Annotated in this window: 54 protein-coding genes and 2 pseudogenes (1 of these 56 running past the window's edge); 43 read left to right on the forward strand and 13 right to left on the reverse strand. The window is 59.8% G+C overall.

Annotation, left to right across the window (positions count from 1 at the left end; translation table 11 throughout):
- Positions 1–98 precede the first annotated feature (98 nt).
- The 7 genes from mscM to frdD all read left to right on the forward strand — a co-directional run bounded on the left by mscM (position 99) and on the right by frdD (position 9,917).
- Complete coding sequence (gene mscM / locus AXW79_RS08595; RefSeq protein WP_005317163.1) at positions 99–3,374, forward strand: miniconductance mechanosensitive channel MscM; 3,276 nt, start codon at positions 99–101, stop codon at positions 3,372–3,374.
- Between the two features lie 23 nt (positions 3,375–3,397).
- The gene (locus tag AXW79_RS08600; protein ID WP_005317195.1) at positions 3,398–4,123 is read left to right on the forward strand and encodes a glycerophosphodiester phosphodiesterase; all 726 of its coding nucleotides are present in this window, start codon (positions 3,398–3,400) and stop codon (positions 4,121–4,123) included.
- A gap of 117 nt (positions 4,124–4,240) precedes the next feature.
- Complete coding sequence (locus AXW79_RS08605) at positions 4,241–6,106, forward strand: methyl-accepting chemotaxis protein (RefSeq protein ID WP_005317198.1); 1,866 nt, start codon at positions 4,241–4,243, stop codon at positions 6,104–6,106.
- 516 nt (positions 6,107–6,622) lie between these two features.
- Entirely contained in the window at positions 6,623–8,407 is a 1,785-nt protein-coding gene (gene frdA / locus AXW79_RS08610; RefSeq protein WP_005317201.1) for a fumarate reductase (quinol) flavoprotein subunit, read from the forward strand.
- Positions 8,400–9,134, forward strand: a complete 735-nt coding sequence (locus tag AXW79_RS08615; protein WP_005317203.1) for a succinate dehydrogenase/fumarate reductase iron-sulfur subunit — start codon at positions 8,400–8,402, stop codon at positions 9,132–9,134. The genes frdA and AXW79_RS08615 overlap by 8 nt, the downstream gene beginning before the upstream one ends.
- Positions 9,135–9,150: 16 nt before the next feature.
- Positions 9,151–9,549, forward strand: coding sequence for a hypothetical protein (locus tag AXW79_RS08620; RefSeq protein ID WP_005317207.1), 399 nt, complete (start codon positions 9,151–9,153; stop codon positions 9,547–9,549).
- A gap of 11 nt (positions 9,550–9,560) precedes the next feature.
- The gene (frdD, locus tag AXW79_RS08625; RefSeq protein ID WP_005317209.1) at positions 9,561–9,917 is read left to right on the forward strand and encodes a fumarate reductase subunit FrdD; all 357 of its coding nucleotides are present in this window, start codon (positions 9,561–9,563) and stop codon (positions 9,915–9,917) included.
- Between the two features lie 136 nt (positions 9,918–10,053).
- On the opposite strand, the gene AXW79_RS08630 is transcribed toward frdD, so the two are convergent.
- Positions 10,054–10,752 (reverse strand): DAPG hydrolase family protein, encoded by a 699-nt coding sequence (locus tag AXW79_RS08630; protein ID WP_005317211.1) that lies wholly within the window; start codon positions 10,750–10,752, stop codon positions 10,054–10,056.
- A 94-nt stretch (positions 10,753–10,846) separates the two neighbouring features.
- On the opposite strand from AXW79_RS08630, the gene AXW79_RS08635 reads away from it, so the two are divergent.
- A complete protein-coding gene (locus tag AXW79_RS08635) occupies positions 10,847–11,488 on the forward strand; it encodes a TetR/AcrR family transcriptional regulator (RefSeq protein WP_005317214.1) in 642 nt (213 codons plus the stop codon).
- Positions 11,489–11,659: 171 nt separating this feature from the next.
- Here AXW79_RS08635 and AXW79_RS08640 read toward each other — a convergent pair whose 3' ends face one another.
- The 3 genes from AXW79_RS08640 to AXW79_RS08650 all read right to left on the reverse strand — a co-directional run bounded on the left by AXW79_RS08640 (position 11,660) and on the right by AXW79_RS08650 (position 14,428).
- A complete protein-coding gene (locus AXW79_RS08640) occupies positions 11,660–12,436 on the reverse strand; it encodes a substrate-binding periplasmic protein (RefSeq protein ID WP_005317217.1) in 777 nt (258 codons plus the stop codon).
- Positions 12,437–12,485: 49 nt separating this feature from the next.
- The gene (locus tag AXW79_RS08645) at positions 12,486–13,715 is read right to left on the reverse strand and encodes a winged helix-turn-helix domain-containing protein (protein ID WP_005317221.1); all 1,230 of its coding nucleotides are present in this window, start codon (positions 13,713–13,715) and stop codon (positions 12,486–12,488) included.
- A 74-nt stretch (positions 13,716–13,789) separates the two neighbouring features.
- A complete protein-coding gene (locus AXW79_RS08650) occupies positions 13,790–14,428 on the reverse strand; it encodes a class I SAM-dependent methyltransferase (protein ID WP_005317224.1) in 639 nt (212 codons plus the stop codon).
- Positions 14,429–14,666: 238 nt separating this feature from the next.
- Here AXW79_RS08650 and AXW79_RS08655 point away from each other — a divergent pair, with 238 nt between their 5' ends.
- The 7 genes and pseudogenes from AXW79_RS08655 (at position 14,667) to AXW79_RS08685 (ending at position 21,345) form a co-directional block, all read left to right on the forward strand.
- Positions 14,667–15,311 carry a thermostable hemolysin gene (locus AXW79_RS08655; protein WP_005317227.1) on the forward strand — a complete coding sequence of 215 codons (645 nt, stop codon included), beginning with the start codon at positions 14,667–14,669 and terminating at the stop codon, positions 15,309–15,311.
- Positions 15,308–16,804 carry an AMP-dependent synthetase/ligase gene (locus AXW79_RS08660; RefSeq protein WP_005317244.1) on the forward strand — a complete coding sequence of 499 codons (1,497 nt, stop codon included), beginning with the start codon at positions 15,308–15,310 and terminating at the stop codon, positions 16,802–16,804. The genes AXW79_RS08655 and AXW79_RS08660 overlap by 4 nt, the downstream gene beginning before the upstream one ends.
- The gene (locus AXW79_RS08665; RefSeq protein WP_005317247.1) at positions 16,801–17,457 is read left to right on the forward strand and encodes a TenA family transcriptional regulator; all 657 of its coding nucleotides are present in this window, start codon (positions 16,801–16,803) and stop codon (positions 17,455–17,457) included. Before AXW79_RS08660 ends, AXW79_RS08665 begins: the two co-directional genes overlap by 4 nt.
- A gap of 70 nt (positions 17,458–17,527) precedes the next feature.
- Positions 17,528–18,397, forward strand: coding sequence for an SDR family oxidoreductase (locus AXW79_RS08670; protein ID WP_005317251.1), 870 nt, complete (start codon positions 17,528–17,530; stop codon positions 18,395–18,397).
- A 1-nt stretch (position 18,398) separates the two neighbouring features.
- Positions 18,399–19,021, forward strand: a pseudogene (locus tag AXW79_RS08675) (tetratricopeptide repeat protein).
- Positions 19,022–19,133: 112 nt separating this feature from the next.
- Positions 19,134–19,823, forward strand: a complete 690-nt coding sequence (locus AXW79_RS08680) for a response regulator (RefSeq protein ID WP_005317257.1) — start codon at positions 19,134–19,136, stop codon at positions 19,821–19,823.
- Between the two features lie 76 nt (positions 19,824–19,899).
- Positions 19,900–21,345 carry an ATP-binding protein gene (locus AXW79_RS08685; RefSeq protein WP_005317260.1) on the forward strand — a complete coding sequence of 482 codons (1,446 nt, stop codon included), beginning with the start codon at positions 19,900–19,902 and terminating at the stop codon, positions 21,343–21,345.
- A gap of 74 nt (positions 21,346–21,419) precedes the next feature.
- Here the strand turns inward: AXW79_RS08685 and rloA3 are convergent, their stop codons facing one another.
- Complete coding sequence (rloA3, locus tag AXW79_RS08690) at positions 21,420–21,923, reverse strand: retropepsin-like aspartic peptidase RloA3 (RefSeq protein ID WP_005317263.1); 504 nt, start codon at positions 21,921–21,923, stop codon at positions 21,420–21,422.
- A gap of 403 nt (positions 21,924–22,326) precedes the next feature.
- Between rloA3 and AXW79_RS08695 the strand changes: the two genes are divergently transcribed.
- The 5 genes from AXW79_RS08695 to AXW79_RS08715 all read left to right on the forward strand — a co-directional run bounded on the left by AXW79_RS08695 (position 22,327) and on the right by AXW79_RS08715 (position 27,258).
- Positions 22,327–23,370, forward strand: a complete 1,044-nt coding sequence (locus AXW79_RS08695) for a GMP reductase (protein ID WP_005317265.1) — start codon at positions 22,327–22,329, stop codon at positions 23,368–23,370.
- 132 nt (positions 23,371–23,502) lie between these two features.
- The gene (gene earP / locus AXW79_RS08700; protein WP_043151240.1) at positions 23,503–24,690 is read left to right on the forward strand and encodes an elongation factor P maturation arginine rhamnosyltransferase EarP; all 1,188 of its coding nucleotides are present in this window, start codon (positions 23,503–23,505) and stop codon (positions 24,688–24,690) included.
- 45 nt (positions 24,691–24,735) lie between these two features.
- Positions 24,736–25,302 (forward strand): elongation factor P, encoded by a 567-nt coding sequence (gene efp / locus AXW79_RS08705; protein WP_005317282.1) that lies wholly within the window; start codon positions 24,736–24,738, stop codon positions 25,300–25,302.
- A gap of 119 nt (positions 25,303–25,421) precedes the next feature.
- Positions 25,422–26,174: a DUF3530 family protein gene (locus AXW79_RS08710; RefSeq protein WP_005317284.1), complete on the forward strand. Its 753-nt coding sequence runs from the start codon at positions 25,422–25,424 to the stop codon at positions 26,172–26,174.
- 127 nt (positions 26,175–26,301) lie between these two features.
- Positions 26,302–27,258 (forward strand): D-2-hydroxyacid dehydrogenase, encoded by a 957-nt coding sequence (locus tag AXW79_RS08715; RefSeq protein WP_005317286.1) that lies wholly within the window; start codon positions 26,302–26,304, stop codon positions 27,256–27,258.
- Positions 27,259–27,328: 70 nt separating this feature from the next.
- Here AXW79_RS08715 and AXW79_RS08720 read toward each other — a convergent pair whose 3' ends face one another.
- Positions 27,329–27,721, reverse strand: coding sequence for a glycine zipper domain-containing protein (locus tag AXW79_RS08720; RefSeq protein ID WP_005317289.1), 393 nt, complete (start codon positions 27,719–27,721; stop codon positions 27,329–27,331).
- 234 nt (positions 27,722–27,955) lie between these two features.
- A complete protein-coding gene (locus tag AXW79_RS22165) occupies positions 27,956–28,231 on the reverse strand; it encodes a nucleotidyl cyclase domain-containing protein (RefSeq protein WP_373364537.1) in 276 nt (91 codons plus the stop codon).
- Between the two features lie 372 nt (positions 28,232–28,603).
- Between AXW79_RS22165 and AXW79_RS08730 the strand changes: the two genes are divergently transcribed.
- A complete protein-coding gene (locus tag AXW79_RS08730; protein WP_005317295.1) occupies positions 28,604–29,206 on the forward strand; it encodes a nitroreductase family protein in 603 nt (200 codons plus the stop codon).
- Between the two features lie 62 nt (positions 29,207–29,268).
- On the opposite strand, the gene AXW79_RS08735 is transcribed toward AXW79_RS08730, so the two are convergent.
- Both AXW79_RS08735 and AXW79_RS08740 read right to left on the reverse strand, forming a co-directional pair.
- Positions 29,269–29,922, reverse strand: coding sequence for an HAD-IA family hydrolase (locus AXW79_RS08735; protein ID WP_005317302.1), 654 nt, complete (start codon positions 29,920–29,922; stop codon positions 29,269–29,271).
- Positions 29,919–30,143 (reverse strand): hypothetical protein, encoded by a 225-nt coding sequence (locus tag AXW79_RS08740; protein ID WP_005317304.1) that lies wholly within the window; start codon positions 30,141–30,143, stop codon positions 29,919–29,921. The genes AXW79_RS08735 and AXW79_RS08740 overlap by 4 nt, the downstream gene beginning before the upstream one ends.
- Positions 30,144–30,258: 115 nt before the next feature.
- On the opposite strand from AXW79_RS08740, the gene AXW79_RS08745 reads away from it, so the two are divergent.
- Positions 30,259–31,221 carry a LysR family transcriptional regulator gene (locus AXW79_RS08745; protein ID WP_005317306.1) on the forward strand — a complete coding sequence of 321 codons (963 nt, stop codon included), beginning with the start codon at positions 30,259–30,261 and terminating at the stop codon, positions 31,219–31,221.
- Here the strand turns inward: AXW79_RS08745 and AXW79_RS08750 are convergent.
- The 3 genes from AXW79_RS08750 to AXW79_RS08760 form a co-directional block, all read right to left on the reverse strand.
- Entirely contained in the window at positions 31,207–32,163 is a 957-nt protein-coding gene (locus tag AXW79_RS08750; RefSeq protein ID WP_005317308.1) for a sensor domain-containing diguanylate cyclase, read from the reverse strand. The genes AXW79_RS08745 and AXW79_RS08750 overlap by 15 nt on opposite strands.
- A gap of 203 nt (positions 32,164–32,366) precedes the next feature.
- Positions 32,367–33,026: a cold shock domain-containing protein gene (locus tag AXW79_RS08755; RefSeq protein WP_005317310.1), complete on the reverse strand. Its 660-nt coding sequence runs from the start codon at positions 33,024–33,026 to the stop codon at positions 32,367–32,369.
- 175 nt (positions 33,027–33,201) lie between these two features.
- A complete protein-coding gene (locus AXW79_RS08760; protein WP_005317312.1) occupies positions 33,202–34,365 on the reverse strand; it encodes an FAD-dependent monooxygenase in 1,164 nt (387 codons plus the stop codon).
- Between the two features lie 267 nt (positions 34,366–34,632).
- On the opposite strand from AXW79_RS08760, the gene miaB reads away from it, so the two are divergent.
- The 5 genes from miaB (at position 34,633) to lnt (ending at position 40,430) form a co-directional block, all read left to right on the forward strand.
- Positions 34,633–36,066: a tRNA (N6-isopentenyl adenosine(37)-C2)-methylthiotransferase MiaB gene (gene miaB / locus AXW79_RS08765; protein ID WP_005317314.1), complete on the forward strand. Its 1,434-nt coding sequence runs from the start codon at positions 34,633–34,635 to the stop codon at positions 36,064–36,066.
- Positions 36,067–36,122: 56 nt separating this feature from the next.
- On the forward strand, positions 36,123–37,166 hold the full coding sequence (locus AXW79_RS08770; RefSeq protein ID WP_005317316.1) for a PhoH family protein: 1,044 nt from the start codon (positions 36,123–36,125) through the stop codon (positions 37,164–37,166).
- Entirely contained in the window at positions 37,163–37,627 is a 465-nt protein-coding gene (gene ybeY / locus AXW79_RS08775; RefSeq protein WP_005317318.1) for an rRNA maturation RNase YbeY, read from the forward strand. The genes AXW79_RS08770 and ybeY overlap by 4 nt, the downstream gene beginning before the upstream one ends.
- 95 nt (positions 37,628–37,722) lie before the next feature.
- Positions 37,723–38,607: a CNNM family magnesium/cobalt transport protein CorC gene (gene corC / locus AXW79_RS08780; protein WP_005317320.1), complete on the forward strand. Its 885-nt coding sequence runs from the start codon at positions 37,723–37,725 to the stop codon at positions 38,605–38,607.
- 278 nt (positions 38,608–38,885) lie between these two features.
- The gene (gene lnt / locus AXW79_RS08785; protein ID WP_011898444.1) at positions 38,886–40,430 is read left to right on the forward strand and encodes an apolipoprotein N-acyltransferase; all 1,545 of its coding nucleotides are present in this window, start codon (positions 38,886–38,888) and stop codon (positions 40,428–40,430) included.
- An 86-nt stretch (positions 40,431–40,516) separates the two neighbouring features.
- On the opposite strand, the gene AXW79_RS08790 is transcribed toward lnt, so the two are convergent.
- Positions 40,517–41,023: a zinc ribbon-containing protein gene (locus AXW79_RS08790; RefSeq protein WP_005317324.1), complete on the reverse strand. Its 507-nt coding sequence runs from the start codon at positions 41,021–41,023 to the stop codon at positions 40,517–40,519.
- Positions 41,024–41,168: 145 nt separating this feature from the next.
- On the opposite strand from AXW79_RS08790, the gene leuS reads away from it, so the two are divergent.
- From leuS to AXW79_RS22825, 16 genes and pseudogenes are all read left to right on the forward strand, one after another.
- A complete protein-coding gene (gene leuS / locus AXW79_RS08795) occupies positions 41,169–43,745 on the forward strand; it encodes a leucine--tRNA ligase (RefSeq protein WP_005317327.1) in 2,577 nt (858 codons plus the stop codon).
- 166 nt (positions 43,746–43,911) lie between these two features.
- Positions 43,912–44,394: an LPS-assembly lipoprotein LptE gene (locus tag AXW79_RS08800; RefSeq protein ID WP_005317329.1), complete on the forward strand. Its 483-nt coding sequence runs from the start codon at positions 43,912–43,914 to the stop codon at positions 44,392–44,394.
- Between the two features lie 13 nt (positions 44,395–44,407).
- Complete coding sequence (locus AXW79_RS08805; protein ID WP_005317332.1) at positions 44,408–44,554, forward strand: hypothetical protein; 147 nt, start codon at positions 44,408–44,410, stop codon at positions 44,552–44,554.
- On the forward strand, positions 44,554–45,585 hold the full coding sequence (holA, locus tag AXW79_RS08810; protein ID WP_005317335.1) for a DNA polymerase III subunit delta: 1,032 nt from the start codon (positions 44,554–44,556) through the stop codon (positions 45,583–45,585). The genes AXW79_RS08805 and holA overlap by 1 nt, the downstream gene beginning before the upstream one ends.
- A gap of 76 nt (positions 45,586–45,661) precedes the next feature.
- Positions 45,662–46,306, forward strand: coding sequence for a nicotinate-nucleotide adenylyltransferase (gene nadD, locus AXW79_RS08815; RefSeq protein ID WP_005317337.1), 645 nt, complete (start codon positions 45,662–45,664; stop codon positions 46,304–46,306).
- A 185-nt stretch (positions 46,307–46,491) separates the two neighbouring features.
- Positions 46,492–46,833: a ribosome silencing factor gene (gene rsfS / locus AXW79_RS08820; protein ID WP_005317340.1), complete on the forward strand. Its 342-nt coding sequence runs from the start codon at positions 46,492–46,494 to the stop codon at positions 46,831–46,833.
- Between the two features lie 19 nt (positions 46,834–46,852).
- Entirely contained in the window at positions 46,853–47,320 is a 468-nt protein-coding gene (gene rlmH, locus AXW79_RS08825) for a 23S rRNA (pseudouridine(1915)-N(3))-methyltransferase RlmH (RefSeq protein WP_005317343.1), read from the forward strand.
- 47 nt (positions 47,321–47,367) lie between these two features.
- Complete coding sequence (mrdA, locus tag AXW79_RS08830; protein WP_005317346.1) at positions 47,368–49,284, forward strand: penicillin-binding protein 2; 1,917 nt, start codon at positions 47,368–47,370, stop codon at positions 49,282–49,284.
- Positions 49,277–50,380, forward strand: coding sequence for a rod shape-determining protein RodA (rodA, locus tag AXW79_RS08835; protein ID WP_005317349.1), 1,104 nt, complete (start codon positions 49,277–49,279; stop codon positions 50,378–50,380). Before mrdA ends, rodA begins: the two co-directional genes overlap by 8 nt.
- Positions 50,380–51,299: pseudogene (locus tag AXW79_RS08840) on the forward strand (lytic murein transglycosylase). Before rodA ends, AXW79_RS08840 begins: the two are co-directional and overlap by 1 nt.
- Positions 51,241–52,191, forward strand: a complete 951-nt coding sequence (locus AXW79_RS08845) for a septal ring lytic transglycosylase RlpA family protein (protein WP_011898443.1) — start codon at positions 51,241–51,243, stop codon at positions 52,189–52,191. Before AXW79_RS08840 ends, AXW79_RS08845 begins: the two are co-directional and overlap by 59 nt.
- A gap of 195 nt (positions 52,192–52,386) precedes the next feature.
- The gene (locus AXW79_RS08850; protein ID WP_005317357.1) at positions 52,387–53,577 is read left to right on the forward strand and encodes a serine hydrolase; all 1,191 of its coding nucleotides are present in this window, start codon (positions 52,387–52,389) and stop codon (positions 53,575–53,577) included.
- Between the two features lie 279 nt (positions 53,578–53,856).
- Positions 53,857–54,120 (forward strand): DUF493 family protein YbeD, encoded by a 264-nt coding sequence (gene ybeD / locus AXW79_RS08855; RefSeq protein WP_005317360.1) that lies wholly within the window; start codon positions 53,857–53,859, stop codon positions 54,118–54,120.
- Positions 54,121–54,201: 81 nt separating this feature from the next.
- The gene (lipB, locus tag AXW79_RS08860) at positions 54,202–54,879 is read left to right on the forward strand and encodes a lipoyl(octanoyl) transferase LipB (protein WP_005317363.1); all 678 of its coding nucleotides are present in this window, start codon (positions 54,202–54,204) and stop codon (positions 54,877–54,879) included.
- 85 nt (positions 54,880–54,964) lie between these two features.
- Entirely contained in the window at positions 54,965–55,945 is a 981-nt protein-coding gene (gene lipA / locus AXW79_RS08865) for a lipoyl synthase (RefSeq protein WP_011898441.1), read from the forward strand.
- Between the two features lie 95 nt (positions 55,946–56,040).
- On the forward strand, positions 56,041–56,837 hold the 5' end (the start) of the coding sequence (locus AXW79_RS22825) for a hypothetical protein (protein WP_129712392.1). It continues 895 nt past the right edge of the window; only the first 797 of its 1,692 coding nucleotides appear in the window; its start codon is at positions 56,041–56,043; its stop codon lies beyond the right edge, outside the window.

Raw genomic sequence — 56,837 nt, forward strand, 5'->3', positions numbered from 1 at the left:
AATGAGATCGCACAAACTGGACTGAGTTCCCTTCCTCCGGTGAGCTACTATTCGGAACAGCTATTTAGGGCGACCTCTCATGAACGGAAACGTGCGCCATGTTGCAACGCCTGCTCTCTCTGCTGCTGCTCTCCCTCTCTCTCTTTCCCGTGCTCGTCCAGGCCGATGACGCCATCACCCAGGTAGAGGAGTTGCTGCAGAGCGTCCCCAAGACGGACACCCCGGAAAACCAGAAATTGCGGGAGAGTTATCAACAGGCGCTGCAGTTTGCCCGGGAAGCCCAGCGCTATCGTGAGCAGGGCAAGGCTTATCAGCAGATCCTGATTGATTACCCCAAGGAGTCGGCCCGCCTCAAGGAGAGCCTGCACAACTACCAGCCCCAGTCCCGCCCGTCCCTCTCCTCCCTGAAGGAGGAGGCGCTGCGCCAGGCCATCGGCCTGAGCAGCAACCGTCAACTCAACCTGCGCAAGGAGCGTCAGGCGGTGATGGACAGCCTCAACCAGTTGGAGAGCACGGGCCAGGAGTACCACCTGAGGGTCGACGAGCTGCGCAAGCAGTTGCAGCAGACCCGTACCCTGCTCGACCGGCTCAGCTTCAGCAGCGAGTCGGATCGCCAGCAGGATGCCCAGCGGCTGGCCACCCGCCTCAAGGAGCAGAGTCTCGCCGACCGGATCCAGATGCTGGAGCTGGAGCAGCTCTCCGCCCAGCAGCGCAACGATCTCGGCAAGCTGAAGTTGCAGGAGCTCAATCTGGCCATCACGGATGAAGACGAGTGGCAAGCCAGCCTGCTCAACCAGCAGAACCAGCTGCGTCGCGACAAGACGGAGCAGGCGCTGGCCGAAAGCGAGCGGCTGCGCAAACAACTCACCTCCGACATGCCGCTGCTGCTGGAGCAGCAGAACCAGGCGCTCTCCATCCAGCTCGGCGCGTTGGAGGATCAGATAGAGCGGGTACAGGACGATCAAAGGGCTATCGACAAGAACCTGTCGGCCCTGAACGATCTGGTCAATTCGGTGCGGGAGCAATTGGAATGGCTGCAGATCAGCAACGCCTACGGCGAGAATCTGCGCAGCAAGCTCTCCGACCTGCCCGCCTACTTCCCGCTCGACAAGCTGGAGTCCGCCATCGTCAACGCCCGCATGGCCAAATACCAGTACGAAACCGAACAGGATGCCCTCAAGGATCCGCGCCAGATGCGCGAGCAGCTGATGGCCACCGACGAGGTGGCGCTCGATCGCTCCCAGCAGGCGGTGCTCGACAATCTGCTTAAAGCCAGACGGCAACTGTTGACCCGCCTCAACGACGCGTCCGACAGCCTGATCCAGGAACAGACCCGCCTCAAGCTGCTCTACAGCCGCCAGAACAGCAAGATCGACGAGATCCGCGACCTCAGCGCCAGCCACCTGTTCTGGATGCCGGATGTGCGTCCGCTCACCCCGACCGTGCTGCTCGGCATTCCGGCGGCCCTAGGCCTTGCCTTCAACCCGACCAACTGGCTGCAACTGCCGCAAGCCATCGCCGAGAACAATCCCATCACCCTCACTCTGGCCGGTATTGGCATACTGGTGCTGGCCTGGTGCTGGTTCAAGCTCGCCCGTCACCTGACGCATTACAGTCAGCACATAGCACCGCGCATCGGCAAGGTGACCCAGGACAAGTTCAGCCTCACCAGCCGCCTGCTGGTGCGCTCTTTGCTTGCCTCCCTGCCCCTGCCCGCCATGGTGCTGATGGTGCATGGTCTGCTCGACGGCGCCTGGCAATACCCGTTCGCTGTGGCGGTCGCCCGGGGCCTGAGTGAAATCTGGTTCCTGCTGCTGGCACTCTTGATGGCGCGCCACCTGACGCTGGAAAAAGGGATACTGATCCTGCATTTTCGCTGGCAGAAAGAGTGGGTACAGAAGGTGTGGAGCCAGTTTCGCACTCTGCTGCTGGTGATCATCCCCAGCTTCTTCGTGCAGGGCATGGCCAACAGCTATCAGGAACACGCTTTCTATGACTCCCTCGGCAGGATGGCGTTCATCGTTGGCGCCCTCTGGTTGCTGCTCTTCTTTGCCCGCCTCAACCGGGAGCGACTGCCGCTGACCTGGGGTCAGGCCGACATGAGCAAGCCCCACCTGCTGCACCACTTCATCTGGAACAGCCTGATGCTGGCCCCCCTGCTGGCGGTGATCGGCTCCCTGCTCGGCTACTTCTACACGTCCCGCATCCTGCTGCGCCAGCTGGAGCTCAGCCTGCTGATGGGGCTCGGCTGCCTGCTCATCTACTATCTGGCCCATCGCTGGATGCTGATCCAGCGCCGCCGCCTCGCCTTCGATCGGGCCAAGAGCAAACGGGCCGAGATACTGGCCCAACGCGGCCGGGAAGAGGGCCATGATGAACTCAGCTCCGAGATACCGGATGTAGTGGAAGATACCGAGCTGGATTTGGACACCATCAGCGCCCAGTCGCTGGGACTGGTGCGTACCCTGCTGATGCTGGGATTCACCATGCTGGTGGTGGTGCAGTGGTCCGAGCTCAACTCGGCGTTCAGTTTCCTGCGCAGCATCGAAGTGTGGCAGGTCACCAGCAAGATTGGCGGCATAGAGCAGCTCTCCCCCATCACACTGCAGGATCTGATGCTGACGGCATTCACCTTCATACTGACGGTGGTCACTGCCCGCAATCTGCCGGGCCTGATGGAGCTGACCCTGCTCCAGCACCTGAGCCTGTCCCCGGGCACAGGGTTTGCCATCACCACTGTCACCAAGTACATAGTGCTGGTAGTGGGGGCGCTCAGCGGCTTCTCCATTCTTGGTATCGACTGGTCCAAGGCGCAGTGGATGGTGGCAGCCCTCTCGGTCGGCCTGGGTTTCGGCCTGCAGGAGATCTTCGCCAACTTCGTCTCCGGCCTCATCATACTGTTCGAGAAGCCGATCCGGCTCGGCGACACTGTCACCATCCGCGAGCTGACCGGCACAGTGACCAAGATCAAAACCCGCGCCACCACCATAGTGGACTGGGATCGCAAGGAGATCATTGTTCCCAACAAGGCCTTCATCACGGAGCAATTCATCAACTGGTCTCTGTCGGACGCCATCACCCGGGTTCGCTTGCGTATCCGCATCGGCCTGACTCAGGATCCCAAACGGATACAGACGATTCTGGAAGATTCGATCAAGGCCTCCACTCTGGTGCTGGAGACCCCCTCCCCCGAGGTGTTCCTGATCGAATTCACCGATTCGGCGCTGATCTACGAAATGCGGCTCTATGTGAACAGCATGGATCACCGCATGCCCATCACCCACGAAGTACACTCGCTGGTGCTGGAGAAACTGCAGCAACAAGGTCTGGGGCTGCCGCACCAGCAGATCGATATTCGACTGAGCCGCGCCTGACCGGGACATAAAGGAGTTATATGATGCAGATCATCGCCCATCGCGGGGCCAGTGGCCTGGCGCCGGAAAATACCCTCAAGGCCATCAGGCTGGCGCTGGAATTGGGGGCTGAAGCCATCGAAATAGACGTGCAGCAGGCCGATGGCGAGCTGTGGGTATTCCATGACCGGCGGCTCGAGCGCTGTACTGATGGAAGTGGCGTGCTGATAGCCCAATCTTGCGCCTATCTGGCCAGTCTGGATGCCGGTCAAGGGGAGTCGATCCCTACCTTGTGGCAGGTAATGGAAGCTATCGCTGGCAAGGCCGAGCTGCATATCGAGCTGAAAGGGGCGCACACTGCCAGCGAGGTGGCCTTGCTGACCCGGCGCGCCGAAGCCGAGCTGGGTTTCACACCGGCTCAGTGGGTCGTCTCCTCCTTCCACCACCCGGAACTGGCCCGTTTCGCCGCCTTGCGACCCGAGATCCGGCTTGGGGCACTGACCGCTACCCTACCATTCACCCTGGCGAGCTTCGCTGCCGAGCTCGGCGCCTGGTCACTCAACTGTGATGTGGACTTCGTCGATGAGGCGCTGGTGCAGGATGCCCACAACCGCGGGTTGAAAGTGCTGGTCTATACGGTCGATCATGGGGACGATCTGACCGCACTGGCGGCCATGGGGGTTGACGGCATATTTACCAACCGGCCGGATCGCTTCCTTCCCCCAAAACAAGGGGACTCATTACTTCGGCAGGAGATCCCTAAGCGCTGATTTAGGCTATAAATTTAAGTGCGCACCGGGATACAAAAAGTTCAACTTTGGCCGATAAGAGTTGGCTCATAACAATAACACCTCACATCGCAGACTGACGCTCACAAGGATGTACACATGAACTTATCCATCAAGAACAAACTTGTCCTCGCCATCGGGGTCATTATCCTGGTCATCACAGGCCTGCAAGTCTGGTACAACACCTCCCAACTGCGCAGCGAAACCCAGCGGCTGGTATGGAATATCATTGACGAAAGCTCGGTGGCCAACGTCAAGGGGATTTCTCGCTGGCTCGATGCCAGGATCAACATGGTCACCTCCACCAAGGAGGCCTTCGCCAAAGAAGATGAGCCGATCAGCCACCTGGCTCAATCCATGAACGCGGGTGGCTTCGACCTGGTTTATGCCGGTACCACTGATGGGCGCATGATCCAGAGTAAACCGACCGACTTGCCGGCAGGTTACGATCCCCGCCAACGCCCCTGGTACAAGGATGCAATGGCTGCGGGCAAACTGGCCATCACCTCACCCTATGCAGACGTCACCACTGGCCAGTTGATCGTGACCATTGCCGAGCCTTTCCAGCGTGGCAATACCCAGGGGGTCATCGCCGGAGACCTATCCATCAGCTCGCTGGTTTCTGACATTCTGGCGGTCACCACCGAAGGCACCTACGCCATTCTGGTAGACAGCAATGGCACCATCATCGCCCACCCCGATGCCTCCTTGAGTCTGAAGCCCGCCACCAGTCTGGCACCTGAGTTGACAGCGGCTTACATCAACCAGGTGGCTCACGATGGCATGATCAATGAGCTGGTGATCAGCGGCAAGAAAGAGGTCTTTGACTTCAACGCGATCCCGAATACCAACTGGTATTACGGCATGATGGTGGACGAAGCCGTGGCCTATCAGTCCGTCTCCCGCATGGTCACCTCCGCCCTGCTGCAAGGCTTGCTGACCATTCTCATCGTGGCCGGTTTCTCCTATGTGGCTATCAACGGTTCACTGGCTCCGCTGAAAACCCTGGGGGAGGCCATTGCCGACCTCTCCCGTGGCAACGGTGACCTGACCCGCCGCATCAAGATTGAGCGAGAAGATGAGGTTGGTGCTGTAGCCAAGCACGTCAACACCTTCATCGAACGTATCCATGTGATGGTGCAGGATATTTCCAACTCCTCCGGCCAGTTGAACCATCAGGCCAAGTCCTCCCACAACATGGCGGAGAAAGCCAACCAGGGTCTGGCACGTCAGCAAAACGAGATCTCCCAGATCGCCACGGCAGTGCACGAAATGTCAGCCACTGCGGTGGAAGTGGCCAACAACGCCGAGCAGACCGCCGATGCGGCCCGCAGCTCCTCCAGCAGTTGTGAGCATGGCAAGCAAGTCATCGCCCGCAACCAGCGTTCCATCACGGATCTCGCCACTCAGGTCAAACAGGCCTCCGGCATCATTCAGGAACTGGAGAAGAACGCCCAGGAGATCAACACCATCCTCTCTACCATCCAGGGGATCGCCGAGCAGACCAACCTGCTGGCGCTCAACGCCGCCATCGAGGCTGCACGGGCGGGTGAGCAGGGTCGTGTCGCCGACGAGGTGCGGGTGCTGTCACAACGTACTCACAGCTCTACCGTCGAGATCCGCAGCATGATTGAGACGCTGCAACGCAATACCCAGGGTGCTGTCAGCACCATGCACGAAGGCCAGTTGCTGGCCCAGAACAGCGTGGAAGATGCCAACGACGCTACGCAGGCACTGGAGCAAATCACCACCTCCATCAACCAGATCTCCGACATGGCGACCCAGATATCCAGTGCCGCCGAGGAGCAGCGTGCCGTCACCGACGAGGTCAGTCGCAACATCCAGGCGGTCAAGGATGTCTCCGACGAGCTGGCAGTCGATGCCGACAGCTCACGCAACCTCTCTGAACAACTTAAAAATATTTCAGGTGAACTGAGCAATCAGGTCGGCATGTTCCGCATCTGATCAGCACAAACCAAAGGGGCCATGCAGGCCCCTTTTTTTATGAAAAAATGCTTTTGTTTCAATAGTTATTACCACATGAATCGTCTGGACTATGAGGAAATAAATGCTCATCCGGTACAGTTCCCCGTCATGAAACAACAAATCCCACTCCGCATTTGGATTAGTTTTTTTAACTTAAATAACCCAACACGAATCAGTGAATAATTCTTATTAAATATTTTTGATAAAAAACTTAAAAACTTTATGGGCAATACCTAAAAAGAGAGGTGTTTCTCATTTTTTTGAAAGAAAACTACGTATAATCCTGAGCTTAAAATAACCATAGCAATGACAGCGGCTGACACCGATAACTGAAGGATGGCGATAATTACGGCGTTTTCATCCAAGGAATGGGGTGATTTTAATAAAACTCACCATTGCCAAGCACTAAAACAAACCAGTTTGACTTGCATCAAGCCTGAATTTTTTTAATAGAGCAAAATCGTGCCCAGCAAATCTATCCCTAAGGAGGCAGATGTGGATATTATCAAGACCGATGTCGCCATCATCGGTGCCGGTGGTGGTGGCCTGCGTGCCGCAATCGCCATAGCAGAAGCCCACCCGGAGCTGGAGATCGCCCTGATCTCCAAGGTCTACCCGATGCGCAGCCACACAGTGGCCGCAGAGGGCGGTGCCGCCGGTGTTGTCCGTGATGATGACTCCCTCGAAAACCACTTCAACGACACCGTATCCGGTGGCGACTGGTTGTGTGAGCAAGACGTGGTCGACTACTTCGTCAACAATGCCACCAAAGAGATGGTTCAACTTGAGCACTGGGGTTGCCCCTGGAGCCGCAAGCCGGACGGCAAAGCCAACGTACGTCGATTCGGCGGGATGAAGATCCCCCGCACCTGGTTCGCGGCTGACAAATCCGGTTTCCACATTCTGCACACCCTGTTCCAGACCTCCATCAAGTATCCGACCATCAAGCGCTTCGATGAGCACTTCTGCATGGACTTGATCGTGGAAGATGGCCGCGTGCAGGGCGTCCTGACCTTCGATATCCAGAACGGCATCTCCCGCTTCATCCAGGCCAAGTCGGTCATTCTGGCTACAGGTGGCGCCGGTCGTGTTTACCGCTACAACACCAACGGTGGCATAGTCACCGGTGACGGCATGGCCCTGGCCTACCGCCATGGTGTGCCATTGCGCGATATGGAGTTCGTTCAATATCACCCGACCGGCCTGCCGGGCACCGGCATACTGATGACCGAAGGTTGTCGCGGTGAAGGTGGCATTCTGGTCAACAAGGATGGCTACCGCTATCTGCAAGACTATGGTCTGGGCCCGGAAACCCCGGTCGGCCAGCCGAAGAACAAGCACATGGAGCTGGGTCCCCGTGACCGTCTCTCCCAGGCATTCTGGCAAGAGCAGCAGAAAGGCCGCGTGATCCAGGGCCCGATGGGCGACGTGGTTCACCTCGACCTGCGCCACCTCGGCGAGAAGTATCTGAAAGAGCGTTTGCCCTTCATCTGCGAGCTGGCCAAGGCCTACGTGGGTGTGGATCCGGTCAAGGAGCCGATCCCGGTACGTCCGACTGCCCACTACACCATGGGTGGTATCGAGACCAACGGTCAGTGCGCTACCCGCATGCCGGGTCTGTACGCCCTGGGCGAGTGCGCCTCCGTCGGTCTGCACGGCGCCAACCGCCTGGGTTCCAACTCCCTGTCCGAGATAGTGGTGTTCGGCAAGGTAGCGGGTGAGCACGCTGGCGAATTCGCCAAGACCCAAGCCCACGGCAACACGCAAGCGCTGGCCGCCAAGGCCGAGCAACTGATCAAGCAGCACCTCTCGCTGATGGACATAGACGGTACCGAAAACCCGGCCGATATCCGCAACGAATTGGGCATGTCCATGGAAGCCGGTGTCGGTATCTACCGTACCGAAGAGCTGATGCAAGGCACCATCGACAAGATCAACGAGCTGAAGGCACGCTACAAAAAGGTCAAGATCAACGACAAGTCCTCTGTCTTCAACACGGATCTGCTGTACGCCATCGAACTGGGCTACATGCTGGACGTGGCCGAAGCTATGGCGCACTCCGCTCTCAACCGGAAAGAGTCCCGCGGTTCTCACCAGCGTCTGGACGGTTACGAAGAGCGTGATGACGTGAACTTCCTCAAGCACACCCTCTCCTTCTACAACCAGGAAGGCGCCCCGACCATCGATTACTCCGATGTGAAGATCACTAAATCCCAACCGGCCAAGCGTGTGTACGGTTCCGAGGGTGAGAAACAAGACGAGGCTAAGAAGAATGGCTGAGATGATCGAAATTGAAATCCTGCGTTATCGCCCTGAGCAGGACAACGAGCCCTGGATGCAGACCTTTCAGGTGCCTTACCTGAAAGAGATGTCCCTGCTGGATGCACTGCAATACATCAAGGATCAGCTCGACTCCACCCTGAGCTTCCGCTGGTCCTGCCGGATGGCGATCTGCGGCTCCTGCGGCATGATGGTCAACGGTATTCCCAAGCTGGGTTGCAAGACTTTCCTGCGCGATTATCTGCCGGGCAAGATGAAAATCGAGCCGCTCAACAACTTCCCGATCGAGCGCGATCTGGTGGTCGACATGTCCGATTTCATCGAGAAGCTGGAGAGCATCAAGCCCTACATCATCCCGAGCGAACCGCGCAGCCTGTGTGATGGCGAGTACACCCAGACCCCGGCTGACATGGCGAAATATCACCAGTTCTCCATGTGCATCAACTGTGGTCTGTGCTACGCGGCCTGCCCGCAGTATGGCATCAACAAGAAGTTCACCGGTCCGGCGGCACTGGCACTGGCCTATCGCTACAACGCCGACAACCGTGACAGCGCGTCCAAAGAGCGGATGAAGATCATCAGCCAGGACGAAGGCGTCTGGGGTTGTACTTTCGTGGGTTATTGCTCCGATGTCTGCCCCAAGGGCGTGGATCCGGCTGCAGCCATTCAGCTTGGCAAGGTCGAGAGTGCCAAGGACTACATGATCGCCATGTTCAAGCCAGATTGAGATCAGGAATGAGACCATGAACAACACCAATAGCAAACGTAAGCCTTACGTCCGCGAAATGAAGAAAGACTGGTGGCTGAAGAATGCCTTCTACACCGGTTACATGATCCGCGAAGGCACCAGCATCTTCGTCTCCATCTATGCCGTCGTGCTGATGTGGGGTCTGCTGCGTCTGGTTCAGGGTCAGGAAGCGTTCAACGGCTGGCTGGAATCCCTGCAAAGCCCGATCGCCATCCTGTTCCACGTCATCGCGCTGGCGGCCTGCCTGTTCCATGCCAAGACCTGGTTCGCCCTGGCGCCCAAGGCCATGCGCATCTTCCGTGGTGAAGACCTGGTGCCGGAGAAGCCGATCGTTATCGCCCAGTATGTGGCGCTGGCAGCGGTATCCCTGCTGATCCTGATCATCGTGGCTTGAGGAGAAAATTAATGAGACGTTCTGACGAACCCATCTATTGGGGTCTGTTTGGTGCCGGTGGCATGGTGGTTGCCATGCTGCTGCCGGTGATTGTCCTCATCACAGGTCTGCTGGTGCCCATGGGCATCATGGACGTGGAGACCATGAGCTTTGATCGTGCCCACGCATTCGCCAGTTCCTGGTGGGGTGCCTGCATACTGCTGGTGATCATCGCCCTGCCGATCTGGCACGGCATGCACCGTATCTACCACGGTCTGCATGATCTGGGGATCCACACCACCAAGCTGCACCACTATGTGTTCTATGGCTTCGCCTTCCTGGTGTCTGCCATTACCGTCGGTCTGCTGATGGTGCTGGTCCTCCAGTAATCACAGCGTGACTGATTGACCAAACCGGGCCAAGTGCCCGGTTTTTTCATGATCGCCTTCGGTAGCTCACACCTTAGTCCGATAGCCGGACTGCTCCCTTGATGGGACAAGGCACTCGGCCACTTTCAGCGTCCCTTCACCAAAGCCGCGGCGCGGGTTCACGACCGTTTTCCGCGTAATAGAGCGACGGCAGAAACTGCGCCAGATAGCTGAACTCGCTGTAGCAGTGGCGCATCAGATTGAAGCCGATCTCGTCCGGCACCTCATCAAGTGGATTGGCGCAGGCCTTGCCCAGCAGGAAGCGACTGCGCAGCACGCAGCCATAAGGGGTATCGCGCGCCAGGTGCAGCATCTCGCCATCCAGCGGTGCACCCTGCTCATCCAGCGCCACCTGATCGCCAAAGCCGATGCGAGCGCAGATGGCGGCAGACAGTGCCTGCGTCTCCCACGCCTCGTGTAGCGATTGCGGGGCAAACACCTCTTCGGCGCCGTGAAACTTGAGGCGGGCCGCAACCGGCGGCAGCTCGGCAAGCCACTCCACCGCATCTATGCTGGCCCCCACATAGCGCTCCCCTTTTTTCCAGTGATGGTCCCAGCCCCGGTGCTCGACGTGGTCATGCGGGTGCCACCACTTGATGTGCTGGGTCGTCTCGAAAAACGTGAACCACCAATCCAGCATGCGCCCCTTGCACCCATGCAGATCGGTGCGAATGGCAACCGTCAGCAAGCCGTCGGTACTGCGGGTCAGGCCCATTTCCAAGCGCAGCGGCTGCAGCCTGAGCAACTCATTGATGTCATTGACGCCCCAGGGGGCAAGCAAAGCGGAAGGATTCATGATGTGACTCCGATTCAATTTGGAAACCAAATTCGCTTCTTAATTTAAGCTATGCCTGTATGCTGTGTCTGTCAATGCTTTCCAGGAGCCACACATGTCGAACCAATCCAATGACGTAGTTCGTTCACGCGGCCGGCCGGCCACCCCGGAATCCGACCTGCGCACCGCTCTGGTCGAGGCAACGCTGACCTTGTTGCTTAAGGGGGGGTACGCCACCGCGACAGTGGATGCGGTAGCCAAACAGGCGGGGGTCGCCAAGAAGACGCTGTACCGCTTCGCCGCCAACCGCGACGAGCTGGTGGCACAGGCGGTACGCAGCTGGACCGATGCATTTCAACCGGCATTCGAGCTGGATGCCGATAGCCCCGATGCCCTGGGGGAGATGCTGGAGCAGGGGTTGCAGGCCATTGCGAACCAGGTGCTGAGCGCGCCGGCGGTCGGCATGTTCCGGCTGCTGCAGCATGAGTTTCAGGGGCGGGATACACTGCTGGCGGCCTATCAGGACAACGGCATTGCGCGCGGCAGGGCGACGCTGGCCAACTGGTTGCAACGCCAGCAGCAACTGGGTTGGCTACGCGCGCTGGACGTCGCACAAACCAGTGACCTGCTGCTGGCAATGACCATGGCGGAGCCTCTGCGCCAGATGGCACTCGGTTTGCTGGCACCGGGTAGCGACATCCGCGATCGCATCGCCGCAGCCGTTGCGCTGGTGCTGCCCGGCTTGATGCGAAGGTAGGCGTCCTTCGTCAGCAAGGATGCAACGCCACGGCGAAGACGCTCTCAGGCCTGTCCGGGCAAAGGGCGGGATGGCATCTGAGCGCGAAGAACTGCCAAGCAGCTCCCACCGCCCACCGGTCCCATCCCGGTCATTCAAAAACCGGGCCTGATGCCTGCGTGTGGATGGCTCTCACTCCATCGGCGGCAGGAAGCTGCGCATCACCTCGTCGCTGTAACCGCTGTCCTGAAACGAGATCAGCACCTGATTGAGACGGGTAACCAGTTCGTACCCGCGCGGGGAGCCCTTGCTCACCAACAGATAGAAGCCTTTGCGGCTGGGCAGGGAGAGGTTGAGCAGGCCGCTCTCACTTCGATAGATGCCCAGGCCAATTCCACTCACTAGCGGTTCTATTTCACTTGGCAAGAAATCACAGCGATCCCGCCCCAGCATATCCAGCGCCTGCTGCAGTTGCTTGACCAGATGGGGCTCCCGCGTCAAGCCATAGGGGGCATAGTTGTAACCAATCACGCCGCACACCCGGGAGCGATTGACCGTCTGCAGATCCGGCGCCTCGGGGAAGCGGCGTTTGAGATAGAAAAAACCGAGGTGGGTGTAGTAGAGCGGCACGCTGTAGAGGGCATATTCGGCCCGCTCCGGCTTGTAGCTGGCATCCCAGGTCAGCTCGCACAGGCCGTTCTGACGATAGTCCGCCAGCTCCTGCTGCACCCGCGCCCAGGGCAGATAGCGGATCTGGTATGAGATCCCCAGCTTTTTCAGGGACTCGAGCACCAGAGTAGTGGCCGAGCCAGTGAGTCGGCTGGTATCGGGTACGCCATCCTTGCGCTCCCAATAGGTAAAGGGAGCCCATTCGTTCCCCTCCCCCAGGCAGATCTGCACCTGCGGTTCGGCCGCCTGAGCCAGGCTGCTGGCTCCCAGCCCCATCAACAGCAAGATTGTTCGGTTCATTGCCCCCTCCTTGACTACCTTTGCAGCTTAGTTCAGTCGGCCAGTCCCCTCATGTCTCAGACCTGCCTGTGTCACGCCACAGCGCCAGCAGGGGCGCGGGAATGACGCCGTATTGCAGGGCCGGCGTCTGATGCCAGTCGGCCAACTTTTGCAGCGCTCTGGCCAAATCCTGCGCCAGGGTACGGGTCACTCTCACCCCATCTTCCAGATAGAGGTTCTTGATCTCGAAGATCCCCTGCTGGCGATGGGCCTTGGCATCCATGCGCCCCACCAGCTTGCCACGGTGCAGCAGCGGCAACACGAAGTAGCCATACTGGCGCTTTGGCGCCGGGGTATAGCACTCGATGCGATAGTCAAAGTTGAACAGCTCGCTGACCCGCTTGCGATCCCAGACCAGGGGATCAAACGGCGACAGTACCGTGGTGTAGGTCGCCTTGAGGGTACCGGCCAGGGCCATGGCCAACTCATCGGCGAGGGATGCATGAACAAAGGCGCCGTGCTGCCACCCTTCCACCCGTACCGGCAACAGCTCCCCCTCGTCCGCCAGCTGATGGAGCAGGGCATCGTATTTACCGCGGCGCAGCCGATAGTAGTCGGCGACCCAGCCGGTCTTGACCAGCCCAAGGGCGCGGCAACTTGCCTGCACCATCTCCCGCCGGACCTGTTCCTGGCTCGGCAAATCCCGCTCGTCACACCAGTCGGGCATGACCCGCTCGGCGAGATCATAGACTCGCTGGAAATTGCGCCGCTCGCGCACCATCAGCTGGCCTGCGGTAAAGAGCACCTCAAGATGGCGTTTCTCCGGCTTCCAGTCCCACCAGCCGTTGCCCTTCTCCCCCTTGCGCTCAAAGTCGGCGGCCCGCACCGGGCCATGCTGGCGAATACGCTCGATAATCTGGCCTATCTCCTGCTGATGGGTGGCTAGCCAGTTGGCCGAAAACTTCCAGCCCATGGCGGCAGGATCCAGCATGCGATGACGCAGCAGGCGGTAATCCTCGCGGGGAATGAAACAGGCCTCATGGGCCCAATACTCGAAGATGTCCCCCTCGGCCAACAGTTGTTCGAGCCAGCGAGGATCGTACTGCCCCAGTCGGCTGAACAGCACCAGATAGGGGCTGCGCGCCACCACTGAAATGGTATCTATCTGCAGCAGCGCCATACGCCGAATGGTCGCCAGCAGATCCGCAGGCTTGGCCTTGGCACGACGCGGGGTCAGCAGCCCCTGGGCTGCGAGCTGCAGGTGGCGGGCATCTTGCAGTGACAAATGAGGGATCGACATGGAAATAGGGGCATCCGTTCCGGGGTTTAAGGCCATCAGCATGCCCAACTCATGACCAAATGAAAACGCCCTGCTCAGGGTTTGGTGAAGACAACCACATCCCCATGGGGAAACAGGACGTCGGCCTGCCAGCGAATGGCCAGAGCGCGAAACGAGGCCTCGGCAAAAAAGACGATGTGGGTCGGGTCATGGCGGTAGCGCCAGGTTTTGAAACGGTCATCGTCCAGCACCCGCTGGGTCTGCAGTACCAGGATGCCGCCGGGCTTGAGGCAGCCCCAGAGCACGTCCAGTGCAGCACGCGGGTCGGCGATATGCTCGATCACCTCTGTGCTGGTGATGAAGTCATACTGGCGGGTGAGCAAGTCGGGAAGATCGGCATAGAACTTGTCATAACCCGCCATCTGGTAGCCCGCCTCCCGCCCCATGGCGATGAGCGCAGGCCCGGGGCCACAGCCAAAATCGAGACCGCTGGCCGGTGGCGGCACCCGGCTCAGCACCTCGCCGAAGGCACGCATCAGAAAATGGCGGTAGCGGGGATCGTCCACCTGATTGTCGTGTCCGTCATAGACTGCCTTCTCTGCTGACGGCCCCAGATGATCGGCGCCATCCAGCCAGACCAGCTCGCAGGACCGGCAACGATGGTAATGCTTGCCGGCCACCGGCAGCGCATAGGAATCGACTGCACCGCACAGCGGGCAAGGAGACGGGCACATGGGATTTCCTCACGAGAGTGACAGGCCCAATCCGGGATGGGCTCGAAATGGGCGCCAGCTTGCCTGCCCGGGCGGCCGCTGACAAGGGGTTTTGTCCCATGGAATAACCGCCTGCAGCCCCGCTAGTTGCGGCTGTTTTCTGTTCCTTTGGGTAAAAATGAGGCTGTTCTTCCCACTCTTAAGTGTTTCTTAAGTTTGCCCCTTTAGTCTGACCCTAACAGACAAGAAGGAGCCATCCATGACCACAGACATTCAAGCCCCCTACCGGCTGATCCTGGCCGACACACCGGAACAGGTCATGGCCTTGCAGGCTTATATTCAGGCCGCCTACAGCCACGAATTCGATGCCCGTATCCCCCACTTCCTACCCTGCTTGCTGGGTCTCTACCGGGCCGATGGCTTGCTGGTCGGCGCCTGTGGCCTCAAGCAGGCCAGCGAGGAGCGCCTCTATCTGGAACAGTATCTGGATCAGCCCATAGAGGCAGCTATCGAGACACGGCTGGGTGTGCGTGCCCGGCGGGATCGCATCGTCGAGGTCGGCAATCTGGCCTGCAGCGAACCGGGCAATGCCCGCCTGATGTTTGCGGCGCTGTGTCGTTTGCTGTGCGACAACGCCCTCGATCACGTTGTCTTCACCAGCACAGCCAAACTGCGCAACAGTTTTCATCGCCTCAGTCTCAGCCTTATCGAGCTGGCCCCCGCCAGGGCCGACCAGGTCGGAGAGGATGCCAATGCCTGGGGAGCCTACTACCACTGCCAGCCCAAGGTGATGGTGGGTGACCTCAATCAGGGGCGGCAAGCCCTGGCCCAGGGCAGCTTGCTGCTCTCCTTGCTCGCCCCCATGCCATCCCTGTTCAACTGCCCGCAGCGGAGCGCCTTATGATGCTGTTCGACCGGATAGCCCACTTCGCCCACAGTGATCCGCACAGCACGGCGCTGAGCGGCAGCAATCATAGGATCAGCTACGAACAGTTGTGGCTGCAGATCTCCGCCCTGGCCGATCGCCTGCAACAGGCAGGCATTGCCCGGCTGGCACTGCAACTGGATAACGGCCTGCCCTGGGCGCTGATCGATCTCGCCTGTGCAAAGGCAGGCATAGTGGTCATTCCTGTGCCGCACTTTTTCAGCCCGGAGCAGCAGGAGTGGCTGCTCGAGAGCAGCGGCGCAGATGCCCTGAGCGGCCCTCATCATCAGGGCTGGCAGGCAAGTGCGCCACTGCTCCTCTCTGTGGGTGAATTGCCATTGTGGCGCATCCAGCCGGTACGAGTGCCCACCCTGCCCGCTGGTACCGCCAAGATAACCTACACCTCCGGCAGCACGGTGCAACCCAAGGGAGTCTGTCTCTCCCTTGAACATATGATGGCGGTCTGTGATTCGCTGGCCCTGCGAGTCGCCCCGGCGCAGGTAGAGAAACACCTGACCCTGTTGCCGCTGACCACACTGCTGGAGAACCTGACCGGCCTCTACGTGCCGTTGCTCACCGGCGCCTGCAGCCGTATTCCCTCGCTGGGAGAGCTGGGATTTTCCGGCTCCAGCAAGCTGGATCCGGCCACCCTGACCCAGGCCCTGCTGCGCTGGCCCACCCACAGCCTGGTGCTGGTGCCCGAGCTGCTGCGCCTGCTGCTCGCCCTGTGCAGTGCCGATGTGGCACTGGCCGAACGTCTCACCAGCCTGCGCTTCGTCGCCGTGGGCGGCGGCAAGGTCGCCCCCGAGCTCATCAGTCGCGCCCGCAAGCTGGGGCTGCCGGTGTTTGAAGGCTATGGCCTGTCGGAATGCGGCTCCGTCGTCGCACTCAATGGGCCTGATGACCACAGCCTCGGCAGCGTGGGTCAGCCCCTGCCCCACTGCCGGATCAAGATCGCCGCTGATGGCGAGATCCTGGTGGAGGGCGCTGCCATGCTGGGTTATTTGGGCTCATACGAACAACAACCCGCCCGGTTTGCCACCGATGACCCTTCTACCGTGCAGATCGCCACCGGCGATCTGGGTCATCTCGATGAGGCGGGTTACCTGCACATCACGGGGCGCAAGAAGAACGTGCAGATCACCGCCTTTGGCCGCAACTTCTCCCCCGAGTGGATCGAGGCCGAAGCCCAGCTCTGTCCGGCCATTGCCCGCATCGTGATCTTCGGCGATGGCCAGCCCGCCAACGTCGCCCTGATCCAGTCGCGCCCCGGGGCAGACGCCCAGCTGGCGCAACAGGTTGAGCAGCTCAATCAGCGCCTGCCCGACTATGCCCGCATCCATCACTGGCTGCCGGTAACACTGGATCAGCATCCCGATCTGCTGACTGCCAACGGTCGCCCCCGCCGCGAGCGGATCTATCACCACTTTTCCCGTCAAATCAGCCAATGCCTTACCGGAGAGACCTCATGAGCTTCTATCACACGCTGCAACACGCTACCGCATCGGCACGGGAACATCTGTTCAATGCCCCCATCATAGAGGCGTGCCGCAAGGGGGACATCTCCCGCGGCACCTATGTTGATTTTCTGTCTCAAGCCTTCTATCACGTGCGCCATACGGTACCGCTGCTGATGGCCACAGGCGGCAAGCTGGGTCAGGAGTACGAATGGGTACGGGGCGCCATTGCCGAATATATCGAGGAGGAGTACGGCCATCAGGAGTGGATCCTGAACGATATCCGCGCCTGTGGCGGGGATGCCGAGGCAGTGCGCCATGGCCTGCCCGGCCTGCCCATCGAGCTGATGGTGGCTTTTCTCTATGACCAGATCCAGCGCGGCAACCCCATGGGATTCTTCGGCATGGTGCAGGTGCTGGAAGGCACCAGTGTCGCCATCGCCCTGACCGTGGCCGATCAGTTGAAGGCGGGCCTCGGTCTGCCACCCCAGGCCATGAGCTACCTGAGTTCCCACGGCACCCTGGATCAGGAGCATCTCAAGTTCTTCGAGTCCCTGATGAACCGGGTTGAAGATCCCGCCGATCAGGCCGCCATCATCCACTCGGCCAAGGTGGTTTATCGCCTCTATGCCGACATGCTCTATCAGCTGACAGACAACCCGCAATGAGACGGCAAAGGGAGAAAAACATGTCGCTCACCCACGGCAGGCTCAATCAAGGAACAGGAACCCCAACCCTATGAAACTGCAAGGAAAGCGAGTGCTGCTCACGGGCGCAAGCGGCGGGATAGGTGAAGCGCTGGCCCAGGAGCTGGCGGCGCAGGGGGCACACCTGTTGCTGCACGGTCGCCGAGCCAGCGTGCTGGATCGCCTCTGCAAGGAGCTGCCCCATCCGGAACGCCACCAGACAGTGGTCGCCGATCTGGGATCCCACCAGGAACGGGCCCGTTTGCTGCAACACCCTGCATTGGAAGAGGGGTTGGATGTGCTGATCAACAACGCTGGCTGCAACCAGTTCGCCTGGCTGGAAGATCAAAGCGCCGAGCAGGTGGAGCGTCAGCTGCTGCTCAATATCGAGGCCCCTATTCAGCTTACCCGCACCCTGCTGCCCCATTTGCGCAAACCCGCTATCATCATGAATATCGGCTCCAGCTTTGGTGCCATAGGGTATCCGGGTTACAGCGTCTACTGTGCCAGCAAGTTCGCCCTGCGCGGCTTTAGCGAAGCGCTGGGACGGGAACTGGAAGGCTCCGGCATCAAGGTGCTGCACTTCGCTCCCCGTGCGACCCGTACTCGTCTCAACTCAGAGGCAGCATACGAGATGAATGCCGAGCTCGGTACCCAGACCGACAGCCCGCAGGAAGTTGCCGAAGCCGCCGTCATCGCCCTGTGCAACGAGACCCGCCGCAGTTGGCTCGGCTGGCCGGAAAAACTGTTCGTACGGCTCAATGCCTTGCTGCCCGGCATCGTCGATCGGGCGCTGGCCAAACAACTGCCCATCATTGAACGCTACGCCCGTCACCTTCCACCAAGGACAGCAGACACCAGCGCAAGCGCTGCGCCGCAACCGGCATTGTCCCGCCCGATCCCGACCAAAAAGGAACCTTGATATGAGCTTTTCCCTTAACTCTGCCACCTCCTGTGCCATCGCCCTCCTGCTGGGTTCAAGCTGTGTCGCGGCTGCGGATGATGCGCTTATTCCGATCCAGCAACAGTGGGCCGTCTGCCAGTACCAGCAAACCGGCAAGGCCAAGGAGAGCTGCCTTGAAACCCTGAGCAGCCAGGCCGATCAGGCCAGCGCCAAAGAGGCCTTTCGGACCGACCTGCTGATCTGGTCGGCCATCGTCAAGAGCACCTGGGCCGGCGCCAAGGGTGGGCTTGATGCCCTGGGTCTGGTGAAAGAGGCCAAGGCCAAACTGGAGATCGCCCTCAAGCAGGATCCCAAGGCGCTGGAAGGCTCTGCCTACACCAGTCTGGGCTCACTCTACTACCAGGTGCCGGGCTGGCCGGTGGGATTTGGCGATGATGAAAAGGCAGAGGAGCTGCTCAAGCAGGCGCTGGCACTCAACCCCGCCGGCATAGATCCCAACTTCTTCTATGGCGACTTCCTGCTGGATCAGGGTCGCAAAGCCGAAGCGAAAACCTATCTGGACAAGGCGCTGGCCGCCCCGGCCGCGAGCTGGCAGATCAGGGCCGTCGCCTCGAAATCCGCGACCGGCTCGCCAAGCTATAAATCCCCCTGATAAATCAGTGATGTAAACTCTGCCCGCCCGCTTGCATACTGGTGGGCAGCGTCGTTTATGTCACTGGCGTAAACCATGAACCAGGTAGCAAGGGAGAACACAATGCGGATCCTGCTGGTAGAAGATGATGTGATGCTGGGCGATGGCATGGTGGATGCCCTGCGCAGCAGTGGCTACACGGTGGACTGGCTGCAGCAGGGGCTGCCCGCCCTGTCTGTGCTCAAGAGTGAGGAATTCGCCGCCCTCATTCTGGATCTCAACCTGCCGGACATCGACGGCATCAGCTTGCTGCGCAAGTTGCGCCGGGAAGGCCAGGTGCTGCCGGTACTGATCCTCACGGCCCGCGATGCCCTGGACGACAGGGTGCTGGGGCTGGATGCGGGATCCGACGATTACATGGTCAAGCCCTTCGCCCTGCAGGAGCTTAATGCCCGCCTGCGTGCCCTGGTGCGGCGCAGCAAGGGGCAAGCCCAGGCGGTGCTCGAATATGGCGACATCCTCATCCACCCGGAGTCACAACAGGTCACCTATAGGGGCGAGCCGGTCAAACTTACACCCCACGAATACAAGCTGTTGCAGGAGCTCGTTACCCAGAGCGGCCGGGTACTGAGCAAGGATCAGTTGCAGCAGAGCCTGTATGGCTGGGATGAAGGCGCCGAGAGCAATGCGGTGGAGGTGCATATCCACCATCTGCGCAAGAAGTTCTACAGCGACCTCATCCGCAATATCCGTGGTGTCGGTTACATAGTCCCCCAGCTTGAACAGTCACAGCACAAAGGTCACCTTGCATGAGTCACCCTGGTTCAGCTCGCAGCAGCGGCAACATATCCCCCGACTCTGAGCAGCCACAGCACAGGAAGCCCTTTGCATGAATCACCCCCGTTCCATCCGCCGCTTTCTGCTCTCCGGCATATTGGCGCTGGTGAGTACCAGCCTGGCCATCAGCGCCCTTATCGGTTATCTGGAGGCGAGCCACGAGATGGAGGAGCTGTTCGATGCTCGTCTCGCTCAATCCTCCCGCATCACCAACCAGCTGCTCAGCCGCTATCTGGATCAGCACAGTGCCCTGCCCGCCAACGGCACCGTCTATGAAGAGTGGGAACAGCACAACCCGGACCAGTGGCAAAAGGACACCAGCTTCAATCTGCGAGGAGAAGACAGGGAGCTGACCCCCCTTGGGCACGAGTTCGAGCGCAATCTCTACTTTCAGCTACTCAATGAGCAAGGCGGCATACTGCTGCGCTCCCCGAGCTCCCCGAACCAGCCCTTGGTCGAGCTGGCCCCCGGCTTCAACACGGTAGAAAAAGACCGGCATCAATGGCGCACTTTCACTCTCTACAACCAGAACGAGCATACCTGGCTCGTCGTGGCGGAGCGGGATGACGAGCGCAGTGAACTGGCCAGCAAGATGGCTACCCTTGCCATGTTGCCACTGCTCATCACGCTGCCCTTCCTGCTCGGTCTGCTGTGGTGGCTCATCTCCCGTGGCCTGGCGCCGCTGCGACTGCTGGCACAGGCCATAGGCGAACGTCATCCTGCCAACTTGAGCCCGCTCAACCTGAAGATCCGCGCCCAGGAGCTGACTCCGCTCACCGACGAGATCAACCGCCTGATGCACGCTCTGGCCGACACCATAGAGCGGGAGAAGCAATTTACCAACGAGGCGGCCCACGAGCTGCGCACGCCGCTGGCGGTACTGCGCATCCATAGCGAGAATGCGCTGGCCGCCGAGGATGACGCCAGCCGCCAGCAGTCACTTCACAAGATGTTGCTGGCGCTCGATCGCAGCGATCGCTTGATCCGCCAGTTGCTGACCCAGGCGCGCATCGACAGCCAGCAAGGATTGGAGCTGACCGAACTTGACCTGGGGAATTTGCTGCAAGGCACACTGGCCACGCTGGCGCCCATCGCCCTTAAAAAGGGCCAGCAGCTGTCACTGGAGGGAGCCGAGCACTTGACTGTGATGGGTCAAAGCACACTGCTGGATCTGATGTTCAGCAACCTCATCGACAACGCGCTGCGTTACACCCCGGCCCAGGGCGAGATCGCGGTCGAGGTGCAGCAGGAGGGCAATCGGGTCAGAGTCGATATCCGCGATACAGGCCCCGGCATTCCCACTGCGGCTCTGTCGCGCCTGTGTGAGCGCTTCTTTCGGGTCAATCCCCAGCAAGGTGACGGGGTCGGGCTCGGCATGGCCATCGTCTCGCGCATCGCCCAGTTGCACGGCGCAGATCTGGACATCCACAACCGGCCAGAGGGGGGGCTGGAAGTCAGCGTGCGGCTGCCAGCGCCGCCCCTGCGCGCCTTGGCATAAAACTGGCAAAGCGCATCAATAAAAAGTGGAGGCCGGGGCCTCCACTTCCTTGTTCATGACATTCACACTGACCTTCAACGGCAAGCGGGCTTCACCGTAAAGGTTTGGCTCGAATCCACAGCCCCCAGTTCCGCCAGCAGACGACGGCCAATCAGCACCGGATAGATCATCTTGCTGCGATCCCGCAGGGTGAACCACTCCTTGTATACCTTGTCCCCCAAACAGATGGACATGGTCACGGTCGGCCGCTGCTCCATGCCACCGGCGCCTCGCACCTTGACCATGCGCTCCACCGGCCGCTCCAGCGTCTGGCTCACCGGCTTGTCGGTGTTGGCATCGGTCAGTTGCAGGGTAAAGCGCACCCAGGATTTGCCATCGCGCTTGAAGTGGTGCAGATCCCGCGCATCCATTGAAGAGGTCAGAGCGCCTGTATCGAGTTTCATCTTCACCGCCACACCGCCTGGCATGATCAGTCCCTTCTCAATCCAGCCATACACGGCAGGGGACGCTGCCGCCCATGCCATTCCCGACAGGGAGAGGCAAGCCAACAGCAAGGTCATGGTTCGCAGTACAAGCATTTTCACTCCTCGTCAGATCAGGGCCGACAAGGGCCCGAGAGGCCAAGAGTGGGGATGGAAACGCCTGCTGTCAACTGACGAAACGCGGCGTCAGGCCGATGAGCGCGGCGCTCGATCTGCCCGCGTCAGGATCACGACCTCAGGCCACAAAGGGATTCTTTTGAAGCGTTAACTGACGAAAGCGTTGGGAGAAAAAGTGGTGCTGGATGACACCTGAGGCTGTGCTCAGGTTGTGACGCCAAAGGCTACCACAATGATGTGTGAATTATCAGTCTTGTTCTGGCGGGATTTTTGCCTACACTGTTGTAAACCGGAGGCCCTGAAAACCGCCGGTTTTTTTGCGCCTGCCGAAAATTGACCACTGCAAAAGTGACTTTCAACAAGGCTCAATAAGGAATTCGTAATGCGTATCGAAGAAGACTTGAAGCTCGGTTTCAAGGATGTCCTGTTCCGCCCCAAGCGCTCTACCCTCAAGAGCCGTTCCCAACTCAGCCTGACCCGTCAGTTCACCTTCAAGCACACCCAGACCCAATGGCAGGGCGTTCCCGTCATCGCCGCCAACATGGATACCGTCGGCAGCTTCGCCATGGCCAGGACACTGGCAGGCTTCGAGATGATGACAGCGGTACACAAGCACTACAGCCTTGAGCAGTGGCAAGCCTTCGTCAACAGCACGGATCCGACCCTGCTCGGCCATGTCATGGTATCGACAGGCACCTCCGAAGACGATTTCACCAAGACCCGCCAGATCCTGGCCATGTCAACCGCCCTGCGTTTCATCTGCGTGGACGTGGCCAACGGCTACTCCCAGCACTTCGTCGAGTTTCTGCGCAAGATCCGTGAAGCCTGCCCGAACCATGTCATCCTGGCCGGCAATGTGGTCACCGGCGAGATGGTCGAGGAGCTGATCCTCTCCGGCGCCGACATCGTCAAGGTCGGCATAGGCCCGGGCTCGGTCTGTACCACCCGGGTCAAAACCGGCGTTGGCTACCCCCAGCTCTCCGCCATCATAGAGTGTGCCGATGCGGCCCACGGTCTGGGCGGCCAGATCGTCGGTGACGGCGGCTGTACCTGCCCGGGTGACGTGGCCAAAGCCTTCGGTGGCGGCGCCGACTTCGTGATGCTGGGCGGCATGCTGGCAGCCCACGAGGAGTGCGGCGGCGAAGTGGTGGACGTGGATGGCACCCCCTTCATGAAGTTCTACGGCATGAGTTCCTCCAGCGCCATGGACAAGCACGCCGGCGGCGTCGCCGACTATCGCGCCTCCGAGGGCAAAACCGTGCTGCTGCCCTACCGCGGCCCGGTCGAGAACACGGTGCGCGACATCCTGGGCGGTGTGCGCTCCACCTGCACCTACGTGGGTGCCAGCCAGCTCAAGGAGCTCACCAAGCGCACCACCTTCATCCGGGTGCGCGAGCAAGAAAACAACGTCTACGGCAAGGAGTAAACCTGCCCCTGCTGTCTGCCAGCGCAACGCGATGAGCCAGGCAGGCTGACGGCAGTCCCTTAGAAGCCAGCCAACCGGTGTGCTACCCTGCACACCGGTTTTTTTGTATCTCTTTTCCATCGGTGCCCTCACATGACAACCTCTTCGCCACTCAAACTACCGCCATTCGACTGGGATATTTTCTGCTGCGTCGTGGACAACTTCGGCGACATAGGCGTCACCTGGCGGCTCGCTCGTCAGCTGAAACAGCAAGACCAGGGTAGCGTCAGGCTCTGGGTGGACGATCTGGCCAGCTTTGCCCGCATCTGTCCGGGGCTCGATCCCGTGCTGGACGGTCAGTGGCAACAGGGCATCTATATCCAGCACTGGCACGACGCGCTGCCGGCGGATGTGATCCCGGCAAAGGTGGTCATAGAGGCGTTTGCCTGCGAACTGCCCGCTGCCTTTACCCAACGTATGGCGCAGCAGCAGCCAACCCCCTGCTGGATCAATCTGGAGTACCTCTCGGCGGAACCCTGGGTCGAAGATTGCCACGGCCTTGCGTCGCCCCAGCGGGTCGGCGACCTGAGCCTCAAAAAATACTTCTTCTTCCCGGGCTTCACCCCCAGGACCGGCGGCCTCTTGTGCGAGCAGGGGCTCATCGCCGAACGTGACCAGTGGCAACAGGATGAGACTGGCCTTGCCGCCTACTGGGCCAGCCTGGGATTGCCGCCCAAAGGGGACAATGAGCTGAGAGTCAGCCTCTTTACCTACGAGAGCGAAGCGCTTGTGAGCCTGATAGAGGGCTGGTGTCAGAGCCCAACTCCCGTCACTTTGCTATTGCCGCTGGGGCGCTCGCTCAATGACGTGCTGCGCGGCGCCGGCCTTGCAAACGCCATCGCCACCGCCAAGGCGGGGGATCTGCTGCACGCGGGCAGCCTCACCATCAAGCTGCTGCCCATGACGGATCAGGCAGGCTACGACCGGCTGCTGTGGAGCTGCGATCTCAATCTGGTGCGCGGCGAGGACTCCTTCGTGCGGGCACAGTGGGCCGCCCGCCCCTTCCTGTGGCACATCTACCCGCAGGAAGAGCAGGCCCATATGGTCAAGCTGGACGGTTTTCTCGATCACTATCTGGCGGACTTTCCCCCGGAGGTAGCCCAATGGTTGCGGGCTTTCAACCACGCCCTCAACCTGGGGGAAGATACCAGCAAACTTTGGGCCCAATGGCCCCGATATAGTGCCATTTGGCAGCAAGATGCGCGAAGCTGGTCACAGAAGCTGCTCGAGGACGGGGATCTCGTCACGCGGTTGGTGAAATTTTTAGAAAGCCGTATATAATCTGGCAGTTTTTATCCGTCCGTTTCACGAACAGGAATTTTTTACATGAAAACCGCACAGGAAATCCGCGCTGGTAACGTAGTCATGATCGGCACCGAGCCGATGGTGGTCCAGAAGGCTGAGTTCAACAAATCCGGCCGTAACTCCGCCGTGGTCAAGATGAAACTGAAGGGTCTGCTCAACGGTAGCGCGACCGAGACCGTATTCAAGGCCGACGACAAGCTGGACGTGGTTCAGCTGGAGCGTAAAGAGTGCACCTACTCCTACTTCTCCGATCCCCTGTATGTCTTCATGGATACCGAGTACAACCAGTACGACGTCGAGAAAGACAACCTGGGTGACGTGCTGAACTACCTGGTAGACGGCATGGAAGACATCTGCGAAGTGACTTTCTACAACGAGAAAGCCATCTCCGTAGAACTGCCGACCACCATAGTTCGCGAAGTTGAGTACACTGAGCCGGCCGCCCGTGGCGACACCTCAGGTAAAGTGACCAAGCCTGCCCGCCTGAAGGGCACTGCCTACGAGCTGGCTGTTGCCGCCTTCGTAGAGATCGGTGACAAGATCGAAATCGACAGCCGCACCGGCGAGTTCAAGCGTCGTCTCTCCTGAGCGACCCCTTGAATTGAATGCAAAAAAGCGAGCCATTGGCTCGCTTTTTTATTGATCCCCTGGCCGCACTTCAGAAAACCGGCCCGCCGCCGCTAACCCAGTTAACCGGGGAGCGCACTATGGCCAGATTATCCTTATCACTGCTGTTACTGACCCTGCTGGCAAGCGGTGCTTCGCAGGCCAGCGAAGTCACGCCACCCGCCCCCCTCGACTACTGGCAGAACAGCGACTGGCAAGGGCTGCCCGATAGCACCCAGATCGACAAGCAGACAGTGCTGTTCGCCAAGCACGACAGCGACAGCTATGTGGGGCTGGCGATCCTGCTGCCAGACTGGCAGCGCAGCGGTCAGTTGTGGCAACTGACCCGGGCCCTCGGCCGGCTCGGCTTCGATACCCTGCTGCTGCTTCCCTCTCCTCAACAAGCGGAGCTGGACCCCGCCGCCGAGAAGAAACAGCAGGCCATCGACGACTTTCGCAAACAGTTTGCCGCCCGCATCATCAAGCTGGGGGATGCCAAGCTGCAAGAAGGGGGCTTCAAGCTGATACTGGCTCAGGGCACCAGCGCCGCCTGGGCCACCAATCTCATCGCCAGCGAGCAAGTGCCCGCCCCCGATGCTCTGGTGCTGCTCGATGGCTTCTTCCCGAATGTGCAAAGTAACCAGACCCTGGCCAAGCAGGTAGCCCAGGCCACCATTCCGACCCTGGATCTCTATCAGGAAGAGGGAGGGCGCTGGCCACTGCTGGCCGCCGAAGCTCGTCGCAGCGAGAGCCGCCGCAGCCACAAGCTCAACTACCGCCCCTACGCCTTGATGGAGCTGGATGAAACACCGACCCGCATTCAGGGTTGGCTCACCCACCTCGGCTGGCTCTGACCTCGACCTGCCCCCAAAATGCCGCCAGCGTCACAGACAGCGCCATTGATTCACCACTGACGGCGTTCGGGCTGGCTCCCTGGCACCCATATTTGGCATCATGACGGCTCCAATGGCAGGAGGCGTCATGCAGCAGATAGTTTTTCTCGATAGCGATACCCTGGATGCGGGCATCACACTGCACCGGCCCGACTTTCCCCATCACTGGCAGAGCCATCCAAGCACGGCCCCCGAGCAGGTGGTGGAGCGGCTCAGGAATGCCAGCATCGCCATCATCAACAAGGTACGTATCGGCGCCCCTGAGCTGGCACAACTGCCGGATCTCAAGCTGATCGCCCTGGCGGCCACCGGCAGCGACAACGTGGATCTGGAAGCATGCCGGGCAGCCAACGTCGGGGTGTGCAACATCCGCAACTACTCGGGCCCCTCTGTGCCGGAGCACGCCATGGCACTGATGCTGGCCCTGTCGCGCAACCTGTTTGCCTGGCGCCAGTCCCTGCTGGAGGGGCGCTGGCAGCAGAGCGGCCAGTTCTGCTTCTTCGACCACAACATCATGGATCTGCACGGCAAGCAGCTCGGCATCATAGGCAAAGGTACCCTGGGTCAGGCGCTCGGAGAACGGGCGCAGGGGATGGGCATGATAGTGCGTTACGCCCAGAGCCAGATAGGCGCCAGCCACGACGAAGATCGGCTGCCGCTGGACACGCTGCTGCAAAGCTCGGATGTGGTCAGCCTGCACTGCCCGCTCACCCCCTACACCCGCCACCTGATCGGCGAACGGGAGCTGGCCTTGATGAAACCGGGCGCCTTGCTCATCAACGTGGGCCGTGGCGGCCTGGTGGATGAAGCGGCACTGCTCAAGGCGCTGGCCAACGGTCGCCTCGGCGGCGCCGGTTTCGACGTGGCGAGCGTCGAGCCGCCGCCCCAGGATCATCCGCTGATGCAGGCTCTGCAATACCCCAATTTCATCCTGACGCCCCATGTGGCCTGGGCCAGCGAGGAGTCGATGCAGCGCCTCGCGGATCAGCTGATCGACAATATAAACGCCTTTGCCGAGGGACGACGCCAGCACCGGCTGGTCTGAGTCACATCATGCAAAAAGGGGCCTGTTGGCCCCTTCCTCTATTTGTCGCCAGCACGCAGCAAGGCTGACATCAGTCATCGTCGTGCCATCTGTGTTTCTTGTGCTTTTTGTGCTTCTTATGTTTCTTGTAGTGATGATCATCGTCGTCGTAGCGGTTGTTATTGCTCTTGTAACCATCCCCCGTCTTGGCACCGATGGCCGAGCCGCTGGCCCCCCCGACACCGGCCCCGATCAGCTGGCCTGTGCTGCCGCCGACGCTCTTGCCGATGGCCGCACCACCTAGTGCACCGACCAGAGCACCGGTATCGCCCCCCAGCTCTTTGCCAATCATGGTGCCCGCCACACCGCCTGCACCGCCACCGAGTATGGTGTTGAGGGTTTCCGAGGCCTGCACAGCGCCGCTCATCAGCAGCAGGGAGCCCAACAGGGCCAGGGCACTCATGCCGTGTTTTTTCATCTCCATGGGGTACTCCTGTCAAACCTGATTAATTTCCCCTGCACTATACAAATGGCCACCTGCCGCGCCAGTAGCGCAAACAGCCTGACATTTAATCCAAAGGAATCCCGGCAAGACGTCAGGAAGAAAAATCAAAAATTAACACCATGAAAATAAAGATAAAAAATCTCAGTTCGGCACAAGGTGAACGGTATTTTGTCCAACGTCAGGCTGTCGCAGCCCGGCGCGGGCATGCAGGGATCAGACAGATATTGTCACCCCGGGGGATGCAGGCTCACCGCCAGTATCCGGGGATGGAGAGCGATGCCAGCGATCCCGACCCGGTCGCTTGCTCTGGTAGCGGCATTCGTCGGCCCTTTCGAACAAAAAGAGGCCATCCTCCGGGTAGTGGGCACCACCCGCGCTCAGGGTGACCTGTGCCTGGAATTCCCGCCACTGCTGGTTGCGTACCCATGCCAGCAGATGATGCAGTCGCGACTCCCGCTCGTGGCGCTCCCACGGCAGCAGGGCAGCCAACTCGTCCCCCCGCTCCGATAGACGGCGCAGGTGCAAGGCTCGGCAGTCAGCAGCTCGTCTACCCGGTTGGGCACCTACTTGATCATCACACTGCCACTGAAACAGTCGATGTGAACCGAACTTGTGATGAAAAGGCAGGAGCAATCGTCGATAGAAATCGGCTGGATAACCGCCAATGGATTAAAAACGCCAGAATGTGAGGCGGCTCATTCTTCCCTGCCAACCAATATCCACGGAGAGTAAAAACAGTGACCACTGGGCGTTGACGGTTAAGAGGTAAGCGAGTGTTATAGTCTATAGCTTGCACAATCGGAGCCGGATGGCCTTGCAACGACCACCGAATGCGATTATCTGTCAAACAAAGGAGATGTTATGAGCAGTCCGTTTATCGAACAGATCAAAGTACGTCGTACCATCTATGCCCTGGGCGACCAGGTGTCTCACACGCCGGAGCAGCTGACGGCCCTGATCCAGGATGCCATCAAGCACAGTCCCTCCTCTTTCAACTCCCAGAGCTCCCGCGCCGTCATACTGTTTGGCGCCCAGCACCACAAGCTGTGGGATATCGTCAAGGCCGAGCTGAAGAAAATCGTGCCACCGGACGCCTATGCCCAGAGTGAAACCAAGGTAGATGGCAGCTTCCGCGCAGGGTTCGGCACAGTGCTGTTTTTCGAGGATACGGATGTCATCAAGGATCTGCAGCAGAAGTTTGCGCTGTATGCCGACAACTTCCCCATCTGGTCGGAACATGCCACCGGCATCGCCCAGTTTGCGGTCTGGACCACCCTGGCCCAGGAGAAAGTTGGCGCCTCCCTGCAACACTACAATCCGCTGATCGACGAAGCGGTACGCAAGGAGTGGGACCTGCCCGCCAGCTGGCTGCTGCGCGCCCAGATGCCTTTTGGCAGCATCGAGCAACCGGCTGGCGACAAGACCTTCATGGATGATGCAGTGCGGTTTCGCGTCTTCAAATAACCCGGACCCCACATCCGCTTCAAGCCCCCGCTGGTCGGGGGCTGCTTGTTTCCAGACGTCCGTCAGGTCAGCAGGCCAACCTGCAACATACCTTTCTCGTCTACCTCCACACTCACCTGACGCCAATCTTGGATCACGGCTATGACGGCCGGATCCAGCAACCGCTTGCCTCCGACCTGCACCACGGCGCAGCCGGCTCGCAGGGCGCTCTGTATGCCAGCCGGTGCATCCTCGAACACCAGACAGTTGGCAGGGGCAACCCCGAGCCGCTCGGCCCCCAGCAGATAGGGTTCGGGGTCCGGCTTGCCATGAACCACATCCTCCGCTCCCACCAGCAGGGTAGGTAGCGGCAAACCGGCACTCTCCAGCCGATGGCGGGCAACCCTCTGGCTGGCGGAGGTAACCAGCGCCCAGCGCTCGGCTGGCAAGCGGCTCAGCAGAGCCCGGCTGCCCATGATGGCCTCACCGCGCCCGGTGTGATGGATCTCCAGCTCATCGAGCAGGGCGACCTCCTGCGCCATGTCCAGCTGCGGTGCCAGGGCCCGGATCACCTCCCGCGAGCGCAAACCGTGGCACATCGCCAGCACGGGCTCAGGGGCCAGCTGATGACGTCGGCACCAGAGTCGCCACACGGTTTCTACCTCGTCGGTGGAGTGAACCAGGGTGCCATCCATGTCCAGCAACAAGGCCGCAGCCCGTAGGGTGAGCCGGGTCATGACGAAGCCCCAGCCAGCACATTGCTGAAGGCCCGCTGCTGGGCACTCTGCTCATAACAGGCCAACGCCTGCTCGGCATTGCTCGCCCACACTTGCAAAGGCCCGACGACAAAGCCTTGTTGCAGCAGGCTGGCCAGCAGTTCACCCGTCTCCGGCGCAGCCAGTGGCTGGGCCATCACCAGGGTTCCCTTGATCAGAAACAGGTAGCGTTCGGTAGACATGATATGGCTCCTTGTTGCACGTCAGAGCGGGCAAGTGGCCCGTAACGAGACCATTAGAACAAGGCAGTTAGATAATTTATAATCAATTAATCGCCACATTGGATAACCAAACGGAATGAAATTCGACTTGAGGCAACTGCAGGCATTCGTGATGCTGGCCGAGACCACCAACTACCGGGAGGCTGCCAGCCGGCTGTTTATCACCCAGCCGGCGCTGACCAAGCAGATCCAGGGGCTGGAGCTGGCCCTTGGCAGCACCCTGTTCAACCGGGGTCGCCATGGCGCCCAACTGACCGCCATCGGCACCCAGCTGCTCACCCAGGCCAGCGCACTGGTCGAGCACGGCAGGGGATTTGAACGCCATGCCCTGGCGCTGGCGAGCGGCATTGCCGGACGGCTCAAGATCGGCTTCGGGCTGTCCAGCTTTGCGCTGGCTCCTTCGCTGGTCGCCCGCTTCAAGCAGCAGGTACCCGATGTGATGGTACACATGCAAGACATGACCTCAGCCACCCAGCATGAGCGTCTGCTGTCGGGTCAGTTGCAACTGGGCTTTATGCGCAGACCACAGGCACCTCAATTGCAAGAGTACAGATTGCTGACCGACCGGCTGGTGCTGGCCGTTCCCAGCCAGATGACGGGGCCGGATCCGGCCACCTTCGACGTTGAGTGGGCCCTCGCCAACCAGCCCCTGCTGCAAATGGTCGGCCATCGTTGTCCTGGGCTGAGCCAGCAGATCGCCAGCTTCCTTGGCGCCAACCGGCTGACCGCCATAGTCCAGGAAGCAGAGGATATACAGACACTGGTCGCGTTGGTGGCCGCCGGGATCGGCAACGCCATACTGCCACGCAGCGTCAGCTTTATCGCGGGCCAAGGCGTCACCCTCTACCCCTTGTCCGGGCCAAAGTCAGAGTGGGAAATCAGTCTGGTCTGGAATTCCGAGTTTGCCGACCCTATTCGCGATCGATTCCTGCAACTGGTCATGGCGGCACATCCCACACCTCAGCCGGCAGAGTCAGAAGGGATAAAGCCTCGCCACGGTCCCATTATCGAATGTGGCGTTCACTCAAGGGTTGGGTAATGAGGGACAAGCCACGCTGTGGCAGCGGTTCTTCCCCTCCTTCTTGGCCGTGTAGAGAGCCATGTCGGCAGCGGCCAGCAGCTCATCTTCCGAGACCAGCACCCGCTCCGGAAGCTGGGTAGCAATGCCGATACTGGCGCTGAGCCGGGCATCGCCCAGCTCATTCATACTCAACTCCTTGATCCCGAGGCGAATCGCCTCCCCCATCCCCAAGGCTGCCTCCTTGCCGGTATTGCCGAGTACCACCGCAAATTCATCGCCCCCTAACCGGCTTGGCAGATCCGCAGGCCGCTGGCAAAAGGCGCTGAGCAGGTGACCCACCTGCCGCAAGAGCTCATCTCCAACCTGATGGCCGAAGTGATCGTTGCACGCCTTGAAGTTGTCCAGATCGAGCATGATGAAAGAAATGGGCGTGCGCTCCCGCATGCTGCGGCGCCACTCGTTATGCAGAAAACTGTTGAACAGGCGCCGGTTGGCAAGACCTGTCAGGGGATCATGCTGGGAGAGGTGGGTCACATCCAGCTCCAGCAACTTGCGCTCAGTGATATTGATATGGGTGATGGTATAAAACTCGACATCCACCCCCAGTACGGGGGAGACCCGCATCATGAACCAGCGCTGTATATCCGGGCTGTGGCAGGGATACTCCAGATGGAAATGGTCCTGTTCGCCACAGAGCACCCGGCGGATCCCCTCTGCCGCCATCAGCACCAGCGGCTCGACGGCGCTGTCGAACACCCGCAGGTAGTTGATACCCAGCCAGTCATACCCTTTTGGCATGCCGTTTTGCTCGGCAAACCGGTTCCAGGCGAGGTTGGTGTAGTGGATAACCCCAGCCCGATCAATCACGGCGATCTGGTCTTCCAGCGAGTTCAGCAAGGCTGCCAGGTACTGCGCCCGTTCGGAAAAATGAAACAACGAGCCCTGAAAGTAATCCACCATGACCATGATCCTGAAAAATAATAAACGGCATATACGGCAACAAACGAGTCAGCACTAGAAGTAAAGCCGCCATCCGTCACCTTGCCAACATAAGGTGGCGCCAACGAACAGACAGGGCATGGCCCAGTATTACCCTATCCGATATGGTGCATCAGCATGAAAAGAGCGGTGGATATTCGCAGCGGCAATCGGGCAGGCCAGCCTCAGTGGCCACACCACTGCCGTTCACAGGGCACCCCATCCCCCTCTCCGTCCATTTTGGTGTTCGGGCAATGTCGCAAGAACCAGGTAGCCTCCTCGCAAGAGGTCATCTGGGAGCAATACTCACGACCATCGCACTGATAGCTGAGAGCAGAGGTCTGTGGCGTGCTACGGGAGGCACTGCCTTCATCACCGATGAAGGAGGAAACCGGCAAGGGGACCACAGAGTCGGTCGAAAAACGGGAGTAGAGGGAGAACAATCCCACCACCAGCAGCAGGGGGATCAATTTGCCACGCCAGCTGCTCTTGTGGCGATAGGCGGGGCGAGGGCGGGATCCGGGTCTGGGTGATGCTGGTTGTGGCGATCGGGTGCAGGTCTCTCTGCCGAGCCGGGGGGATGCCGAAGGTGGATTGAACCCGTCCGCCAGCGACAGGGGCCTGTCGGGAAAGAACACCTGCACGGCTCTGGGCTTGTCATCCTTGCCAGTGCCTAGCTGGTAGGAGACGCGCTCCCCGACGTTGGGCAGCGAGCCATCGGATTGCAGGGCCGAAATGTGCACGAACAGTTCGCTCCCTTGCTGCTCGCCCCCCTCCTGCTCCGGCGTGATAAAGCCGAAGCCTCGCGCCTCGTTCCAGCTCGCGATCCGTCCCTGATAACGCATGCCCTCATCCTTGTGGCCATCAATGCTGACACCATGTTGCCCTAAAACGGCGCCAGCTCAACATAGGGATCAGGGGGAAAATCTCAAAATAGTGAGCAAAGACAAGGGATCGAAAAGGTTCTGGCGAATTAACGCACATCACTAAGGCGGTACCATGCCCTCAACCCGATGCGGGTCATACCAGCCCCAGTGCGTAACGTAGCGCCATCTCCTTGAGCGGGCCTGCCTTGTCCGCCAGATTGAGGGCCAGATTGCGAGCCAGCTTGAGCGGTCCTATCTCGTTGCTGAACACACCGTAGAAGAGATCCATCCCCGACTGCATTAAAAGATTGTCGGGGCGGCGGCGGCGCTCGTAACGCTCCGCCAGGGCCAGCTGATGCCAGTCGGCACCGGCTTTTGCCAGCAACCCGGTCCAGCAGGCCACATCCTTGAAGCCAAGGTTGACCCCCTGCCCCGCCAGCGGGTTGATGGTGTGGGCGGCATCGCCGAGCAGCACTACCCGACCGGCGTGATAGTCATTGGCGTGGCGCCGCACCAGCGGGAAACTCCCCTTGGCCGTGACGGTGAAGCCGCCGAGCCGGGCCGGAAAGTGGCGGCGCACCTCCTCCCCCAGCTTCTCATTGCTCATGGCCGACAAGGCGCGAATGCGGGCGGGATTGTCATACCAGACCAGGGAGCCGTGCTGGCCGGGCAGCGGCAGGAAGGCGCGCGGGCCACTCGGGGTAAATTGCTGCCAGGTGATGTCTTCCTGCGCAAACTCGGTGTCGATGTTGATCAGCATGCAGTGCTGGCGATATTCAAAGCGGGACACGCCTATGCCAGCCAGCCGGCGCATCTGGGACTCGGCACCATCGCAGGCCAGCACCCAGCGGGCGCAAAGCTCTGTGCCGTCGTCCAGTGTCAGTACCGCCTCATCCGCGCTCTGACGCAGGCTCATCACCGCTGTCGGTGTGTGGGTCTGGATGTTGGGAAAATCCTCCATCCTCTTGAGCAGAGCCAGCTGCACCAGCCGGTTCTCTATGATGTAGCCAAGCTGGGGCAGGCCGAGATCGGCCGCGTTGAAACGGGTGGCAAAACCGTCCAGCTCCCAGGTCTCCAGCCGGCGGTAGGGACAGAGTCGCATCTGCTGCAGGTGCGACCAGGCTCCGGCCTGATCCAGCATCGCCACCGAGGCCTGACTGATGGCGGAAACCCGCAGATCCAGCGGCTGCTCGGGGGCGTATTGCTCGGGCAATTGGGTCTCAATGACCCGAATGGAGAGACCCTGTGCCGCCAGCAGACAGGCGGTGGCGGCGCCGACCATGCCAGCGCCGACGATGGCGATATCACACTGTTCCATAACTTGATTCCTGAAAAGGGACGCACCGGACCAGAGTAGGCGGGGCCGGACCGAATGGGGACATGATACCGCAAGGGACCGGCAGAAACAGTGAGGCAAATTGCGAATTGCTGCGCCAAATCAAGGAGAAAGCCCATACCCATACGGACAGGCTCCGGGGCAAAGCCCCCCATGGCGGGCTGGATATTAGCTAGGCAGTATCCAGATTGCGGAGTAAAATGCCCGGTCCTTTGACCATGCCGATTTCAACACAAGTCAAGAGAAGCAATGAGCAAGAAACTTCACATTAAAACCTGGGGTTGCCAGATGAACGAGTATGACTCGTCCAAGATGGCCGACCTGTTAGATGCCAGCAATGGCTACACGCTGACCGAAGAGCCCGAAGAGGCAGATGTCTTGCTGCTGAATACCTGCTCCATTCGCGAAAAAGCACAGGAGAAGGTGTTCCACCAGCTGGGCCGCTGGAAAAAGCTCAAAGCAAACAAACCCGGTCTGGTGATCGGCGTGGGTGGCTGCGTGGCCTCTCAGGAAGGGGAGAACATTCGCAGTCGCGCCCCCTATGTGGATATCGTCTTCGGTCCGCAGACCCTGCATCGCCTGCCCGCCATGATCAAGCAGGTCCAGGAGGGCCGTGGTGCCCAGGTGGACATCGCCTTCCCCGAGATCGAAAAATTCGACAGTCTGCCGGAACCCCGCGCCGAAGGTGCCACCGCCTTTGTCTCCATCATGGAAGGCTGCTCCAAATACTGCTCCTTCTGCGTGGTGCCCTACACCCGCGGCGAGGAGGTGAGCCGGCCGATGGATGACGTGCTCTACGAAATCGCCCAGCTCGCCGAACAGGGCGTGCGCGAGGTGAACCTGCTGGGCCAGAACGTCAACGCCTATCGGGGCCCGACCTTTGATGGCAGCATCTGCTCCTTCGCCGAGCTGCTGCGCCTGGTGGCCGCCATCGACGGCATAGACCGCATTCGCTACACCACCAGCCATCCCATCGAGTTCACCGACGACATCATCGAGGTCTACAAGGACACGCCGGAAGTGGTCAGCTTCCTGCACCTGCCGGTGCAGAGCGGTTCGGATCGCATCCTGACCATGATGAAGCGCCCGCATACCGTGCTGGAGTACAAGTCCAAGATCCGCCGCCTGCGCGCCGCCCGTCCCGACATCACCATCAGTTCCGACTTTATTGTCGGCTTCCCGAACGAGACGGACGAGGATTTCGAGGCCACCATGAAGCTGATCGAAGAGATCAACTTCGACATGAGCTTCAGCTTCATCTATAGCCCGCGTCCCGGCACGCCGGCCGCCGACATGCCAGACGACGTCGACATGGAGGTGAAGAAGGTCCGTCTGGCTCGCCTGCAGCATGTCATCAACAACCAGTCGATGCAGATTGGCCGTGCCATGCTGGGCTCCACCCAGCGCATCCTGGTGGAAGGGCCCTCCAGGCTCGACCCTATGCAGCTGTGTGGTCGCACCGAGAACAACCGCGTGGTCAACTTCGAAGGGGCACATACCCTCATCGGCGGCTTTGCCGATGTGGAGATCACAGAGGTACGCCCCAACTCACTACGCGGTCGTTTTATCCGCGGTGAGGATGAGATGAACCTGCGCATCGCCACTGCGCCCCGCGAGATCCTGGCTCGTCGTCCCGACAATGTGCCCGATGCCCTCGGCGTGGCCGCCTTCACTCCCCACTAATCTCTTCGTGCCCATCTGGCCTTGCCGGATGGGCACTGCGTCAAGACGAGGATATTTTGAGCCGACACATAGCGACCCTGAATCTGCATCTGGAGCCCGCCGACAACCAGCGCCTTGCCAGCCTGTGCGGCCCCTTCGATGACAACATCAAACAGCTGGAGCGCCGTCTCGGCGTCGAGATCAGCTACCGTGACAACCACTTCCAGTTGCTGGGCAAACAGGCCCAGGTGGATGCGGCGGCCGTCATCCTCAAGCACCTCTATGTGGAAACCCAGCCCCTCAAGGGCGGCAAGGTGACCGACATAGTGCCCGACATGGTGCACCTGGCCATTCAGGAGTCGCGGGTGCTGGAGCAGGATGACGAACCGGCACCAAGCATCCCCTATGGCAAGGAAGTAACGGTCAAGACCAAACGCGGCCTCATCAAACCACGCAGCCCCAATCAGGCCCAGTACATCGCCAATATCGTCAGCCACGACATCTGTTTCGGCATAGGCCCGGCCGGTACCGGCAAGACCTATCTGGCTGTGGCAGCGGCGGTGGATGCGCTGGAGCGTCAGGAGATCCGTCGCATACTGCTGACCCGTCCTGCGGTGGAAGCGGGTGAGAAACTCGGCTTTCTGCCCGGGGACCTCTCCCAAAAGGTCGACCCTTACCTGCGCCCGCTCTACGACGCCCTGTTCGAGATGCTGGGGTTCGAGCGGGTCGAGAAGCTGATGGAGCGCAACATCATCGAAGTGGCGCCGCTCGCCTATATGCGCGGTCGCACCCTCAATGATGCCTTCATCATCCTGGATGAGGCCCAGAACACCACCACAGAGCAGATGAAGATGTTCCTGACCCGCATCGGCTTCAACTCCAAGGCGGTAGTGACCGGTGATATCACTCAGGTGGACCTGCCACGTAGCGCCAAATCAGGTCTGCGCCACGCGCTGGAAGTGCTGCAAGGTGTCGATGGCCTGTCGTTCAACTTCTTTGAATCCAAGGACGTGGTTCGCCACCCAGTGGTGGCCCGTATCGTGCAGGCGTACGAAGCGTTCGATGCCAAACTGGCAGACGAGCAGGCGGCCAGCAAATCCCATAAGGAGAGTGCCCAATGAGTGTGACCCTGGATCTGCAACTGGCCTGCGCGGACACCGACGGTCTGCCCGGCGAAGCACAGCTGCAAGGCTGGCTGGACGGCACCATTCTCGGCTTCCAAGAAGAGGCCGAAGTGACGGTGCGTATCGTCGACGAGGCGGAGAGCCGCGAGCTCAACCTCACCTATCGCGGCAAGGACAAGCCCACCAATGTGCTCTCCTTCCCGTTCGAGGCGCCACCCGGCATGGAACTGCCGCTGCTCGGCGATCTCGTCATCTGCCGCCAGGTGGTAGAACAGGAGGCTACCGAGCAGAACAAGCCGCTGGAAGCACACTGGGCCCACATGGTTGTGCATGGCAGTCTCCATCTGCTAGGTTATGACCATATCGAGGATGACGAGGCCGAGGAGATGGAACAGCTGGAACGTGACATCATGCAGGAACTCGGCTTTGCCGATCCTTATCTGAACGACGAAGAGTAAAGGACGGGATAGTCATCGCCTTGAAACAGCCGATGGCCATCCTTACATACCCAAAACAATTCCAAATGTGTTCAAGCGAGTAACCAAGAGAAAAAATGACTGACGATCACCCTAGTACCGGCTCGCCGAAGAAAACCTGGCTCGACAAACTCAGCCAACTCTTCCAGGGCGAGCCAAGAGACCGCAACGATTTGGTGGATGTGATAGCGGATGCCGAGGAGCGCGATCTCATCGATCAGGACACCAAGGACATGATTGAAGGCGTACTCGAAATAGCCGAGTTGCGCGTTCGCGACATCATGATCCCTCGCTCCCAGATGGTCACCATAGAGAAGTCCCAGCCGGTGGACGATATCTTGCCCGTGATCATAGAGTCAGGTCACTCCCGCTTTCCGGTGATCAACGAAGACAAGGATCATGTGGAGGGCATACTGCTCGCCAAGGATCTGCTGCCGTTCGGTTTTGGCGGCCACCATGCCAGCGAGCCGCTGCAGCTGGAAAAAATCCTGCGCCCGACCGTGATAGTGCCCGAGAGCAAGCGGGTCGATCGCCTGCTCAAGGAGTTTCGCGAAGAGCGCTATCACATGGCCATCGTCGTGGACGAGTTTGGCGGTGTCTCTGGTCTCGTGACCATTGAGGACATACTGGAGCTCATCGTCGGCGAGATCGATGACGAGTTCGACGATATCGAAGATGAGCCGGACGAGATCCGCCGCATCAGCAAGCGGGTCTTCGCAGTCAGTGCCCTCACCGAGATCGAGGATTTCAACGACTTCTTCGGCACCCAGTTCAGCGATGAAGAGGTGGATACTGTGGGCGGTCTTGTGATGCACGCCTTCAGCCACCTGCCGAAAAAGGGTGAGGAGATCGAGTTGCAAGGTTACCTGTTCAAGGTGATGCACGCCGACCGGCGCCGCCTGCAACAGCTGCAGGTGAAGATCCCCGACAACCATGTCGCGGCCCAGTCTGAAGCGCAATAAGTCGCTCTGACGCCCTGTAAGCCTCACGCAGCTATCTTGCCGTGAAGCATCAGCGCCCCGCTCGTCGGGGCGCTTGCCGTTTGGTGGCAGGGCAAGATGCCGGCCCTTGACACTACCGCCCTCCCTTCCCCCGAGTTAGCAGTGCCTGTCGCCCATTTCCAGCCCGACTTTTTGCTTGAACAGGCCCAGGCTGCCGGGAGGCTCGCCGTTAACCGCATTTACAGGTTAAGATACCGGCCAATCAACCTGTTATCGTCCAATCCGAGCCTGCATAGTCCGTGAAATCATCGCCCGTGAAATCAAAACTCCTGACCAGTCTGTTTGCCATGGCATCCGGCGCGCTCGCCGTCCTGGCCTTCTCGCCGTTCGACTACTGGCCTCTGGTCATCCCTTCCCTGCTAGGTCTCTACGCGCTGCTGGACAAGGCCAATCCCAAACAGGCGGCCTGGCGCGGTTTTGGTTATGCCATGGGTCTGTTCCTGCCGGGGCTATGGTGGATCCATGTCAGCATGACCATGTTTGGCGGCATCATGCTGCCGGTCGCCTTCGTATTGCTGGCAGGACTCTCGGCTTATCTGGCACTCTATCCGGCCCTGGCCTGCTGGGCCTTTGCCCGCTTCTTCAGTGGCCGTCACTGGAGCCGCTGGCTGCTCGCCTTCCCGGCGCTCTGGCTAGTGGCTGACTGGCTGCGGGGCTGGGTGATGACAGGCTTCCCCTGGCTCTGGTTTGGTTACAGCCAGATCGACGGGCCGCTCAAGGGCTTTGCCCCCATATTGGGGGTGCAGGGCATCACGCTGGCACTGCTGCTGTCGACGTCCGCCCTCTGGCTGGTGTGGCAGAACCGCAAACCCGTCTGGCTGCTGGTGCCCCTTGCACTGATCAGTGCCGCCCATGGACTGATGCAGCTCAACTGGGTGACCCGGGGCGAGCCGGTCAAGGTAGCTCTGGTACAGGGCAATATCGCCCAGTCCCTCAAGTGGGATCCGGAGGCCCTGGTACCGACTGTGCGCACCTATCAGGATCTCAGCCGCGAAAATCAGGATGCCGACATCATCATCTGGCCGGAATCGGCGATCCCGGCCATCGAGAAAGAGATGGGCAACTACCTGGAGAGCCTGGACAAGGCGATGAAGGTGAACGATACGGGTCTGCTGGCAGGCATAGTCCACTACGATTTCGAGCAGCAGCGCTTCTTCAATACGGTGCTTGGCATGGGAGTGCAGGACGCTGACGGCAAGGAGGCGTATCACTATGAGCACAAGAACCGCTATTACAAGCACCACCTGCTGCCTATCGGCGAGTTCGTGCCGTTTGAGGATCTGCTGCGCCCCATAGCCCCCTTCTTCAACCTGCCCATGTCCTCCTTCAGCCGGGGGGACGAACAGCAACCGAACCTGATTGCCAAGGGGCTCAAGTTTGCCGCCGCCATCTGCTACGAGATCATCTTCCCCGAAGAGGTGCGCCGCAATGTACAGCCTGATACCGACTTCCTGCTGACCGTTTCCAATGATGCCTGGTTCGGCACCAGTATCGGCCCCTGGCAGCACCTGCAGATCGCCCGCATGCGCGCCCTCGAGCTGGCACGCCCGCTGCTGCGGGGCACCAACACTGGCATCACTGTCGTCACCGAGATTGACGGCAGCATCATTGGTCAGATCCCGCAGTTCGAAGCCGGGGTGCTGCGCGCCGAGGTACGTCCCGCCCACGGTTCCACCCCCTACCTGCGCTTTGGCGACTGGCCGCTGTACGGCATGACGGCCCTGCTGCTGGGGCTCGCGCTGGCGTTGCGTCCACGTGCCCATCCCTGGGCCCGTGAACTCTGATCCGGTACGTTCCGACACCTGTACATCAACAAAAGAGGCGCCCCATGGGGCGCCTCTTGCCATTTCATTTCGCTAGTTGATGGTATTCAGGGCGAGAGCGGCTCGCGGTGATATTCGTGGCCACCACATTCGGGGCAGGTATCGAGTGGTTGAGGGTGCAGCACTGTATGGCGCCAGCCGCACTGCTCGCACACCATGACGCCGAGTCCCACCCAGTCTCCCGCTTCGTACACCCCTTTGTGTTCCAGCTCGTCGGCCAGCTCGCGCCACTCCACCTGGGCGCGGTCGGTCACATCCGCCAACCAGGACCAGGCGGTGTCTTTGAGGGCCAGCATGAAGGCAGACTCCTCCACGGCCTCATCGCTGCGTGCTTTATCATCGTTGCGGCTCAGCTCATAGTTGCCCAGATCCCGCTTCACGTATTCGGCGATCAGCGCCAGCTCATCCTGGGTCAGGTCGCTGGCGGCCTCGAGATAGGCCTGCACCTTGGCGATCATCCGGTTGAGGCGCTCCCCCTGGAACTGTTCGGTCTCCTGCCATTGCTTTTGCAACTCTGCAATGAAGGCTTCGTACCCTTTTTGACGTTTGTCCATGGTCGTTACTCCTCTACTGAACCCTGATCATGCCCGGCATAAGGCCTGACGGATGCTGGCGGTTGTTGCCGCCGCTGGATATGGGTATTCTATTGCGATTTCCCAGCTGATTTATCTATTCATTTCACAGATCCGGATGTCACCAATGCAAGAGCAATACGTTCCCCAATCGATCGAACCAGCAGTGCAAAAGCACTGGGATGCCAAGAAAACCTTCAAGGCCGTGGAGAAAGTAGACAAGGAGAAATTCTACTGCCTGTCCATGTTCCCCTATCCGTCTGGTCGTCTACACATGGGGCACGTTCGTAACTACACCATAGGTGATGTGATCTCCCGTTATCAACGCCTCAATGGCAAGAACGTGCTGCAACCCATAGGTTGGGATGCATTCGGTCTGCCGGCGGAGAACGCCGCGGTCAAGAATAATACCGCACCGGCACCCTGGACCTACGAAAACATCGAATACATGAAGAACCAGCTGAAGATGCTGGGGCTGGGTTATGACTGGGATCGCGAGCTGGCGACCTGCAAGCCGGATTACTACCGCTGGGAGCAGTGGTTCTTTACCAAGCTCTACGAAAAGGGTCTGGTCTACAAGAAGACCTCCTCCGTCAACTGGTGTCCGAACGACATGACGGTGCTGGCCAACGAGCAGGTGGTCGACAACTGCTGCTGGCGCTGTGACACCCCGGTGGAGCAAAAAGAGATCCCCCAGTGGTTCATCAAGATCACCGACTACGCCGAAGAGCTGTTGAACGACATCGACAATCTGGAAGGCTGGCCGGAGATGGTCAAGACCATGCAGCGCAACTGGATTGGCCGCTCCGAAGGGGTCAACATCAGCTTCGCCATCGAGGGTCAGGCTGAGCAGCTGGAGGTCTACACCACCCGTCCGGATACCTTCATGGGCGTCACCTATGTCGGTATCGCTGCCGGTCACCCGCTGGCGCTGCAGGCTGCTGCCACCAATCCGGGACTGGCTGCCTTCATCGAAGAGTGCAAGAACACCAAGGTCGCAGAAGCGGAACTGGCCACCATGGAGAAGAAGGGCATGGCCACCGGCCTCTATGCCATTCACCCGCTGGATGGCCGCAAGGTACCGGTCTGGGTCGCCAACTTCGTACTGATGAACTACGGTACCGGCGCCGTGATGGCGGTTCCGGGTCACGACCAGCGTGACCATGAGTTCGCCACCAAATATGGCCTCGACATCAAGGCGGTGATCAAGCCTGCCGATGGCGAGGTGGATGTGAGCGACGCCGCATACACCGAGAAAGGCGTGCTGTTCGCTTCCGGCGAGTTTGACGGCCTCGACTTCCAGGGCGCTTTTGACGCCATCGCCAACAAGCTGGAAGCCCTCGGCCACGGCAAGCGCACCGTCAACTTCCGTCTGCGTGACTGGGGCGTCTCCCGTCAGCGTTACTGGGGTGCCCCCATCCCCATGCTGACCCTGGCTGACGGCACAGTAGTGCCGACTCCGGAAGATCAACTGCCGGTACTGCTGCCGGAAGATGTGGTGATGGATGGCATCCAGAGCCCGATCAAGGCCGACGCCGAGTGGGCCAAGACCACTTACAACGGCCAGGAAGCGTTCCGGGAAACTGACACTTTTGACACCTTTATGGAGTCCTCCTGGTACTACGCCCGCTACTGCTCTCCGGACTACGACAAGGGCATGCTGGACCCAGCTGCTGCCAACCACTGGCTGCCGGTGGATCAGTACATAGGCGGCATCGAGCACGCCTGTATGCACCTGCTCTACGCCCGCTTCTTCCACAAGCTGCTGCGTGACGCGGGTCTGGTCAACAGCGACGAGCCGTTCAAGCGCCTGCTCTGCCAGGGCATGGTGCTGGCCGACGCCTTCTACTACAAAGACGAGAAGGGCGGCAACGTCTGGGTCAGCCCGACCGACGTCAAGGTAGAGCGTGACGAGAAGGGTCGCATCACCAAGGCCATCGACAACGATGGTCGTGAAGTGATCCACTCCGGCATGACCAAGATGTCCAAGTCCAAGAACAACGGCATAGACCCGCAGCTGATGGTCGAGCGTTACGGCGCAGATACCGTCCGTCTGTTCATGATGTTCGCCTCCCCGGCCGAGATGACCCTGGAGTGGTCCGACTCCGGCGTGGAGGGCGCCCAGCGCTTCCTGCGTCGCCTGTGGCGTCTGACCTTCGAGCACGTCTCTGCGGGTGCCGTTCCGGCACTGGATGTGGCAGCCCTCACCAGCGAACAGAAAGCCGTTCGCCGCGAGCTGCACAAGACCATCGCCAAAGTGAGCGATGACGTGGGTCGCCGTCAGACTTTCAACACCGCCATCGCCGCCATCATGGAGCTGATGAACAATCTGGCCAAGCTGGGCTCAGACGAGCAGGACCGCGCCCTGATGCAGGAAGCGCTGGAGACCGTGGTGGTCATGCTCTCCCCCATCACCCCGCACATCGGCTTCGAGCTGTGGAAGATGCTGGGCAAGGGCGACGACGTGGATCACGCCACCTGGCCGGTGGCCGATGAAGCGGCCATGGTCGAGACCGAGAAGCTGGTAGTGGTGCAGATCAACGGCAAGATGCGCGGCAAGCTGACCGTACCGGCCGAGATCAGCCAGGCTGATGTCGAGAAGCTGGCAATGGCCGATGCCTCTGTGCAGAAGTTCACCGACGGTCTGACAGTGCGCAAAGTTATCTATGTACCGGGCAAGCTGCTCAACATTGTCGCTAACTAATGGTGGCAAGGCCTCTCCCCTGCACTCCTTTTGTTATGGGAGGGAGCTCCTTGCTCCTTCCCCCTTGCAAACAAGCAGGTCGGGAAGGGGTCAGCTGACCGTTGCCAATTATGATGACGGCGGGCAGACGCCCGCCGCTCTTCACTTCACGCAAAGAGGATTTCATATGGGCACCACCCTCACTCGTTGGATGGCCATCGCACTGATGGGCTTGCTGTTGCAGGCCTGCGGTTTTCAGATGCGGGGCACCGCCATCCCGCCCGAGTTGATGACCATGAAGGTGGTCGGTGACAACAAGAGCGACTTCTACCGTCTGGTGACCACTCGTCTCAAGGCCGCTGGCGTACAACTCGCAGACAAGGAGGGCATCCCAGTGCTCACTCTGGCTGGCGTGCGCAACACCAGCCAGATTGCTTCGGTCGATTCCATCGGCCAGGCTCGCGAGTATTTGCTGGGCTACAGCACCCAGTTCACCGTCTCCATGCCGGGCAAACCGACTCAGGTGTTTCCCATCACCTTCAACCGTAGCTTCCTGAACAAACCGGACGCGGCACTGGCCTCCTCCCGTGAGCAGGAGCAGCTGGGCAAGGAGATGCAGGAGCAAGCCGCCAGTCTGGTCATCCGCCAGCTGAGCCAGGTCAAGTTCTGATGCGAGCATCTTGATGAGAGTCGACCCCGAGCAGTTCGCGGACCATCTCAAAGCAGGGCTCAAGCCCTGCTATCTCGTTTTTGGCGACGAGCCTCAGCTCAATTTTCAAGAGCAGGCCATCGCCCCTGCGACCCACCGACTCAACCAGGCCAAGTTCTGATGCGGATCTATCCCGAGCAGTTTGCGGATCATCTCAAAACAGGGCTCAAGCCCTGTTACCTCATCTTTGGTGACGAGCCTCTGCTGAAGCTAGAGGCTATCGACGCCATCCGTCAGGTCGCCCGCAAGCAGGGTTTCGACGAGCGTCATACCTTCGTGGTCGAGGCGGGGCTGGACTGGAATCAGGTCTACGATGCCTGCCAGGCCATGAGCCTCTTCTCGGCCCGCCAGATCATAGAGCTGGAGCTGCCGGCCAAGGTCGACAAGGATCTCGCCGCCCGCATCAGCGAGATTGGCAAGCAACTGCATCCGGATCTGCTGCTGGTGCTCAGCGGTGGTCGCCTCAACCAGACCCAGATGAAGGCAGCCTGGTTCGACAAGCTCAGCCAGGGCGGTACCTATGTGCCGGTCAATCACCCCGAGCCCCGCTTCTTTCCACGCTGGATGGGGGCCCGTTTCCAGCGTTTCGGCCTCAAGGCGCTGCCCGATGCCATCAACTTCATGTGTCACTCTTACGAGGGCAACCTGCTGGCCGCGAGCCAGGAGATAGAAAAACTGACCCTGCTGGCGCCGCCCCAGCCCATCAGCGTCGCCTATCTGCAAGAGACCATCATACGTCACGCCCACTTCACGCCATTCCAGCTCATCGATACCCTGCTGGAAGGCAAGGTAAACCGGGCACAGCGCATTTTGCTGGCCCTGCGCGCCGAGGGCACAGAGCCCGGTATGCTCTCCTGGGCCCTGTGCCGGGAGCTGGAACAGCTCACCGAGCTGGCCCTGGCTGCCAGAGCCGGCCAGCCGCTGGTGGAGCACTTCTCACGCCTGCGCATCTGGCAGAGCCGCCAGCAATTGATCCAGCAGGCGCTGACCCGGTTGCCCTTCACCAAGTTGCAGCAGTTGTGGCAACTGATGGCCCAGCTTGACGACGCCTTGCGTCGCTTCGACACCGAACGGGCCTGGCTGATGTTGCAGACCCTCGCCCTCGGTTTTCGCGATGGCACTCCCCTGCCTTTGCTCGAGCCAGCATCATGATGAGCTCGCCGCCAGACCTGAAGAAACGAAGTGGCCCTGTTGCCACCAAACCATTTGACGACGCGGGGGCAAGGTCATGCTGAAAGCACCCATCGGCCTGCTGGGCGGCACCTTCGACCCCATCCATATCGGCCATTTGCGGCCGGCCATCGACGCGCGCGACGCACTGGGGCTGGCCGAAATCCGCCTGATACCGAACCATATACCGCCCCACAAGGCCAATCCCTTCTGTTCGAGCGAGCAGCGCCTCGCCATGGTCAGACTGGCGGCGGCGGAAAATCCGGGGTTTGTAGTGGATGAGCGGGAGCTCAAGCGGGACAAGCCGTCTTACACCATAGATACCCTGATGGCGCTGCGGGAAGAACTGCCCGATACCCCGCTCTGCTTTCTGATGGGGATGGATTCATTGCTCACGCTGCCAAGCTGGCATCGCTGGCAGGCACTGCTCGATTACGCCCACCTCGTGGTGAGCGTGCGCCCCGGCTGGCAACCTGACTACCCGACCAAGGTGGCCGAGCTGCTGGCACGCCATCACACCACGGATGCCACCGCGCTGCACCGGCGCCTTGCCGGCCATATCTGGCTGGCAGACAATCTGCCCATAGCGCTGTCGGCAACCCGGCTCAGAGAGCTGCTGGCGGCGGGACAGGATCCCCGTTATCTGCTGCCAGCCTCTGTGGCCGATTACATCCGGCAACAGGGCCTCTACCAGGCGGACTGAATGCAACTGGTGCCGACTATTGTCCGGGCCGGTTGCGCACTATATTGATCAACAGGGGCCTGGTTTGCCGACCCGGCATGGCCCCCGCTCCACTCCCCTTCTCCAGACTGGGAAACGGGAGTGACCATGATATAATCCGCCGCCCTGACGTAAGTAGCAGGGCCCCGGAATACAGGAGAGAATCATTGCAAGGCCAAGAACTGCAAGCCTTTATCGTCGACAAGATCGATGACATGAAAGGCCGCGACATCATCACCCTCGATGTGCGCGGTCAATCCAGCATCACGGACACCATGATCGTCTGTTCCGGCAACTCCAGCCGCCACGTCAGCGCCATCGCTCACAATCTGGCCAGCGAAGCTCGTCATGCGGGGCTCGACCTGCTGAGCGTGGAAGGCCAGCTCACGGGTGAATGGGTACTGGTGGACCTGGGGTCCGTGATAGTGCACGTGATGCAGGATGAGTATCGCGATTTCTACCAACTGGAAAAACTCTGGAGCGGTGCCGCTCAAGTGAATGCGCAATAGGGCACAAGTGTAACAAACGATGAAGATCCAGTTGATTGCAGTGGGCACCAAGATGCCTGCCTGGGTAGAGCGTGGCTTCGAAGAGTACCGTCGCCGTTTTCCCAAAGACATGCCATTCGAACTCGTCGAAATTGGCGCCGGAAAACGCGGTAAAAATGCCGACATTCCCCGCATCCTGCAAAAAGAAGGGGAAGCCATGCTGGCCGCTGCCGGCCGCTCGCGTCTTGTGACTCTGGATATCCCTGGCAAACCCTGGACCACGGAACAACTCGCCGTGCAACTGGAAGCCTGGAAACTGGATGGCCGCGATGTGGCCCTGCTGGTGGGAGGCCCGGAGGGCTTGTCGCCGGAGTGCAAGGCCGCCGCCGAACAGAGCTGGTCGCTGTCGCCGCTGACCCTGCCCCATCCGCTGGTACGGGTGCTGGTGGCCGAGAGCCTCTATCGCGCCTGCAGTATTACCACCAATCATCCGTATCACAGGGAATAACCCATGGGGTTTTTGTCTTCTCCCTTCGTCAGCCATAAGGTAGCGGCATGCTGAAGAATCGCATCGAAATGCGCGACCACAGCGCCGAAGGCCGCCTCTTCTTCCGACGCACCCTGGTCGCCTACATCGGCATGGTGGTGCTGATGCTGGTGTTGCTGGGCAATCTCTATTATCTGCAGGTCGAGTCCTTCGAAACCTATCAGACCCGATCCAACGACAACCGGATCCGGGTTGTGCCTGTGGCGCCGCCGCGTGGCCTCATCTATGACGCCAATGGCGTGCTGCTGGCGGAAAACCGCCCGGTTTACAGCCTGGAAATCGTGCCGGAAGAGACCCGGGATCTGGACAAGACCGCCGACGAGCTGATCACCCTGCTGGCTCTGCCAGAGGGGACCAAGGAGAAGTTCCTGGCCGAGGTCAAGCGTCAGCGCCGCTTCAAGCCGGTCCCCCTGTTCGAGAAGCTGACCGAGTATCAGGTCGCCCTCTTCTCGGTCAACCAGCACAACTTCCCGGGCGCCAGCATCGAGGCTTACCTCAAGCGTTACTATCCGTTTGGTGACACCCTCACCCATGCGCTGGGCTATGTGGCCAAGATCAACACCCAGGATGAGGCTCGCCTCAAGAAAGAGGAAAAATTAGCCAACTATGCCGCCACCAAAGACATCGGCAAGCAGGGGGTGGAGAAATTCTACGAGGATCAGCTGCACGGGGTAGCCGGTTATCAGGAGGTCGAGGTGAACAACCGCGGCCGGGTGGTGCGTACCCTCAAATTCCAGCCGCCCGAGCCTGGCAAGGACATCTACCTCAACATCGACATCCGCCTGCAACTGAAGGCTCAGGAACTGCTGGCCGGTCGCCGGGGCGCCATCGTCATGATGGATCCCAATACGGGCGCCATCCTGGCCATGGAGTCGAGCCCCAGCTATGACCCCAACCTGTTCGTGACCGGCATCTCCAACACCAATTATTCGGCGCTGCTCAACGATCCGGCACGCCCGCTGGTGAACCGTACCACCCAGGGAATCTATGCACCCGCCTCCACCGTCAAACCCATGATGGCGGTAATGGGGCTGAACGAAGGGGCCATCACCGCCAACTATCGCTACTTCGGCGGCCCCAGCTTCTCCATTCCGGGCACCACCAAGAAGTTTCGTGACTGGCGCAAATGGGGTCACGGCTGGCTCGATGTCTACCGCGCCATCGAGGTATCTGCGGATACCTATTTCTACGATCTCGCCTATCGGGTCGGTATCGACAAAATCCACAGCTATATGACCAAGTTCGGCTTCGGCCAGTACAGTGGCGTGGATCTGTATGAAGAGACCCGAGGTGTCATGCCGTCCCGCGACTGGAAGATGGCACGCTGGCGCCAGCCCTGGTATCAGGGGGACACCATCTCCATCGGCATAGGTCAGGGCTACTGGAGCGCCACGCCGATCCAGCTGGCCAAGGCCACCAGCATACTGACCCAGAACGGTCACGATGTGACGCCACACCTGCTCAAGAGCACGGCCTCGCAAGAGGGCGTGGTCAATGCCCCCGTCAACCCCAATATCGCCCTTCAGGCCAGGAGTGACAGCTACTGGCAAGTGGCCAGGGATGGCATGTGGCGCGTCATCAACGGCCATGAAGGAACCGGGCGCCGCGCCTTTGCCAACACCCCCTATAAAGCCGCGGGCAAGTCAGGTACCGCTCAGGTGGTAGGCATGAAAGAGAACCAGGTCTACAACGCCAAAGCCATGAAGGTGGAGCACCGCGACAACGCGCTGTTCGTCGCCTTTGCCCCCTTTGATGCGCCCAAGGCCGTGGTGGCCCTGGTGCTGGAAAACGCCGGTGGTGGCAGTAGCATGGCAGCGCCCGTTGCGCGCCAGATGCTGGATGCCTATTTGGTACCGCCTGAGCCCCAGCTGCCACCGGCTCCCAAGCCGTCGTCCCCACAGAGCGAGGTCGTTCCCCATGAGTAATTCCTCACGGCAGCAGAGTCTCTGGTACAAACTGCACATCGACCTGCCCCTTTTTCTCGGCCTGCTGGCCCTGATGTCCCTCTCCATGGTGGTGCTCTACTCCGCCTCCGGTCAGGATGTGGATTCCATAGTGCGCCAGCTGGTACGCGGCGGCTTGGCCTTCGGCCTGATGATAGGCCTGGCCCAGTTGCCTCCCTCACTCTATGCGCGCTGGTCGATCCCCCTGTTTGTGGTCGTGGTCTTGCTGCTGATCGCGGTGGACGTATTTGGCCACATCGGCAAGGGGGCACAGCGCTGGCTTGATCTTGGCTTCATGAAGTTCCAGCCCTCTGAGGTGATGAAGCTCTCCATGCCCGTCATGGTGGCAGCCTGGCTCAGTCGCCACTCCCTGCCTCCCAAATTCAGCCATGTGATCATTGCGCTGCTGATGGTGTTGCTGCCGACCCTGCTGATCGCGGCTCAGCCCGATCTCGGCACCTCCATACTGGTGGCCGCTTCCGGCTTCTTCGTCATCTTCTTGGCGGGGATCAGCTGGTGGCTGATTGCTCTGGCGGTGATGCTGATCTGCGCCTTCATGCCGGTACTCTGGTTCTTCCTGATGCACGACTACCAGCGCCAGCGGGTACTGATGCTGCTAGACCCCGAGAAAGACCCCCTGGGTCGGGGCTATCACATCATACAGTCCAAGATAGCGATCGGTTCGGGTGGCGTGTTTGGCAAAGGCTGGCTGCAAGGCACCCAGTCCCAGCTGGAGTTTCTGCCCGAACGCCACACCGACTTTATCTTTGCGGTCTTCAGCGAAGAGTTCGGACTGGTGGGCGTGGCTCTGCTGCTGGTCATCTATCTCTACATCATCAGCCGCTGCCTGTTTATCTCCATGCAGGCCCAGAACAGCTTCGAGCGTCTGCTCGGTGGCGCCCTGACCCTCACCTTCTTCGTCTATGTGTTCGTCAACATGGGCATGGTGAGCGGCATACTACCTGTGGTGGGGGTGCCACTGCCGCTGGTGAGCTATGGCGGCACCTCAATGGTGACCCTGATGGCCGGCTTCGGCATTCTGATGTCCATCCAGACTCACAGAAGGCTGCTGGCCTGATGAAATCATGGTGGCTGGCACTCGCACTGTGCTCGCTGGCAGCGAACGCGACCGTTTCGCCCGAGCGACTGAGCCTGCTGGCGGAGCAGCAGCAGGTGCCGCTGGCAGCATTGCAGGATGCTGCCGCCAAGGCGCGGTTGCGCCAGGAGATCCTGGACACTATCAGCCGCCCTTGGGAAGCCAAACCCTGGCATCGCTATCGACCGCTGTTTGTGACGCCAAGCCGCATTCAGGACGGGGTCAGCTTCTGGCAACGCCATGCCGATGTCCTGGCGCGGGCCGAGCAGACCTATCGTGTGCCCGCCGCCCTCATCGTCGCCATCATAGGCATCGAAACCTTCTATGGCCGCCAGATGGGCCGCCACTCAGTGCTCGACAGTCTCTACACCCTGGGCTTCCACTATCCGGAACGCAGCGACTTCTTTGCCAAGGAGTTTGCCCAGCTGGTGCTGCTGGCAGAGGAGGAACAGTGGCCCCTCACCACTCTCAAGGGATCCTATGCCGGTGCCATGGGAATGGGGCAGTTCATGCCCTCCAGTTATCGCCACTACGCGGTCGACTTTGACGGCGCTGGGGCGAGTCTGCCGTCGAGCCCGCCTTGATCGGTCTGGCCCCCGTCAGTACCCTGCTCAGACCCGAGCCTGAACTCAAGCAGCAGTGGGCAGAGCTGGCCGCCGCCGGCATTGAAGTCGCCACGCAGCTGGCGCCACAGACGCCGGTGAAGTTGCTGGCATTGGAACAGGCCGATGGACCGGAATACTGGGTCGCGCGCCACAATTTTTACGTGATCACCCGCTATAACCGCAGCCCTCTCTATGCGATGGCGGTGCATCAACTCAGTCAAGCAATCCAGGAAGCGTATGCATCAGAGCCACAAATTTCTCCCGCTCAGCCTGACCTTGTTGTTGGCCGCCTGTAGCAGCCAGCCGGAACAACTCCCCCTGCCGCAGGCTCCCATGCCCCAGGAAAAACCCCAGGTCATAGAGATACCACAAGCCACGGGGGCCATTCCGCGCCCCGAGCCCCTGAGTGCCAGCGGCAACCGTGACTACTGGATTGGCAAGCAGAAGAACGAGGTGTGGCGCGACATCAAGCACTATACCGAAGAGGGTACCGCCAGCTGGCTGGCCCCGGATCTGGACGGTCAGAAGACCGCCAACGGCGACGTGCTGGACAGCAAACTGTTCAGCGCCGCCCACCGCAATCTGCCGCTGCCCAGCTATGTGCGGGTCACCAACCTGAGCAACGGGCTGGAAACCATAGTGCGAGTCAACGATAGGGGTCCCTTTGGCAGTGATCGTCTCATCGATCTCTCCTACGCTGCCGCCAAACAGCTGGATATGATCGATAGCGGTGAAGCGAGAGTCCGGTTGGAGCTTATCAACGACACACCGGATCAGATGATGATCATTGAGCCGATGAAGCCCATCGCAATGACCCCGACGGCCGCAGCAGCGCCCAAGACGATATCGCAAGATGGCTTCCTGGGTGAACCGACCGCGCTGGCGATGGCAACCCCTGCTGCTGCCGCGCCCGTCAAAGCCCCGGCAGCCAAACCGGCACCGGCCAAGGCAGCCGCCCCCGCCAGCAATGGCGACGGCAAGATGATCCAGGTGCTGGCCAGTGGATCCAAAGAGAGAGCCGAGGCCATGGGCAAGGTGATGACCCAGCGCTACGGCGTGCCGTATCAAGTGGTGACACACAATGCCCTCTTCCGCGTCCTGCTGGGCCCGGTCGCCGCCAATCAGCAGGCCACCCTGCTGGCACAGATCCGTCAGGGGGGGCTGGAGCAAGCCTTTATCGTCCCCTGAGCCGTGTGGCTCATATGAAGGTGGCCACCGCCATCTTGATGGGTATCACGTCGTTTCCCGGCGTGATACCCACTACTGATGGATAAAAAACCAGGCCAGATGGCACGTCGGACTATGACCAACGGGCGCTTCTGGTATAGTTAAGCCCGCATTTTAACTTGGGTTACCCCCCATCCAGGCTCCAGGAATTTCAAGATGTCCAAATTTGCCCGTTCAGTTATTCTGGCCTCCCTGATAAGCGCCACCGCCCAGGCCAACACACCTGTACCCACACCGAACGCCGCCCCCATGGTCGTTCCCGCCGCGCCGGAGATCTCCGCCAAGGCCCATATTCTGATCGACTACTACTCGGGCCAGGTACTGGCAGAAGCCAACGCCGATGAACGCCTGCCGCCCGCCAGCCTGACCAAGATGATGACCTCCTACATCATTGGTCACGAGCTGCTGGAAGGAAACATCAAGAACACCGACATGGTGACCATCAGCAAGAACGCTTGGTCCAAAAACTACACCGACTCCTCCAAGATGTTTATCGAGGTGGGCAAGCAGGTCTCCGTCGATGACCTGAACAAGGGCATCATCATCCAGTCCGGCAACGACGCCTGCGTCGCCATGGCCGAGTTCCTGGCGGGCAGCACTGACTCCTTCGCCAGTCTGATGAATGCCTGGTCCGCCAAGCTGGGGATGAAAGATACCCAATTCAAAAACCCCCACGGACTGGATGAAGAAGGTCACTACAGTACTGCTCGCGACATGGCTCGTCTGGGTCAGGCCCTGATCCACGATCAGCCGGAGGAGTACAAGATCTACGCCCAGAAATCCTTCGTGTTCAACGGCATCACCCAGCACAACCGCAACCGCCTGCTGTGGGATCAGTCCCTGCAAGTGGATGGCATCAAAACAGGCCACGTCAGCCAGGTTGGTTACAATCTGGTCTCCTCCGCCACCAACAATGAAGGCATGCGCCTGATCGCCGTTGTGCTGGGCGCCAGCAGCGAAGGTTCCCGCGCCGCCGAGAGCAAGAAACTGCTCACCTACGGCTTCCGTTTCTTCCAGAGCCTGACCCCGTACAAGGCCGGCACCGAGCTGGTCACCCAGAAGATCTGGATGGGTGACAAGCCGGAAGTGAAACTGGGTGTCGACAAGGACGTATCAGTGCTGGTCACCCGTGGTCAGGGCAACAACCTGAAGGCGGATTTCCAGCTTGAAAGCGAACTGAAAGCACCGCTGGCCAAGGGTCAGCGAGTGGGCACAGTATTCCTGAAGCAGGGCGACAAGGAGATCAAGCAGGTTCCCCTGGTTGCGCTGGAAGAAGTGCAGGAAGGCGGTCTGATGAGCCGTCTGTGGGATTACCTGGTACTGCTGGTCACCAGCTGGTTCAAGTAAGCCACAGGATAAAATAGTGATAAAAGAGCGGCGCCAATAGGCGCCGCTCTCCAGTTAGAGTCTCTGTGAGCGAATAACCCTGCAATCTGCAGGTTCCGCCGCCAGCTGATTTGTGGTAAAAAGCAGCACCTCCATGTCTTGTCGATCAGTCTGGGCCTTGATCCCGGCCGGGGCAATGCCCATATAGACTTGTACTGGCGGCCCTGATGGGCCATAGGCCACTTGGCCACACAAGATGAAAGATAAGGTCATCCCGTGATGACGCCAAAAGGTGAGTAGATGAATACCAAGTTTGATGAACTGCTGGAGTTCCCCTGCAAGTTCCCGTTCAAGGTGCTCGGCGTAGCCGATCCGGCACTGCCTGATCTGGTGGTAGAAGTGCTGCAGCAGCACGCCCCAGGCACTTACAGCCCGACCGTTCAACCCAGCACCAAGGGTAACTACCACTCGGTGCGGGTCACTGTGACGGCCCAGAGCAAGGAACATATCGAAGCCATGTACACAGCTCTCGGCAAGATCGAGCTGGTTCGCTACGTTCTGTAAGCCACCTCTCTCGCCCCGCCAGGGGCGATTGATTTTGTGCAATCCTGTTTTGCCGACTCAAGCGCCTGTCAGTGAGGAACCATGTCACTCCAGATCCCCGCCCAACCACAGCTGTTAGTCAGACAGTTGGGTCGCCGCCCCTACCAGCCGGTATGGGATGCCATGAAGGCCTTCACCGATAACCGCACCAGCGATACCCCGGATGAGTTCTGGGTGGTGGAGCACGATCCCGTCTACACCCAGGGCCAGGCTGGCAAGGCCGAGCATCTGCTCGCTCCCGGTGACATCCCCGTGGTGCAGAGCGATCGTGGCGGTCAGGTGACCTACCACGGCCCCGGCCAGCTGGTGCTCTATGTACTGGTGGATGTGCGCCGCAGCAAGCTGTCGGTACGCGAGCTGGTGACCTGCCTGGAAACCGCCATCATCAATACCCTGGCAAAAAGCGATATCCAGGCCTATGCCAAGGCCGATGCCCCCGGCGTCTATGTGACCAACGAGCTGGGCATGGAGGCCAAACTCGCCTCCCTGGGCCTGCGGATCCGCAAGGGTTGCTCGTTTCACGGCCTGGCACTCAACATCAACATGGACATGACCCCCTTCCTGCGCATCAACCCGTGCGGCTATGCGGGCATGGCCATGACCCAGACCAGCGCCCTGGGTGGCCCGCAAAGCGTGGCCGAGGCGCAAGCCATTCTGGTGGCCGAACTGGCCAGCCTGATTGGCTATCAAACGATCACGAATGCCGACGATACCCCATGAGCAAGCCCATGCCGGGCGTCCATGAGGGCATGAAAATGGCCCAAACGGCTATCAACCAGACAATAACAAACACCGAGAGTGAATCATGAGCAAACCCGTTCGTATGGAGCCGGGCGTCAAGCTGCGCGATGGCGACAAGATGGCCCTGATCCCGGTGAAATTCATGCCGGATCCCAACGAGGAAGTGCTGCGCAAGCCGGACTGGATGCGGATCAAGCTGCCGCCGTCGAGCCAGAAGATCGAGCACATCAAGAGCACGCTGCGCAAGAACAAGCTGCACTCAGTGTGTGAAGAGGCCTCCTGCCCCAACCTGGCCGAGTGCTTCAACCACGGCACCGCCACCTTCATGATCATGGGGGCCATCTGCACCCGTCGTTGCCCCTTCTGCGACGTGGCCCACGGCCGCCCGCTGGCGCTGGATCCTGACGAGCCGCAGAAGCTGGCACTCACCATCAAGGAGATGGGGTTGAAATACGTGGTCATCACCTCGGTGGACCGCGACGATCTGCGCGACGGCGGTGCCCAGCACTTCGCCGACTGCATCAAGCAGATCCGCGAGCACAGCCCCCAGACCCGCATCGAGATCCTGACACCGGACTTCCGTGGCCGCATGGAGCAGGCGCTGGAGGTGTTCCGCGAGACACCGCCGGACGTGTTCAACCACAACCTGGAAACCGCGCCGCGCATGTACCGTGTCGCCCGCCCCGGTGCCGACTACAAGTGGTCCCTTGAACTGCTGCGCCGCATCAAGGAGATGCACCCCCATGTGCCGACCAAATCCGGTGTCATGATGGGCCTTGGCGAGACCAACGAAGAAATAGTGCAGGTGCTCAAAGATCTGCGCGAGCACGGTGTCAACATGCTGACCCTGGGTCAGTACCTGCAGCCGAGCCGCCACCACCTGCCGGTGAAGCGCTACGTGCCGCCTGCAGAGTTTGACGAGCTGAAAGATGTCGCCATGGGGCTGGGCTTCTCCCACGCCGCCTGCGGCCCCTTCGTGCGCTCCTCCTACCATGCTGATCTGCAAGCCAAGGGGGAAGAGGTTGTGGGTTACAAGGCTAAATAGTACTCTACATCGGTAAATGAGATTGACACTGATGTTTTGTACTGTGAGGTTCAGAAATGGCAGCAACAAGGATACCCAAGATCAAAGAATTTCCCATGGATGGGAAATTCTGGCGTGTTGATTGGAAAGGAGCTGTGCTCCCAAATCCTGACATCACTACTGAGCCTCTTTTCCAAATCGTACTCAGTCCGTTCCTTGATAACCCCTTTAAAATGCGAGGAGACAAGCGGGCATCGGTTCGCCAAACTGATGTAGAACAGCAGATAGTTGTTGATATAGGTATTGGACAATTGCCATTGATTGCCACTGGCTCTGTATGGATGAATGGTATCTGTCAGGATATTCTAGCTGGAAAATATGAAGCTATAAATAATCTGCTAATTTCACCGCAGACAACTCAGATAATCACAGCCACACATAAAGAAAATGGAAAAAATATTATTCCATACAAATCCTACCGTATTGGAAAGGCTGGCGCAGGAAGCAAACTGGTCGCAATTGAACGCAATGGAGATCCATTTGCGCTTCTAATCCCTGTAATGGAATTAGTTAGATTTTATTATGCCATCTCGACTAATTTGTCTCATGCACTATTCTTTGGCTCATTACAACATAACCCAGACTCAGTTATAAACCTTAGCCGTACTCATTATCGTGCTGAAGATGATAGGTTTTTCCTTGGTTTGAGACAACATATAACTGATGAAGAAGGATGGATAATTGCTAGAATTCTTCATTCTAAAGAAGCTTTTTTAGCTAGCTGTAAAATTCATGATGCTGTATTGAGAAATGCTATAAATCATAAATTTATACATATTGAATCCGATTTTCCGTTTACTGGCTTAACTAACCTAGAGGCTAGAGTAAAATGGATACAACAATCGGAAGACTC

This window comes from Aeromonas salmonicida subsp. salmonicida, from assembly GCF_001643305.1.
Taxonomy (GTDB): domain Bacteria; phylum Pseudomonadota; class Gammaproteobacteria; order Enterobacterales; family Aeromonadaceae; genus Aeromonas; species Aeromonas salmonicida.

Excerpts from the sequence above, each read along its gene's own strand:
- mscM (WP_005317163.1), top strand. The coding sequence starts at position 99 with ATGTTGCAACGCCTGCTCTCTCTGCTGCTGCTCTCCCTCTCTCTCTTT.
- AXW79_RS08600 (WP_005317195.1), top strand. The coding sequence starts at position 3,398 with ATGCAGATCATCGCCCATCGCGGGGCCAGTGGCCTGGCGCCGGAAAAT.
- AXW79_RS08605 (WP_005317198.1), top strand. The coding sequence starts at position 4,241 with ATGAACTTATCCATCAAGAACAAACTTGTCCTCGCCATCGGGGTCATT.
- AXW79_RS08615 (WP_005317203.1), top strand. The coding sequence starts at position 8,400 with ATGGCTGAGATGATCGAAATTGAAATCCTGCGTTATCGCCCTGAGCAG.
- AXW79_RS08620 (WP_005317207.1), top strand. The coding sequence starts at position 9,151 with ATGAACAACACCAATAGCAAACGTAAGCCTTACGTCCGCGAAATGAAG.
- frdD (WP_005317209.1), top strand. The coding sequence starts at position 9,561 with ATGAGACGTTCTGACGAACCCATCTATTGGGGTCTGTTTGGTGCCGGT.
- AXW79_RS08630 (WP_005317211.1), bottom strand. The coding sequence starts at position 10,752 with ATGAATCCTTCCGCTTTGCTTGCCCCCTGGGGCGTCAATGACATCAAT.
- AXW79_RS08635 (WP_005317214.1), top strand. The coding sequence starts at position 10,847 with ATGTCGAACCAATCCAATGACGTAGTTCGTTCACGCGGCCGGCCGGCC.
- AXW79_RS08640 (WP_005317217.1), bottom strand. The coding sequence starts at position 12,436 with ATGAACCGAACAATCTTGCTGTTGATGGGGCTGGGAGCCAGCAGCCTG.
- AXW79_RS08645 (WP_005317221.1), bottom strand. The coding sequence starts at position 13,715 with ATGTCGATCCCTCATTTGTCACTGCAAGATGCCCGCCACCTGCAGCTC.
- AXW79_RS08650 (WP_005317224.1), bottom strand. The coding sequence starts at position 14,428 with ATGTGCCCGTCTCCTTGCCCGCTGTGCGGTGCAGTCGATTCCTATGCG.
- AXW79_RS08655 (WP_005317227.1), top strand. The coding sequence starts at position 14,667 with ATGACCACAGACATTCAAGCCCCCTACCGGCTGATCCTGGCCGACACA.
- AXW79_RS08660 (WP_005317244.1), top strand. The coding sequence starts at position 15,308 with ATGATGCTGTTCGACCGGATAGCCCACTTCGCCCACAGTGATCCGCAC.
- AXW79_RS08665 (WP_005317247.1), top strand. The coding sequence starts at position 16,801 with ATGAGCTTCTATCACACGCTGCAACACGCTACCGCATCGGCACGGGAA.
- AXW79_RS08670 (WP_005317251.1), top strand. The coding sequence starts at position 17,528 with ATGAAACTGCAAGGAAAGCGAGTGCTGCTCACGGGCGCAAGCGGCGGG.
- AXW79_RS08680 (WP_005317257.1), top strand. The coding sequence starts at position 19,134 with ATGCGGATCCTGCTGGTAGAAGATGATGTGATGCTGGGCGATGGCATG.
- AXW79_RS08685 (WP_005317260.1), top strand. The coding sequence starts at position 19,900 with ATGAATCACCCCCGTTCCATCCGCCGCTTTCTGCTCTCCGGCATATTG.
- rloA3 (WP_005317263.1), bottom strand. The coding sequence starts at position 21,923 with ATGCTTGTACTGCGAACCATGACCTTGCTGTTGGCTTGCCTCTCCCTG.
- AXW79_RS08695 (WP_005317265.1), top strand. The coding sequence starts at position 22,327 with ATGCGTATCGAAGAAGACTTGAAGCTCGGTTTCAAGGATGTCCTGTTC.
- earP (WP_043151240.1), top strand. The coding sequence starts at position 23,503 with ATGACAACCTCTTCGCCACTCAAACTACCGCCATTCGACTGGGATATT.
- efp (WP_005317282.1), top strand. The coding sequence starts at position 24,736 with ATGAAAACCGCACAGGAAATCCGCGCTGGTAACGTAGTCATGATCGGC.
- AXW79_RS08710 (WP_005317284.1), top strand. The coding sequence starts at position 25,422 with ATGGCCAGATTATCCTTATCACTGCTGTTACTGACCCTGCTGGCAAGC.
- AXW79_RS08715 (WP_005317286.1), top strand. The coding sequence starts at position 26,302 with ATGCAGCAGATAGTTTTTCTCGATAGCGATACCCTGGATGCGGGCATC.
- AXW79_RS08720 (WP_005317289.1), bottom strand. The coding sequence starts at position 27,721 with ATGGAGATGAAAAAACACGGCATGAGTGCCCTGGCCCTGTTGGGCTCC.
- AXW79_RS08730 (WP_005317295.1), top strand. The coding sequence starts at position 28,604 with ATGAGCAGTCCGTTTATCGAACAGATCAAAGTACGTCGTACCATCTAT.
- AXW79_RS08735 (WP_005317302.1), bottom strand. The coding sequence starts at position 29,922 with ATGACCCGGCTCACCCTACGGGCTGCGGCCTTGTTGCTGGACATGGAT.
- AXW79_RS08740 (WP_005317304.1), bottom strand. The coding sequence starts at position 30,143 with ATGTCTACCGAACGCTACCTGTTTCTGATCAAGGGAACCCTGGTGATG.
- AXW79_RS08745 (WP_005317306.1), top strand. The coding sequence starts at position 30,259 with ATGAAATTCGACTTGAGGCAACTGCAGGCATTCGTGATGCTGGCCGAG.
- AXW79_RS08750 (WP_005317308.1), bottom strand. The coding sequence starts at position 32,163 with ATGGTGGATTACTTTCAGGGCTCGTTGTTTCATTTTTCCGAACGGGCG.
- AXW79_RS08755 (WP_005317310.1), bottom strand. The coding sequence starts at position 33,026 with ATGCGTTATCAGGGACGGATCGCGAGCTGGAACGAGGCGCGAGGCTTC.
- AXW79_RS08760 (WP_005317312.1), bottom strand. The coding sequence starts at position 34,365 with ATGGAACAGTGTGATATCGCCATCGTCGGCGCTGGCATGGTCGGCGCC.
- miaB (WP_005317314.1), top strand. The coding sequence starts at position 34,633 with ATGAGCAAGAAACTTCACATTAAAACCTGGGGTTGCCAGATGAACGAG.
- ybeY (WP_005317318.1), top strand. The coding sequence starts at position 37,163 with ATGAGTGTGACCCTGGATCTGCAACTGGCCTGCGCGGACACCGACGGT.
- corC (WP_005317320.1), top strand. The coding sequence starts at position 37,723 with ATGACTGACGATCACCCTAGTACCGGCTCGCCGAAGAAAACCTGGCTC.
- AXW79_RS08790 (WP_005317324.1), bottom strand. The coding sequence starts at position 41,023 with ATGGACAAACGTCAAAAAGGGTACGAAGCCTTCATTGCAGAGTTGCAA.
- leuS (WP_005317327.1), top strand. The coding sequence starts at position 41,169 with ATGCAAGAGCAATACGTTCCCCAATCGATCGAACCAGCAGTGCAAAAG.
- AXW79_RS08800 (WP_005317329.1), top strand. The coding sequence starts at position 43,912 with ATGGGCACCACCCTCACTCGTTGGATGGCCATCGCACTGATGGGCTTG.
- AXW79_RS08805 (WP_005317332.1), top strand. The coding sequence starts at position 44,408 with ATGAGAGTCGACCCCGAGCAGTTCGCGGACCATCTCAAAGCAGGGCTC.
- holA (WP_005317335.1), top strand. The coding sequence starts at position 44,554 with ATGCGGATCTATCCCGAGCAGTTTGCGGATCATCTCAAAACAGGGCTC.
- nadD (WP_005317337.1), top strand. The coding sequence starts at position 45,662 with ATGCTGAAAGCACCCATCGGCCTGCTGGGCGGCACCTTCGACCCCATC.
- rlmH (WP_005317343.1), top strand. The coding sequence starts at position 46,853 with ATGAAGATCCAGTTGATTGCAGTGGGCACCAAGATGCCTGCCTGGGTA.
- mrdA (WP_005317346.1), top strand. The coding sequence starts at position 47,368 with ATGCTGAAGAATCGCATCGAAATGCGCGACCACAGCGCCGAAGGCCGC.
- rodA (WP_005317349.1), top strand. The coding sequence starts at position 49,277 with ATGAGTAATTCCTCACGGCAGCAGAGTCTCTGGTACAAACTGCACATC.
- AXW79_RS08845 (WP_011898443.1), top strand. The coding sequence starts at position 51,241 with ATGCATCAGAGCCACAAATTTCTCCCGCTCAGCCTGACCTTGTTGTTG.
- AXW79_RS08850 (WP_005317357.1), top strand. The coding sequence starts at position 52,387 with ATGTCCAAATTTGCCCGTTCAGTTATTCTGGCCTCCCTGATAAGCGCC.
- ybeD (WP_005317360.1), top strand. The coding sequence starts at position 53,857 with ATGAATACCAAGTTTGATGAACTGCTGGAGTTCCCCTGCAAGTTCCCG.
- lipB (WP_005317363.1), top strand. The coding sequence starts at position 54,202 with ATGTCACTCCAGATCCCCGCCCAACCACAGCTGTTAGTCAGACAGTTG.
- lipA (WP_011898441.1), top strand. The coding sequence starts at position 54,965 with ATGAGCAAACCCGTTCGTATGGAGCCGGGCGTCAAGCTGCGCGATGGC.